Below are 52316 nucleotides of genomic sequence, written 5' to 3' on the forward strand. Positions count from 1 at the left end.
AACCCGGTCCACCGCGCCGCGCCAATGCTGAGCGAGCTGGTGGCGATTGAGTGGGATAAGGGCAACGAGTTCTTCCCGCCGACCAGCATGCAGATAGCAAACGTCAAGGCCGGTACCGGCAGCAATAACGTGATCCCGGGGGATTACGTCGTCCAGTTCAACTTCCGCTTCAGCACTGAGCTGACCGATGAGATGATCAAGGCGCGCGTTATCGCCCTGCTGGAAAAATATCAGCTGCGCTACACCGTGGAGTGGTGGCTTTCCGGCCAGCCGTTCCTGACGCAGCGTGGCAAACTGGTGGATGCGGTGGTGAACGCCATCGAGCACTATAATGAAATTAAGCCACAGCTGCTGACAACGGGTGGTACCTCAGACGGACGCTTTATCGCCCGTATGGGTGCTCAGGTTGTCGAACTGGGGCCAGTGAACGCAACCATTCATAAAATAAATGAGTGTGTCAATGCGGCAGATTTACAACTGCTGGCCCGTATGTATCAACGTATTATGGAGCAAATCGTCGCCTGACGAACGCTCTGAGAGGAATAGCGAATGGATTGGCTTTCAAAGTACTGGTGGGTTCTGGTGTTGGTTTTTCTGGTCGGCGTACTGCTTAACGTGATTAAAGACCTTAAGCGCGTGGACCATAAAAAATTTCTCGCCAACAAACCGGATCTTCCCCCGCACCGTGATTTCAACGACAAGTGGGACGATGACGACGACTGGCCGAAGAAGGATCAGAAGAAGTAACCGGTCTGTATCCCCTCTCCTGTGGAGAGGGGATAACCTCACATAAACTCAACAATATCATCGTTATCCGGCTTACCGCCGCTGAGCGCTTCATCAAAGTAGTGCTTCGGTACGGTATAGCGCAGATGGTCAAGCGCAAACTGCATGCTGCGGTCGTCAATGGCGTGGCCCAGATCGTCAACGATATCCAGCGTCACATCCCCACCCTCACGCATCAGCGCTTCCTGGGCAGCAACCGCATGCGAGAGCTCAATCACCCGGTCTTCACCGCCGTGGATTAAGTGGATCGTGGTCTGCGTGGTTGCGCTTGTCGGTAACGTCGCAAAACGGCCGTTAAAGGCGATCACCCGTGAAACCAGACCCGGCTGCGCCTTTACGCTTTCCAGCGACATGATTGACCCCTGCGAGAAGCCAATCAGCGCGGTCGCTTCGGCTCCTACGCCGCTCTGCTGCTGCCAGTAACGGATGACGTCGATAAAGGCCGGCATGACGGCGTCGATACGCGCCTGACGGTTCTCTTCCGTCACGCCCTGAACCGAGAACCACTGGCGCCCGTTCGGGCCGCATGGCTCTACGCCACCGATGCTGACAATCAGCGCTTCCGGGAAAACGGGCGCAAACCAGCTGCCAATCTGCCCCATATTGACGGCATTATCGCCAACCCCATGAAACAGAAGCAGTAACTGTTTAGCCGGTTTGTCAGGGCTTTGAACAACAAAATGGTCATGTTTCATGGTGGTCTCCTTAATAGATGACCTGGATTCTACGCCTCCCGGCGGGAATGACCATGCCACTTTACTGAAGAAGTCATTGAAAAAATTGCCATTGCAAAATGGCTTCCTTCAACTGCTGGCAGCGGGGATAATCAAGGCTTTCAAGCGCTTGCGCGGTTTCAGAGCGCAGCTTTGCCAGCAACGCTTTTCGCCCGAGCTCATCCGTTTTCCCTGCTAGTTTCCCCCGCAGGGCCGGAAGCGGCATATCAACATTGAGCAACAACCGCGTCAGCGCGGCAACCGAGGTTGAAAACGCGCGATGGGCAAAAGCAAACCCCGCCAGCTCCCGCCAGTCATCACTATTAAGGGTAGATTCCCAGCCGTCGTCCACCGGGATCTTTTCACCGTTCCAGGCCGACAGGACGCGCATATCCCGGCATAAACGGTGATGTTCCTGCGCGCACAGCCGACGCCCGGCCTCGCTCAGCGGCAGCAGCGCCATCGCCGTGTAGCAGCCGCTGCTGGCTTCCCGATGGCTCCCCATCCGCACCAGCACAAACCCGCACCGCTGCCAGAAACGCCACAGCTCGTCGGTATAACCAAAACTCACCGACAGATAATCTTCCCCGCTGGCGCTAAGGATAAGCCGTTGCCCGATGCCTTCCCGCTGGCGCAGGGGGTGAACCGCAATGCGGCTAACCCGTCGCCCTTTCAGCGTCGCCGCGAGCGGAGAGCCGCCGTGCGCCGCCAGCGACTGCGCCACGAGATTCCCGCGTGGACGCCGGTATCCCGCCCACACGGCGCGGCTAAGCTCCGGTGACAACCCGCCCTCTTCCACCAGCCAGAGCGCGCCTGCAATATCAGCCCCCGTCCCGGCAACAGCAAAGTGCTGGCCGGGCGCGTCCATCATCCGGCGTAAATCGAGCGGTGACGTGCGGTAGTGTGCAGCACACAGCAGTTCATACACGCTTGCCACGCGTGCCGGGTCGCTCTCCCACATCCGCGGCGCCAGGGGCGTTATACGCACGTCGCCTTCCGGTTTGCGGTCGATAAGCGCATCATCAAATAACAGAGCATTCGCCACGAACCGCTCAAGCGGACATCCGGCGGCCCAGCGAATGGGGGTCGATAAGGCATAATGCCGCAGTTCGCTGAAACGGGCGCAGAACTTCAGCAGGAACCCCCTGCCCGTCCCTTCATAGCCCTGCACCGTGGTGGTTAATAATACGCGCGAAAAGCGCGTCACCAGCTTCTCCAGCAGCGGACCCGGGATGGCAGCCGCTTCATCGACAATCAGCCAGTCGGCCTGCAGCGTGGAGGCCAGCAGCGCATCCGGGGCCATAAAGTGGAAATGCTCGCCCGCAAAGCGCGCAATGACATCCGTTGCCCCTTTAGCCGGTGCCGTGACCACCGCACTCCCCTGAATGCTATTGAGCAGCATCCCCGCCAGCGCTGACTTTCCGCGCCCGCGCGGTGCCGTTACGGCAGCGATGCCCGCAGGCATGGTCAGAAGCGCGTCGAGGATCTCCGCCTGCTCGCGCTGCGGTGCGCCGCTGGCAGGCTGCCAGTCGGGTAAATCCGGCGTAACGGGAACGGACAAAGGACGATGCTGCTGCCAGACAATCGCATCCGAATCGGCGGCAAGCGTCCGGCAGAAGTGGTACACAAAGTGTGGAGTGGCGATCGGCTCCGCGCTGTCGCTCCAGCGCAAAGAATCGCTGTCTGGCCTGTCGGCCCAGTCAGCAAGCGGAGGAACCAGCAGCACCAGGAGGCTTCCGGCGCGCAGCGTCCCGCTGAGCGCGGCGAAGGCTGAGACGTCAAACCCGGCGCGCGCATCAAAAACGGCGTGAAGGTATTCGCGTCCCAGCAGTCCGCTGAGGGTTTTAGAGGGATTGTCATCCAGCCACAGCCAGTCTCCCGGCAGGGTATTACGCAGGTCAGCCGCCTGACATAACGTCCACTGCGGCTCACCGCTGAGCACCACCAGCCGACGATGGCCGGTGCGCTTAAGCTCGCGTATCAGCTGCTCAAACGCCAGCATTACATCGCTTTGCCGAAGGTATTACACTGCGCCGGGTCGCCGCTGTCGAAACCGCGTTTAAACCAGCTGTAGCGCTGCTGCGAGGTACCGTGAGTGAAGCTGTCCGGCACGACGCGCCCCTGGCTCTGCTGCTGAAGACGGTCGTCACCGATCGCCTGAGCGGCATTCAGCGCCTCCTCAAGATCGCCGGATTCCAGTACGCCCTGCTGCTGCATGCTGTGGCCCCAGACGCCCGCGAAGCAGTCCGCCTGCAGCTCCATTTTAACGGACAGGCGATTCACGTCAGCCTGCGACGCATTTTGCTGGAGCTGGCGCACTTTTGGCTCAATTCCCAGCAGCTTTTGCACGTGATGGCCGACTTCATGCGCGATCACGTAGCCCTGGGCAAAATCGCCGTCAGCGCCAAGCTTGCGTTTCATGTCATCGTAAAAGGAGAGATCGATATAGACGGTGCCGTCCGCCGGGCAGTAGAACGGCCCCATCACGGACTGTCCGGTGCCGCATCCGGTGCGGGTTGCGCCCCGGTACATCACCAGCTTCGGCTGCTGGTAGGTACGCCCCATCTTCTCAAACAGCTGACCCCATGTGTCTTCCGTTGTGGCGAGGATCACGGAGGTAAATTTGGCCGCTTCATCTTCATTCGGGCTGATGGAGCGCTGAGAATGCTGCTGCTGTTGCAGCGGCTGACCGGTCATTAACCCGGTGAGATCGACGCCGTAATAGCCCGCGACCAGCACCACAATCAGCAGAATGATACCGCCCTTGCCGCTGGGTAAGCGGAAGCCGGGTCCACCCATGGAAGGACCGCCGCCGCCATCACTGCGTCTGTCTTCTACATTGTCACTTTCACGACGCCCTTGCCAGCGCATAACCACCTCGAACTATTCCATTTATAATAGCTATGATCGTAGGCGGTTAACGGCAAGATTACCATATGAAACAAAGGTAAGACGCCAAAGGATGCGAACATCCTTTGGCAAGTGAGGGAGTTAGTCGAGCTTAACGCCTAAACGGTGAGCAACCGCTTCATACGCTTCAATCAGACCACCCAGGCTCTGACGGAAACGGTCTTTGTCCATTTTATCCAGGGTTTCTTTGTCCCACAGGCGGCTACCGTCCGGTGAGAACTCATCGCCCAGCACCACTTCGCCTTTGAACAGACCAAACTCCAGCTTAAAGTCAACGAGGATCAGGCCCGCGTCATCAAACAATTTTTTCAGCACGTCGTTGGCTTTGTAGGTCAGCTCTTTCATGCGCGCCAGGTTCTCTTTGTTCACCCAGCCGAAGGTTTCGCAGTAGGAATCATTGACCATCGGGTCGTGCATGGCGTCGTTTTTCAGGAACAGATCGAACAGCGGTGGATTCAGTTCGATACCTTCTTCAATGCCCAGACGCTTCACCAGGGAGCCCGCCGCGCGGTTACGAATAACGCACTCAACCGGAACCATATCCAGTTTTTTCACCAGACATTCCGTATCGGACAGCAACGCTTCCATCTGAGTCGGGATACCCGCTTCGGCCAGTTTGGTCATAATGAAGTGGTTGAACTTGTTGTTCACCATGCCTTTACGATCGAACTGCTCAATGCGCGCGCCATCCCCTGCTGACGTATCATTGCGGAACTCGAGCACCAACAGATCCGGGTTTTCCGTGCTGTATACGGTCTTCGCTTTGCCACGATACAACTCAGCTTGCTTCTGCATCTTCATTACTCCTGGTGTGATGATTTGTGTTCAAAACTGGGGATATTATGCCACGCACACGTTTGCGTAGCACGAAAATAAAAAGGGCTGGATTCACCAGCCCTCGTATTTATTTGCTGAATGCTGCCTGGAAAACAGCGACCAGCGCATCGTTCTGCGACTGGGTCAGCGTGTGACCTTTTGGATCGATAAACTGCAGGCTACTGCGGTTATCAAGGTCACCGACCTGAATCTTGTAGTCACCGGAGGCAAGCTGAGGATCTTTCGCGCCCAGTTCCTGCCACGCGCTGTCGGAGAGCGGCTTATAGGTTGCCGTCATGCTGCCGGTTGAGCGGGTGCTGTCGGTCACTTTCATGCCCACTTTTTCCAGCGTCGCTGGCAGACGCTGCCAGGTCTGGTTAAACGGTGCACGCACCACCAGCATTGGCAGGCCGGTGTCATCCGCGCCGCTCTGGACATCGAAGGTCACACCGTTGCGGCTCTGCGCGGCGTTGGCAGCATCGGTCGCGTTTTTATCCAGGCCTGCGGCAATCACGTTCAGCATTTCGGTGCTGTAACGCTGCAGGGATGCGGCATCCGCAACCGGTTTACCCGCCTGCTCCAGGTTCAACAGCTTAACGTTAACCGCCTGCTGATAACCCTGTGGTTTAACGGAGACTTGATAACGACCGCGGTACTGCTGGTCTTCATCCAGACGGTTCCATTCGATCCAGTCGGTGGTTAACGTCTGGCTGGCATCATCGCGTTTATCGATGGTGTAGTTCTTCGCCTGAATGACGCTGACAACCTGCGGCCACAGGGTGCTACCGCGCGCGCTCTCAACCATCAGAGATGCCGTATCACCGGTGAACTGGGTACGCGCCCCGCTCACCAGCGCCAGAGGCTGTGCTGGTGGACGAATATCAAGCGCTTTACCGACCAGGCCGCTGCCGTTGGTCACGGGAATATTATAATCGCCGTTCTGAATCGGCAGGATCATACCAGCCGGTGCGTGAAGTTCAGCAAGCGGGGTCGCATCCAGATAGGATTCATCACCGCTCACCTGGCGCTTGTAGCGCGAGTCTGAACTACAGGCAGCGAGCAGCATAACAAGCGAAACACTCGCAACCTTCGCCAGGCGCGACTTCTGTACTGAATAAGCCATCAAATCTCCCTAAACTTTACAGCAAACCGGCATGTTTCAGCGCTGCCCTGACGATATCACGACCGTGGTCGGTAATCGGTGTCATTGGCAGACGCAGCGTGTCGGTTGCTACAAGCCCCAACTCCTTACATGCCCATTTCACTGGGATCGGATTGGGTTCGACAAATAATTTATTGTGCAGCGGCATCAGACGCTGATTTATGACACGCGCTTCATCAAAGTGACCGGCCGCGGCCAGTTTGCACATTTCAGCCATATCGCGCGCCGCAACGTTTGCCGTTACGGAGATCACGCCATGGCCACCGAGCTGCATAAAGTCCAGCGCGGTCGCATCATCACCGCTCAACAGGATAAAGTCGTCTGAAACCAGCTCTTTGATCTGATGAACGCGGCTTAAGTTCCCTGTCGCCTCTTTAATACCGATAATATTTTTGACTTCCGAGAGACGACCAACGGTTTCCGGCAGCATATCGCAACCGGTACGGGACGGCACATTATACAGAATTTGTGGCAAGTCAGTATGTTCAGCGATGGCTTTGAAGTGCTGGAACAAACCTTCCTGAGTAGGACGGTTGTAGTAAGGGGTCACCGTCAGACAGCCGACAATGCCGCTGTCGTTAAAACGTTTAGTCAGGCTGATCGCTTCTGCGGTGGCATTCGCGCCTGTGCCCGCGATGACCGGAATACGTCCGTCAGCCAGTTCCAGGGTCAGCATAACCACATCGCCGTGCTCGTCGTGGCTCAGCGTTGCAGATTCACCGGTAGTCCCTACCGAAACGATCGCCGAGGTTCCATTGGCGACATGGTAATCAATCAGCTTCTTCATGCTAGACCGGCAGACGTTACCTTTTTCATCCATCGGTGTTACAAGCGCGACAATACTTCCCGTGAACATGAGCCATCCTCTGTGCGAACAAGAGTCTCAATGGTACGTTTGGAACTGTAATAAAAGCAAGCGACCTGAGGCCCTCAGGCGGTTGTATGCATGTTTTTTTTATGCTTTCCTTAGGAAGACTTAACCATGCAAAGGAAGAACAGGTTTGACAACCTCATCACAACATTACCTGGTTATCACTGCGCTGGGTGCCGACAGGCCGGGTATCGTGAACACCATCACCCGCCACGTAAGCAGTTGCGGCTGTAATATTGAAGACAGCCGTTTGGCCATGCTCGGCGAAGAGTTCACATTCATTATGTTGCTTTCAGGGACATGGAACGCCATCACGTTGATTGAATCGACCCTGCCGCTGAAAGGTGCCGAGCTGGATTTGCTGATCGTCATGAAGCGCACCACCGCGAGACCGCGTCCGGCTATGCCTTCTACCGTCTGGGTGCAGGTTGAAGTGCCTGATTCTCCGCATCTGATTGAGCGCTTCACCGCGCTGTTTGACAGCCATCAGATGAACATCGCCGAGCTCGTTTCCCGCACACAGCCGGGCGACGCAAGCACGGTTCCCACGCTCTTTATTCAAATTACCGCGCACAGTCCTGCGTCACAGGATGCGTCAAATATCGAGCAAGCGTTCAAAGCCCTCTGTACAGAATTAAACGCGCAGGGCAGTATAAGCGTCGTCAATTATTCGCAGCACGAACAGGATGGAGTTGAGTAATGAATCCACTGAAAGCCGGTGACATCGCACCGAAATTTAGCTTACCGGATCAAGACGGCGAGCAAGTAAATTTGACCGACTTCCAGGGACAGCGTGTTCTGGTCTATTTCTACCCGAAAGCCATGACCCCCGGCTGCACCGTACAGGCCTGCGGCTTACGCGATAACATGGATGAGTTGAAAAAAGTCGGCGTGGAAGTGCTGGGTATCAGCACCGATAAACCAGAAAAGCTGTCACGATTTGCTGAAAAAGAGCTGCTGAACTTCACGCTGCTTTCTGACGAAGATCATCAGGTATGCGAGCAGTTCGGCGTCTGGGGCGAGAAGACGTTTATGGGTAAAACCTACGACGGCATTCACCGCATCAGCTTCCTGATTGACGCCGACGGTAAAGTTGAACACGTGTTTGACGACTTCAAAACCAGCAACCACCACGACGTGGTGTTGAACTGGCTGAAAGAAAGTGCCTGAAAGTGAGTGTCGGGTGGCGGCTTCGCCTTACCCGACCTACAAGGATAAATAGGCCGGGTAAGCGCAGCGCCACCCGGCAAAACTTACTGCTCTTCTACCGCCGGCACATCCGGCCACGCGTGGACGACCGCTTTAATCAGCGTTGCCAGCGGAATGGCGAAGAACACGCCCCAGAATCCCCACAGCCCGCCGAAAATCACCACCGATAAGATAATCACCAGCGGATGCAGGTTCACCGCTTCGGAGAACAGCACCGGTACAAGCAGGTTACCGTCCAGCCCCTGAATAATCAGATATACCGCGAAGCAGCTCCAGAACTCGGTACCCAGCCCAAACTGGAACAACGCCACGCCAACCACCGGAATGGTCACCACAAACGCGCCGATGTAGGGGATCAAAACCGAAAATCCGACCAGCACGGCCAGCAGCAGCGAGTAGTTCAGGCCGAAAATCAGGAAGCCAATCCAGGTGGCGACCCCCACCACAATCATCTCCAGCACCTTGCCGCGAATGTAGTTGGTGATCTGCTGGTTCATCTCTTCCCAGACCTGCCCCGCCAGCCCGCGGTTGCGCGGCAGAATACGGCGTACGGCGTTGAGCATCTGGTCTTTATCTTTCACCAGGAAGAAGACCATCAGCGGCACCAGCACGAGGTAGACCGCCAGCGTCAGCAGTCCGACCAGGGACGCCAGAGAGTACTTCACCACCGAATCGCCCATCGTCATGATGCGGGCGCGCATGTTTTCGGCCATCGCGTCGATAATCCCGGCATCCATCAGCGCAGGATAACGGCGCGGCAGCGTGGCGGCGAAATCAGAAAGCTTATTCAGCATGCCGGGCATATCGCGGATCAGGTTAATTCCCTGTTGCCAGGCAACCGGCATCACCACAAAGGCCATCAGCAGCAGGATGCCGACAAACAGCACCAGCACGATGCTGGTCGCCCAGCGGCGGGAACACCCAATATTCTCCAGGCGCGCCGTTGGCCACTCCAGCAGGTACGCCAGCACAATCGCTACCAGCAGAGGGGCGAGCAGGCCGCTGAAGAAGAACAGGATACCGAACCCGGCGACCAGAATAACCAACAAAGCAATGGCTTCCGGATCGCTGAACCGACGCCGGTACCACTGCATTAACATTTCGAGCATACAACCCTTCCCTGAATCGAATGGCGGGAGTGAGACGGTGAATTGTATCTAACTGTCACAAAAAAGACTTTCGCTTTTTGTATCCCGATCGCAATCCGCAAAAGCCTGATGAATGGGATTTTCTTCATGCTACAACACGGCTACACTCGCAGGGCAGCAGAGATGAACGATATGCCGGTTCATCGGTCAAACTAGCACATCTAACATACAGGACAGTGGTTATGTTCAGGCAGTTGAGAAAAACACTGGTTGCAACACTGATTGCCGCGTTGACGGTCGGTCAGGTGTTGCCCGCTTTTGCTGACTCGTCCGATACATTGCCGGACATGGGCACCACGGCAGGAAGCACGCTCTCTATTGGGCAAGAGATGCAAATGGGCGACTATTATGTTCGCCAGCTGCGCGGCAGCGCCCCGCTGATTAACGACCCTTTGCTGGTACAGTACATAAACGGGCTGGGCATGCGTCTGGTAGCGCACGCCGACTCGGTAAAAACCCCCTTCCATTTCTATTTAATCAATAATGACGAAATCAACGCCTTCGCCTTCTTTGGCGGTAACGTGGTGCTGCATTCGGCGTTATTCCGTTATTCGGACAACGAAAGCCAGCTGGCCTCGGTCATGGCGCACGAAATTTCGCACGTCACCCAGCGGCACCTGGCGCGTGCGATGGAAGACCAGAAACGTAACGCTCCCCTCACCTGGGTGGGCGCACTGGGTTCCATTCTGCTGGCGATGGCCAGCCCGCAGGCCGGGATGGCGGCGCTGACCGGTACGCTGGCCGGGACGCGCCAGGGGATGATCAGCTTTACCCAACAAAATGAGCAGGAAGCGGATCGCATCGGCATTCAGGTGTTACAGCGCTCAGGCTTTGACCCGCAGGCCATGCCGAGCTTCCTCGAAAAACTGCTCGATCAGGCGCGTTATTCTTCCCGCCCACCGGAAATTTTGCTCACGCACCCGCTGCCTGAAAGCCGTCTGTCGGACGCGCGTAACCGTGCCAACCAGATGCGCCCGGTCGTGGTCCAGTCTTCGCAGGATTTCTACATGGCGAAAGTGAGAACGCTGGGGATGTACAATTCCGGACGTAACCAGCTCACCAGCGACCTGCTGGATGCCCTGGCGAAAGGCAACGTGCGTGAGAAAAACGCCGCGCAGTATGGTCAGGCGCTCCAGGCGATGGAAGCCAGCAAATACGACGAGGCGCGTAAAGCGCTGCAACCGCTTCTGGCGGCCGACCCGAACAACCCGTGGTATCTCGATCTGTCGACGGATATCGATCTGGGGCAGAAGAAGCCTGCCGATGCGATTAACCGCCTGAAAGGGGCGAAAGACGTCCGCACCAACCCGGTGCTGCAGCTTAACCTGGCGAACGCTTACCTGCAGGGCGGCCAGCCGGGTGAAGCGGCGACCATCCTGAACCGTTACACCTTTAACAATAAAGACGATCAAAACGGCTGGGATCTGCTCGCTCAGGCGGAAGCCCAGCTTGGCAACCGCGACCAGGAGCTCGCGGCGCGTGCCGAAGGCTTTGCCCTGGTGGGCCGCCTCGATCAGGCCATTTCCGCGCTCAGCAGCGCCAGCTCGCAGGTCAAACTCGGCAGCCTCCAGCAGGCCCGATACGACGCGCGTATCGATCAGCTTCGCGGCCTGCAGCAGCGCTTCAAGCCGTACGAGAAGATGTAATCAAGGAGAATTCACGTCATGACAGACGCCGTAAAAATTTATCACAACCCGCGCTGCTCCAAGAGCCGCGATACCCTGAGCCTGTTGAAGTCTAACGGCGTGGAGCCGGAGGTGGTGCTGTACCTCGACACCCCACCGGACGCGCAAACCCTCCACCAGCTGCTGCATATGCTGGGCATGGGCAGTGCACGGGATCTGATGCGCAAGAAAGAAGATCTGTATACGTCGCTTAACCTGAATGACGACCGTCTCTCCGAGGATCGGCTGATACAGGCGATGGTTGAAAATCCAAAGCTGATTGAGCGCCCGATTGTGGTGGCGAACGGCCAGGCGCGCATTGGACGCCCGCCGGAAGACGTGCTCGAGATCCTCTGATGGTTTCGCCCGGTGGCGCTGCGCTTACCGGGCCTACGGGTGCCATATGTAGGCCGGATAAGGCGCAGCCGGCACCCGGCACAACTATAGCTTCAGAATATCTTTCACAAACGGAATGGTCAGCTTGCGCTGGGCGGTAATCGAGGCGCGATCGAGCTGATCCAACGTGTCGAACAGCGTGCGCATTTCGCGGTCCAGCCGCTTCAGCAGGAAACGGCCCACGTCTTCCGGCAGCTCAAACCCACGCTGCTTTGCACGCAGCTGTAGTGCCTGAAGCTTATCTTCATCCGACAGCGGCTGGAGCTTGTAGATTTGTCCCCAGTCCAGGCGAGACGCCAGATCCGGCAGGCCCAGATTCAGCTGTCGAGGTGGGCGATCGCCGGTGATCAGCAGCCGGGTTTTGCCCGATTCCAGAATGCGGTTGTAGAGGTTAAAGATCGCCATTTCCCACGGCTCATCCCCCGCCACGCATTCGATGTTATCGATGCAGACCAGGGAGAGATGTTCCATCCCCTCCAGCACGTCAGGGACAAACCAGGTTCGTTTATCCAGCGGCACGTAGCCTACCGCATCACCGCGCGCAGAAAGCTCCGCACAGGCGGCATGCAGCAGATGGCTGCGCCCCGCACCTTCGCGTGACCAGATATAGATGTATCCGCTGTGTTCCTGACGCAGCACGTTTTGCAGTGCAGCCAGTAAAGAGGGGTTATCACCCGGCCAGAAACTTGCAAACGTTTCGTCGTCAGGGAGATAGAGTGGCAGAGAGAGCTGTGCCGGTCCGTTCAGAAGTACCTCAACCAGATCTGACATAAAATCGGCATGGAGTTTAACACGGAACCTGCAAGGAGAGAACCGGGCGGATCGTCCGCCCGGTTAAAGGATCACTGTGACGCTTTTTCGCTTTCGTCAGCGTCCAGCACCACCTCTTCCGGGCGGATCACGGAGATCAGCTTGAAAATGAGGCTCAAGCCAACGCCGACGATGGTCGCCAGCGCCATGCCTTTCAGCTCGGCCGCCCCGATGTGCACCTTCGCGCCGCTCACGCCGATAATCAGGATCACCGACGTCAGGATCAGGTTCTGCGCTTTGCTGTAATCCACTTTAGATTCAATCAGCACGCGAATACCGGAGGCACCGATGACCCCGTACAGCAGCAGAGACACGCCGCCCATCACCGGCACCGGGATGATCTGAATCGCTGCCGCCAGCTTGCCGACGCAGGAGAGCAGAATGGCGATGATCGCCGCGCCGCCGATAACCCAGGTACTGTAGACGCGGGTAATCGCCATCACGCCGATATTTTCACCGTAGGTGGTGTTTGGCGTAGATCCAAAGAAACCGGAGATGATGGTGGAGAAACCGTTCGCAAACATGGAACGGTGCAGGCCCGGGTCGCGGATCAGGTCACGTTTGACAATGTTCGCCGTCACCACCAGGTGGCCGACGTGCTCCGCAATCACCACCAGCGCCGCAGGCAGAATGGTGAAAATCGCAAACCATTCGAAGCGCGGCGTATAGAAGGTTGGCAGCGCGAACCAGTGCGCCTGCGCGATCGGGGTGGTATCCACCACGCCCATCATAAAGGAGAGCGCATAGCCCGCCAGCACGCCGATCAGGATCGGGATAATCGCCATAAAGCCGCGGAACAGTACGGAACCAAAGACCGTTACGCCCAGGGTCACCAGCGAGATGATAATGGTTTTGGAATCCGGTGACTGGCCGTCCGCAGGCAGCAGGCCGGCCATATTCGCCGCCACGCCCGCCAGTTCGAGACCGATCACGGCCACGATGGCGCCCATCGCCGCAGGGGGGAACATCACGTCCAGCCAGCCGGTCCCGGCTTTCTTCACGATGAGGGAGACCAGGCAGAACAGCACGCCACACATGATAAAGCCGCCCAGCGCGACCTCATAACCCAGCGGCAGCAACAATAACACCGGAGAGATAAAGGCAAAGCTTGACCCGAGATACGCCGGGATTTTGCCTTTACAGATGAAGAGGTACAGCAGCGTACCGATGCCGTTGAACAGCAGCACGGTAGCCGGGTTAATGTGGAACAGGATTGGCACCAGCACGGTTGCGCCAAACATGGCGAACAGGTGCTGCAAACTAAGCGGGATAGTCTGTAAAAGCGGCGGTCTTTCACTCACCCCGATAGCACGGCGCGTCATAGTGTTTTCCTCTGAGTAGTATCGTTGTTGGTGTTTTATTCAAAAAAAAGCCGACTATCAAAGTCGGCTTATTTATCGTTATTCGATTATTTCGTACCAAAGATCTTATCGCCGGCATCGCCGAGCCCCGGGATGATGTACCCGTGCTCGTTCAGGCCCTGGTCGATAGAGGCGGTATACAGCTCAACGTCCGGGTGCGCTTTTTCCAGTGCCGCGATCCCTTCCGGTGCCGCAACCAGCACCAGCACTTTAATGCTGCTGCAGCCCGCTTTTTTCAGCAGGTCGATAGTGGCAATCATTGAACCGCCGGTTGCCAGCATCGGGTCAACCACCAGCGCCATACGCTCGTCGATGTTGGACACCAGCTTCTGGAAGTAAGGAACCGGCTCGAGGGTTTCTTCGTTACGGTAGATCCCCACCACGCTGATGCGCGCGCTTGGCACGTGCTCCAGCACGCCTTCCATCATGCCGAGACCGGCACGCAGGATAGGCACAACGGTAATTTTCTTACCTTTGATCTGCTCAACCTGCACCGGGCCGTTCCAGCCTTCGATGGTGACTTTTTCCGTTTCCAGATCGGAGGTCGCTTCGTAGGTCAGCAGGCTGCCGACTTCAGAGGCCAGTTCGCGAAAACGCTTCGTGCTGATGTCATGCTCACGCATCAGGCCCAACTTGTGTTTAACGAGTGGGTGTTTCACTTCCACAATCTTCATTCTCTTTCTCCTCTGAATGGCATCCGCAAAAAAATCGCGGGATTATACCGCTTTTTTCGGATTAGGCCATACCCATGTTGCTTGACAGGGATCAAGCAAAGACAAAAAACCGGAGACAGGTCTCCGGCTTAAGTGCGAGGTTCTGCCCGGTGGCGCTGCGCTTACGCGGGCCTACGTGTAGTGTAGGTCGGGTAAGCGTTAGCGCCACCCGACAGTTACAGCTTATCGCCGTTGCTCGCAATCACCTGCTTATACCAGTCGAACGATTTCTTCTTGCTGCGGTTCAGCGTGCCGTTGCCTTCATTGTCTTTATCGACAAAGATAAAGCCGTAGCGTTTTTTCATTTCACCGGTACCGGCAGATACGAGGTCAATACAGCCCCACGGGGTATAGCCCATCAGGTCTACACCATCTTCCACCACCGCTTTTTTCATCTCGCGGATGTGGGCGGCGAGGTAATCAATACGGTACTGGTCGTTCACGGTGCCGTCGCTCTCCTGCACGTCAATCGCGCCAAAGCCGTTTTCAACGATAAACAGCGGCAGCTGGTAGTGATCCCAGAACCAGTTGAGGGAGTAGCGCAGCCCCACCGGGTCAATCTGCCAGCCCCAGTCAGATTTCTGCACGTACGGGTTAGAGACCAGGCTCTTGCTCTCGTCATAGTCCAGCTGCGGGTTGTCCGCCGTCGCCTTGGTGGCGAAGGACATATAATAGCTAAACCCGATGTAATCCACGCAGCCCTGCGTCAGCCCGACTTTATCTTCTTCGGTGATATCCAGCGCGAAGCCGCGACGTTCAAAGTAGTTGAGCAGATGCTGCGGATACTTACCGCGCACGTGCACGTCGGTAAACCAGTAGCGGCGGTGCATGGCGTTCATCGCCATCATCATGTCGTCCGGCGCGCAGGTCAGCGGGTAGATGGGGCACATGGCAATCATGCAGCCGATCTGCAGGGACGGGTTAATCTCGCGCCCCGCCTTCACCGCCAGGGCGCTGGCCACCAGTTCATAGTGCGCGGCCTGGAACATCACCGGCTCACGATCTTCACCCGGCGCGTACTTCAGCCCGGAGTTGGTAAACGGCGCAAAATCTTCATGGAAGTTGGCCTGGTTGTTGATCTCGTTAAAGGTCATCCAGTACTTCACTTTATGCTGATAGCGCTGGAAAACCACTTTCGCAAAACGAACGAAGAAGTCGATCAGCTTACGGTTGCGCCAGCCGCCGTATTCCGTGACCAGGTGGAAAGGCATCTCGAAGTGGGAAAGCGTAATAACCGGTTCGATGCCGTACTTCAGGCACTCGTCGAACAGATCGTCATAGAATTTCAGACCGGCCTCGTTCGGCTCAAGCTCGTCACCTTTCGGGAAGATACGCGTCCAGGCGATGGAGGTACGGAAGCATTTGAACCCCATCTCGGCAAAGAGTTTGATGTCTTCTTTATAGCGGTGGTAGAAATCGATGGCGTCATGGTTAGGGTAATTTTTCCCCTCAAGCACGCCGTTGGTGATTTCGCGCGGTACGCCGTGCGCCCCCGCCGTCATCACATCGGCAACGCTAACGCCCTTGCCGCCCTCTTTCCAGCCGCCCTCAAGCTGATGCGCCGCAACGGCACCACCCCACAGAAAACCTGCTTTAAATCCTGACATTTGCTTTCCCTCATTCTGCGTTATTTTCTGCAAAAACAATTACAGAAACCGGTTTCAGTTCGATGATGTGCAAAGGGGATAGCCGTTGCAAGCAGAACGCCGAAACCGGTTTCATTTTCGTGAACAGAGTCAAGTTTGTCGCCCTGCATAAGCCAGAGAGAAAAAAAGATCCCCGCACCGAGAATAGGCTCGCAAACGTTTGCCTGGACTGTTAGAATTGCGCCGATTTTTCTTACTAGCTATGCAATCGCGTGGGGACTTGAGCCGTGACCAACAAAACTTCTCTCAGCTACAAAGATGCCGGTGTTGATATTGACGCAGGTAATGCGCTGGTTGACCGAATCAAAGGTGTGGTGAAAAAAACCCGCCGCCCGGAAGTGATGGGTGGTCTGGGTGGATTCGGCGCACTGTGCGCGCTGCCGCAAAAATATCGTGAACCTGTTCTGGTCTCGGGTACTGACGGTGTAGGCACCAAGCTGCGCCTGGCGATGGATTTAAAACGTCACGACACGATCGGTATCGATCTGGTCGCGATGTGTGTGAATGACCTGGTGGTTCAGGGCGCAGAGCCGCTGTTCTTCCTCGATTACTACGCGACCGGCAAACTGGACGTGGATACCGCGGCCAGCGTCATTAACGGTATCGCCGAAGGCTGTCTGCAGTCCGGCTGTGCGCTGGTCGGCGGCGAAACCGCTGAAATGCCGGGTATGTATCACGGCGAAGATTATGACGTCGCGGGCTTCTGCGTCGGCGTAGTAGAAAAATCAGAAATTATCGACGGCAGCAAAGTGGCGGATGGTGACGTGCTGATCGCGCTGGCTTCCAGCGGCCCACACTCCAACGGCTACTCTCTGGTGCGTAAAATTCTCGAAGTGAGCGGCTGCGACCCGCTGACCACCGAGCTTGACGGTAAACCGCTGGCAGACCACCTGCTGGCGCCAACCCGCATCTACGTGAAAAACGTGCTGGAACTGATTGAGAACGTTGACGTGCACGCTATCGCCCACCTGACCGGCGGCGGCTTCTGGGAGAACATCCCGCGCGTGCTGCCGGACAACACCCAGGCCGTAATCGACGAATCCTCATGGCAGTGGCCGGCCGTGTTTAACTGGCTGCAGACCGCAGGCAACGTGAGCTCTCACGAAATGTACCGCACCTTTAACTGCGGCGTGGGCATGGTTATCGCCCTGCCGGCAAGCGAAGCGGATAAAGCGGTTAAACTGCTGACCGAAAAAGGTGAAAACGCGTGGAAAATCGGTACGATTAAAGCCTCCGATTCCGAACAGCGTGTGGTCATTGAATGAAAAACATCGTGGTGCTCATTTCCGGCAACGGAAGCAATTTGCAGGCCATCATTGACGCCTGCAAACAGAAGAAAATCAACGGCACCATTCGGGCAGTATTCAGCAACAAGGCCGACGCGTTCGGCCTTGAGCGCGCGCGGGAAGCGAACATTCCCGCGCACGCGCTGGAAGCCAGCCAGTTCGCCGGGCGTGAAGCCTTTGACCGCGAGCTGGTTCAGGAGATTGATGCCTACGCACCGGACGTCGTGGTGCTGGCGGGCTATATGCGCATTCTGAGCCCGGCTTTTGTTGCGCACTACGCCGGACGTCTGCTGAATATTCACCCTTCTCTTCTGCCGAAATATCCCGGCCTGCACACCCATCGTCAGGTTCTGGAAAACGGCGATGAGGAGCACGGCACCTCCGTGCATTTCGTTACCGACGAGCTGGACGGCGGTCCGGTGATCCTGCAGGCCAAAGTCCCGGTCTTTGACGGCGACAGCGAAGAAGACGTGACCGAACGCGTGCAGACCCAGGAACACGCCATATACCCGCTGGTGGTAAGCTGGTTTGTCGACGGGCGCCTCGAAATGCGCGACGGCGCTGCCTGGCTGGATGGCGTGAAGTTACCCCCGCAGGGCCATGCGGCGGAAGAGTAGTTTGTTATGTCGGGTGGCGCCGCGCTTACCCGACATCTACCTTGCATTACCCGATATTCCCTTCTCCAACCTTCTAAATTCCCCAACAAAAAAAATAACTGTCATACTTTTCTGGCACTGTTGGACATATCGTGGAAATGCTCGCCATAATAAGGACGAGACGGATTTACCACGTCCTGTGATTGAACTGGAGTGTGAGCTGTAATGGGTCAGGAAAAGTTATATATCGAGAAAGAGCTAAGCTGGTTAGCATTTAACGAACGTGTACTCCAGGAAGCGGCTGACAAAAGTAACCCGCTGATCGAACGCATGCGTTTTTTGGGCATCTATTCCAACAACCTGGATGAGTTCTACAAGGTTCGCTTTGCCGAGCTGAAAAGACGGATCATCATCAGTGAAGAACAGGGCTTAAACTCTCACTCGCGGCATCTGCTGGGCAAAATCCAGTCCCGCGTGTTGAAAGCCGATCAGGAATTTGACGGCCTGTATAACGAACTGCTGCTGGAGATGGCGCGCAATCAAATCTTCCTGATTAACGAACGTCAGCTTTCCGTTAACCAACAAAACTGGCTGCGCCACTATTTTAAACAGTACCTGCGCCAGCACATTACCCCGATTCTCATCAACCGCGAAACCGATCTGGTGCAGTTCCTGAAAGATGACTACACCTATCTGGCCGTAGAAATTATTCGCGGTGAATCCATTCGCTACGCGCTGCTGGAGATCCCGTCCGACAAGGTCCCGCGCTTCGTGAACCTGCCGCCGGAAACCCCGCGCAGACGTAAGCCGATGATCCTGCTGGATAACATCCTGCGCTACTGTCTCGACGACATTTTCAAAGGCTTCTTCGATTACGATGCGTTAAACGCCTACTCGATGAAGATGACCCGTGACGCCGAATATGACCTGGTGCACGAGATGGAGGCCAGCCTGATGGAGCTGATGTCCTCCAGCCTGAAACAACGCCTGACGGCCGAGCCGGTGCGCTTTGTTTATCAGCGCGATATGCCGGACGCCATGGTAGAAATGCTGCGCGAGAAGCTGACCATTTCGCGCTATGACTCCATCGTGCCGGGCGGCCGTTACCACAACTTTAAAGACTTTATTGGCTTCCCGAACGTCGGCAAGGCCAATCTGGTGAACAAGCCGCTGCCGCGCCTGCGCCATCTGTGGTTTGATAAATTCCGCAACGGGTTCGACGCCATTCGCGAGCGCGATGTTCTGCTCTACTATCCGTATCACACGTTTGAACACGTGCTGGAGCTGCTGCGACAGGCCTCGTTCGACCCGAGCGTGCTGGCGATCAAAATCAACATCTACCGCGTGGCAAAAGATTCCCGCATCATCGATGCGATGATCCACGCCGCGCACAACGGCAAAAAAGTGACCGTGGTGGTTGAGCTGCAGGCCCGCTTCGACGAAGAGGCGAACATTCACTGGGCGCGCCGTCTGACGGAAGCGGGCGTGCACGTGATCTTCTCCGCGCCGGGTCTGAAAATTCACGCCAAGCTGTTCCTCATCTCGCGTAAAGAGGGCGACGACGTGGTGCGCTATGCCCACATCGGTACCGGGAACTTTAACGAGAAAACGGCGCGAATTTATACCGACTACTCGCTGCTGACCGCCGATGCGCGCATCACCAACGAGGTACGCCGGGTCTTTAACTTCATTGAGAACCCGTACCGCCCTGTCAGCTTCGACTATCTGCTGGTCTCGCCGCAGAACTCGCGCCGTCTGCTGTACGATATGATTGATAAAGAGATTGCCAATGCTCAGAAAGGGCTGTCGTCCGGCATCACCCTGAAGCTTAACAATCTGGTCGACAAAGGACTGGTGGACAGGCTGTACGCCGCGTCCAGCTCTGGCGTACCGGTTAACCTGCTGATCCGCGGCATGTGCTCGCTGATCCCGGAACTGGAAGGCATCAGCGATAATATTCGGGTGATCAGCATTGTTGACCGTTACCTGGAACACGATCGGGTCTATATTTTCGATAATGCAGGCGACAAACAGGTCTATCTCTCTTCGGCAGACTGGATGACGCGCAATATTGACTACCGAATTGAAGTCGCAACCCCGCTGCTGGATCCGCGTCTGAAACAGCGTATTCTCGACATTATCGAGATCCTGTTCAGCGATACGGTGAAGGCGCGCTATATCGACAAAGAACTCAGTAACCGCTATGTACCGCGCGGCAACCGCCGTAAAGTGCGGTCGCAACTGGCGATTTACGACTATATCAAATCACTCGAGCAACCCGATTAACCTATGCCGATAAATGATAAGACCCCACGCCCGCAGGAATTCGCCGCGGTCGATCTTGGCTCTAACAGTTTCCACATGGTCATCGCCCGTGAGGTGGATGGCGCGCTGCAGATCATCGGTCGTCTGAAGCAGCGCGTACACCTGGCGGATGGCCTTGATGAACGCAGCATGCTCAGCGAAGAGGCGATGGAGCGCGGGTTAAACTGCCTGTCGCTGTTTGCTGAACGCCTGCAGGGCTTCACGCCCTCCAGCGTATGCATCGTGGGCACCCACACCCTGCGCCAGGCGCTGAATGCGCCAGAGTTTCTCAAGCGGGCCGAAAAGGTGATCCCCTACCCGATTGAGATCATCTCCGGTAACGAGGAAGCGCGTCTGATCTTCATGGGCGTCGAGCACACCCAGCCGGAAAAAGGGCGCAAGCTGGTGATCGACATCGGCGGCGGTTCTACGGAGCTTGTGATCGGCGAAGACTTTGAGCCTCGCCTGGTGGAAAGCCGCCGTATGGGCTGCGTCAGCTTCGCGCAGATGTATTTCCCGGGCGGCACAATCACCCGCGAGAACTTCCAGCGTGCACGTATGGCGGCTGTCCAGAAGCTGGAAAACCTGGCCTGGCAGTACCGTATTCAGGGCTGGAACGTGGCGCTGGGCGCGTCGGGCACCATCAAGGCGGCGCATGAAGTGCTGCTGGCAATGGGTGAAAAAGATGGGTTCATCACGCCCGAACGCCTGACGCTGCTGACCGACGAAGTGCTGAAGCATAAAAGTTTTGACGCCTTAAGCCTGCCGGGGCTTTCCGACGAGCGTAAGGCGGTCTTCGTGCCGGGGCTGGCCATTCTCTGCGGCGTGTTTGATGCGCTGGCCATTAAAGAGCTGCGCCTGTCCGACGGCGCGCTGCGCGAAGGCGTGCTGTACGAAATGGAAGGCCGCTTCCGCCATCAGGATATTCGCAGCCGCACCGCGCAAAGCCTGGCCAACCAGTACAACATCGACCGCGAGCAGGCGAAGCGTGTGCTGGACACCACGGTGCAGATGTATGAACAGTGGGAAGAGCAGAATCCGAAGCTGGCGCACCCGCAGCTTGCCGCGCTGCTGAAATGGGCCGCGATGCTGCACGAGGTGGGTCTGAACATCAACCATAGCGGGATGCACCGCCATTCGGCCTATATTTTGCAAAACAGCGATCTGCCTGGCTTCAACCAGGAGCAGCAGACCATGATGGCGACCCTGGTGCGGTATCACCGCAAAGCCATCAAGCTCGACGACCTGCCGCGCTTCACGCTGTTTAAGAAAAAGCAGTTCCTGCCGCTGATTCAGCTCCTGCGTCTGGGCGTGCTGCTCAATAACCAGCGTCAGGCGACCACCACGCCGCCCACGCTGAAGCTGAAAACCGACGACCATCACTGGACGCTGAGCTTCCCGCACGACTGGTTCAGCCAGAACGCGCTGGTCCTGCTGGACCTGGAAAAGGAGCAGCAGTACTGGGAAGCGGTCACCGGCTGGCTGCTCAAAATCGAGGAAGAGAGCGCCGACGTCGCCGCGTAACGGTTCAGGCGTCCGCGCAGGACGCCTCTGTTTCCAGCAGTGACTCAAGCGGTGCCGGTCTGCCAATCAGATAGCCCTGCACATAATCGATACCTAGCGCGTGAACCGCGCTACGTATCTCTTCGGTCTCGACATATTCCGCCACCACCAGCATCTTCTTCATGCGCGCCAGATGGCAGATAGACGCCACAATCTGATAATCCAGGCTGTTGTTGACGATATTGCGGATGAAGTCGCCGTCGATTTTAAGAATATCTGCGTCCACGCTTTTTAGCCGCGCGTAGCTTGCATAGCCGGTACCAAAATCATCAATCGCAATGCGTACCCCCATTTTCTGCAGCTGACTGAGGACATGCAGCGCCTGCTCCGCGTTGCAGAAGTTGCTGCACTCCGTCACTTCAAAGATCAGCTGCCACGGCTCAATAGCGTATTTCGCCAGCACGCGGCTCACCTCAAGCGGGAACTGCACCCGGCACACTGTTGAAGGCGCCAGATTAATAGCAAAGCGCTGGCCGGGCAGTCTTTCCCGATGCGCGGCCAGGAAGCGCAGCGTATGCTCAAGCACCCACAGATCCACCCGGGAGGACAAACCAAACTCCTGCGCGACGGGCAGGAACTGATCGGGGGAGATCAGTATCCCATTGGTGTCCGGCATCCGCAGCAGGACTTCGTGATAGCAATCGCCACGCAGGCCACGAACGGGTTGAACCAGCAGGATGAATTCGTCGTTGTCGAGCGCCTTCTGCAGGCGGCTCATCATCGCGACTTTATCCTTCAGGCTGCGCTGCAAATGGACGGCACCGCGCTGCTGAAGATTTTCCGGGTGATTAGAGGAGAGTGACAGATCGGCCACCACCGCCAGCTCCCCCAGCACCAGATAAAGATGGTTAACAGGGGACCGGACATAGCAGTAGCTTACGCCAACCTGCGGCTGCAGCGGCATGCCGTCCCAGACAAAGCGGAACTGCTTGATATGCTCGTCCAGGGCGTCAATCCGCTGCTGGTGCGATTCCGCGTTGAGCCGCACCGCCATGTCATATCCGGTGAGGTGATACACCTGCTCATTGGGCTGGAGCGTAGCGTTAACCCACTGCGCCAGCTGCTGTTTGTACTGAATACGCAGCTGCACGCCGTAATTTCGGCCCAAAATTTCCAGCTCCGGAATGCGCAGCAGGCAGAACGCCGACCACGGATTCTTCGCCAGATCGCGCGACAGCGCCCGCAGGTTAGGCATATGGACAACCGGATCGAGCAGTGCCAGCCTGCGGGCGTGTTTGTTCACCGCGCGCTGCCGGGTCGCCAGCATCGACATATAAATCACCACAAACGAAAAGACCAGGTAACTGGAAGAGGTGATCGCCAGCTGAATATCGTACCCCGCGTTCACTGGGATATAGCGGTAAAAATAGTGAATGGACACCAGCAGTATCGGGGTCCAGATCAGCGAAATCAGCTTATAGCCAAAACGCATCGCGCCCCAGAGCATCACCGGCATCAGCAGCGACAGGGTATAGTTAGTGGTGAAGATGGAGCTGTTTTCATTTATCGGGAGCAGCAGCAGCGACAGCAGCCCGCCAAGCGCAATCGCCCACAGCAAAAACTCCGCGGCCGTCACCTTTTTATCTATCTGGAAACGGATCTGCGAGAGAAGACTTTTGATATAGCGCGGATGACGAATCAGGCGGATCAGCAGATAGCTCAACGGCACGCCCGTCAGCCCGCTGACCAGCAGCGCCTGGTAGTTAATGAGCGTACGAATGTTAAGAGGGTTCAACCCCGCGAGGCTCTGGCGACTCTCATACACGCCCAGATACACCGCAAACTGAAACAGCACCAGAAACAGCGTCGCGGGGCAGATAACCTGCCAGAAGATGCGCTGCGCCATCAGCCGGATGTCGCCGTACGCCGTCATATTGCGTCTGGGCGCAAACACCCGGTAGCCGCCCCAGCTGAGGACTAAAGGGACAATAAAATGGAGCACCCCGGCAACCGTTTCGAACATCCCGACCGACGGGTAATAGCGGATAAACAGCGACAACACGATCCCGGGAAGGGCTTCCAGGCCAAAGAACATCATCAGCGAGAGCAAAAAGGAGAGCGGTAAATAATAAAGCGCCGCGATACCGTCCCCCAGCTGCGTGAACGTATTTGCCACGCTCAGCACGGGAAGCAAAACCACCGGTAATAGTAGCGGCAATGCCCACCAACGGTATTTATTGTTTTTCAGAAAAGCGAAAATCTTCATAGATGCCCGGTTAAACCCCTTTTTCTCCAGAGGGAAAATAAAGACAGGCATCCAACCTGACCTGGCGCCACCCCGCGACGTGCAGAGTGAACAGTGTGGAGGAGGGATTTTAAATATCAGAGCCGGGAATCCGTTGACTTAAATCAAACTATTTCACGCAAATAAGCCTTGCAGAAGAATTTTGTGAAATAATTTTCTTCATATTATCAATATGGTAAATGCAATTATTAATTTCAATAACAATAGTTAATGCAAACGTTGACGGTTATTTACACATCACAGAATTGACCCCATCTTCCCGCTGTGCCTTAATATCCTTATCGCCCGGGAGGGCTTATCCAGGAAAAACAGAGTGAGTCAGGTCACGCGTATGCGCAAACGACATCGATTTAACACCCGAATGACCCGCATCATACTGCTTATCAGTTTCCTGTTTTTCTTTGGCCGCTTCGTTTACTCTTCGATTGGCGCCTGGTACCACCATCAGGACAAAACCCAGTCACAGCAATCCAGCCTGACCGTCGACACCGCTGACCGCTAACCCCCCAAAGGATGTTGTACGAGCCGAATAAGGGCCGCGATCCCTTTGCTGAGGATTTTATCCTGCCGCATCACCACCGCCAGCTGCCGCTGCAGCATGGGCGTCAGCGACATCACGCACAGCCCCTCGCGATCGGCATCCTGTTCTACCGCCATTCGCGGCACGATGCTGTAGCCCAGCCCCGCGCGAACCATGCGTTTGATCGCCTCGATGCTGCCAAGCTGCATCACCGGCGCCATCGCTACCCCATGGGCGGCAAACCAGCCATCGATCAGCGCCCGGGTCCCGCTGCCTGTCTCAAAGGCGATCAGCGGCTGGGCATGGAGCGCCTCCGGGGTTAACTCCCTGAAAGCGTCCTGCTGCTCCCTTGAGGCGATAAAGACAAACTCTTCGTCCATCACCGGCATGACGTCCAGCGCTCTGCCGCTCACCGGCAGCGTCACCAGCCCCATATCGAGACGGTTCTCTTCAATGGCCCTGACGATGTCGAGGGTGTTGCCCGTCGTGACTCCCACGCTCAGGAGCGGATAGTCGCGGCGTAGCTGCTCCAGCAGCGGCGGCAGAAGATGAATGCAGGCCGTCGCCCCCGTGCCAAGGGTAATGGTGCCGCTCACGTCGTGGCTAAACGCATTCACGGCCCGGATGGCGTCATCCACCACCTGCTGAATACGCTCCCCGTGCGCCAGCAAGGTTTCTCCGGCAGCCGTCGCCTTAATCCCTCGCCCGGTACGCTCCACCAGCCGCGTTTGCAGAAACTGCTCCAGCTGGCGTATTTGCAGGCTGACGGCGGGCTGGGAGAGGCCCAGAACGTCCGCTGCCGCTGAAAAGCTGCCGCGCTGGTGAACCAGGCGGAAGGTGGCGAGATAGCCCAGATTAAGCGTCGTCATTCAAAGTTTCTCTTATACCGTGCATAAGGTTGCAGCCCTGCCAGCACAATACCGCGCCCGTTATGCTCAGGACAACTGCATAACGGAATGAAAACTCATGGAAACTTCTGCCCTTCCTCGTCGCCTCGCCCTCACCGCCGGGTGTAATCAACTCATCAACTGGGGGATCTCGTTTTATATGCCCGGCACCTTTGCGCGGGCCATTTCAGCCGACCGGGGATGGTCGTCACCGCAGATTTACCTCGGCCTGACGCTGGCGATGCTGGTGATGGCGGCGGTATCTCCTTTTGTCGCCCGCCTGCTGGCACGCTTTGGCGGTCAAAAAGTGGTGATGGTTGGAACGCTGCTGATCGCCGCAAGCTGCGCAGAAATGGCGTATACCCGGACGCTTTATGGCTGGTACAGCGCCTGGATTGTCGCCGGCACTGGGATGCGCCTGTCGCTGTACGATGCGCTGTTCGCCGCGCTGGTCAACCTCTACGGGCAGCAGGCGCGAAGAACGATCTCACGCGTCACGCTGGCGGGCGGGCTGGCCTCCGCCGTCTTCTGGCCGCTGGGCGATGGCCTGCTTCACATCATGAGCTGGCAGGACGCGTTACGCATTTATGCCCTGCTTGGCCTGCTGAGCGCAGTGCTGATCCGCACGCTTCCCCGGCAGCGGCTGACGGAAAACACGAAGGCCATTGCGCCGCCCCTGCGCAACGAGCGACGTAACGCCTGGCTTTATGCGGCCTTCATCGCCCTTATCACCTTTGTCTCTAACGGCACCTCCACCCATCTGCCGGAGTTTATTGCCCACTTTGGCCTGCCGGTCGCCATTGGCATGCTGTGGGGGATCGGCCAGACGGGCGCGCGCTCGCTGGAGGTGCTGGCAGGTGGCCGCTTAACCCCCTTCAAACTTACGCTCTTTACCGCTCTTGCCATGCCGCTGTGTTTTCTTGTGGGAATAAGCAGCGTCCTGTTTGTCTGGTGCGCGGCCGGGTTTGTGCTGGGCTACGGCGCCATCAACGGGCTGGTCACCATAGTAAAAGCCACGCTGCCACTGGAGCTGTTTAGCGCGGAAAGCTATGCCCGCCGCACGGGCATGCTGCTTATCCCGGGCCAGCTGATGGCCGCAGCCGCACCGTTTGCCTATGCGTGGCTGAACAAAACGCTGGGGATCGCGGGTGCAATGGGAGTGTCGACGGGGTTAACGCTGGTGATTGCCGGGCTGGCGATAGCGATCGTGCGCCGTCCCGGGAGGCAAACTGTATCGCACTGTATCCCGCGCGACGCGCTGACAAACGGGTACAAAACGCCCCCTCCGGCAAATATCTCCGATACATAAAAATGGTTTTCTTTCCCTGTTGTCATTCAGAACCGATGAGGAGAGAACCATGATTCGTCGTTACGCAATTTTACCCCTGCTCGTCCTGGCATCTGTAACACATGCCCAGGCCACGCCGCTGGACAATCTGAGCGCCGCGGACGTTAACGGCCCCGCCGCCGTTGCCCCGCTGGCGCAGCCGCAACCGCCGGCAAAACTGATCGTCGATCCGCCGCTTGCCGGGCCGCTGAGTAAAGGCGCGGTGTTTATCCAGTACCGTGCCGAAAACCTGCGCATCGAGCCGGTATTCGGACCTGAAGCGCTCAAGGTCACCCCGCGCATCGGGCACATTCACGTGGTGGTGGATGACGCGCCGTGGCACTGGGCTGACGCCAGCGGAGAGCCGGTGATTCTGGTGGGACTCCCCGCCGGTAAACACAAGGTGACGATTATTCTGGCCGACCCGACGCACAAGCCGCTCGACCACAAAACCATCGAATTCACCGTACCGCCTCATGCGGCGGTCCACCATTTTTAAGGAGTCTGACGATGAAAGCACTGACTGTACTGACGGCAGGCCTGCTGGCGCTTTCCGCCAGTGCCTTTGCACAGAGCAAAACCAGCGTCGTGCTGGTGCACGGCGCGTTTGCCGACGGCAGCAGCTGGAATAAGGTGATTACCCTGTTGCAGAAACAGCACGCAGATGTCATTGCCGTCCAGCTGCCGCTCACGTCGCTTAACGATGACGTTGCCGCCACAAAGCGGGCCATCGCCCGCGCCCAGGGGGATGTCGTGCTGGTGGGTCACTCCTGGGGCGGCACCGTGATTAGCGAAGCGGGCAACGATGCGCGGGTGAAATCGCTGGTGTATGTGGCGGCGTTCGCGCCGGATGCCGGCCAGTCGACGGCGGACCTCGCGGGAAGCTACCCTCCGTCGCCGGGCAGCGCGGGCATCGCCAAAACGGCGGACGGCTATTTATATCTGCCAACGGACGCCGTCAGGAAGGATTTCGCGCCGGACGTGAAGCCCGAGGAACAAACTGCTATCGCGGCCACGCAGGGGCCAATTAAGGCCGATGCGTTTGATGAAAAGGTGACCCACGCGGCGTGGCATGTTAAGCCGAGCTGGTTTGTGGTCAGCAAAAATGACCGAATGATCAACCCCGATCTTGAACGGGCGATGGCGAAGACGATCCATGCGAAAACCACCGAGGTCTCCGCGAGCCACGTGTCGATGGTGAGCCAGCCGGAGGCTATCGCCCGGACGATTGAGCAGGCGATTGAAGCAAAATAGTATTTTGTAAATTGTAGGCCGGGTAAGCGCAGCGCCACCCGGCAAAAAAATAGCCTCAGTGCCCGCCATCCGCGGGATAATCGCGATTAATCCACGCGTGGTCCTCTTCCCACGTGAACATCCATTTGCGCACCGGCCCGGCCATCACGTTGAGATAATAGCTGTCATACCCGGCCATCGTCGCCACCGGGTGGTATCCCTTCGGCACCATGACCACGTCACGGTTGTAGACCGCCATACACTCATCCAGCGCTCTGTCGTCGGTGTAAACCCGCTGCATGCAGAACCCCTGTTCCGGGTTGAGGCGATGGTAGTAGGTCTCCTCCAGGTAAGTCTCCCGGGGCGGGTTATCCGTGTCGTGCTTGTGGCTCGGGTACGAGCTGGTACAGCCCTCGTTGGTCCAGACCTCCACCACCAGCAGGCTGTCGGCGGGCTTATCTTCCGGCAGAATGTTGTGCACGTAGCGCTGGTTGTGGCCCTTGCCGCGCGCCTCAGCGTCGATATCCTGCGGCGCAATCAGCCGCGTCGGATACGTGCCCTTGCCGGGGGCGGCGCAGACCGCCAGCTCGAGCCTCGTCAGCGCCTTCACCTGCACCGTCTCCTGCGGGGTAACGTACACCGCCCACGGCTTGATGCGCTCGAACGGGCTCATCCGCTCGCCGATGTCGTTAAACTGCGCGGAAGGCGTGCTGATGGAGGCGCGCCCGGCGACCAGCACCAGGCAACGCTCTTCGCTGACGGCGGGCAGCGTCAGCTGCTGCCCCTCCTGCAGCTCATACGCCTCAAAGCCGACGTATCCCCACCCTGCGCGTTCCGGCGTGACGGACTGGGTCCGCCCCTCCGCGTTCGGCTGTTGCCAGCGTGATAACAGACGTGACATGTCACCTCCTCAAATCAGTCCGGCGTCGCGCGCCAGGCGGCTCAGGTTGTTATACCCCAGACGGGCGTAGTTCAGCGGATGGGCAACCGCCGGGTCCTGCTCCGCCTCCACCACCAGCCAGCCGTGATAGTCCTGCGCCTTCAACAGCCGCATGATCGGCGGGTAATCGACGCAGCCGTCGCCCGGCACGGTAAACACGCCGCTCAGTACCGCATCAAGGAAGCTGGTTTTACGGTTTTTCACGTCCGCCAGCACGTCGGCACGCACGTCTTTGCAGTGAACGTGGTTGATACGTGACGCCCAGCGCTGCGCCACCGCCAGCGGATCGGCCCCGGCAAAAGTCAGGTGACCGGTGTCCAGCAGCAGTCCAACCTCTTCGCCGGTGTGGGTCATCAGGTTGTCCACGTCGTCAGCGGACTCAATCACCGTCCCCATATGGTGGTGATAGGCAATCTGCACCCCCTGCTGCTGGGTGTAGCGGGCAAATTCCGTGAGCTTCTCGCCATACTCCTTCCAGCGTGCCTGCGGGAAACGCGGGCGCAGATGCACCGGGGTCTGCTGCTCGCCGTGAATGCAGCCGCTCACTTCCGCAAACACCAGCACCTTCGCCCCCAGCTCGCGCAGCAGCGTCAGGTGGGACTGCACGGCGGCGATCTCCGCCTCCACGCTGCGCTCCAGCAGTCGGCCGGAGTACCAGCCGGAGACCAGCTGCAGGTCATGGCGCTGCAGGATGGGGCCAAGCAGCCGCGCTTCGCGCGGGAATTTATTGCCCAGTTCGAACCCTGCAAAACCGGCCTCTTTACCTTCGCTCAGGCAGGTCTCCAGCGACGTCTCCGCGCCGAGAGAAGGCAGATCGTCGTTTGTCCACGTCAGCGGGTTAATGCCCAGTTGTACACTCATTGTCGTCTCCATTATGCGTGTCCGCGCTCGCGCCACCAGGCGATAAGCTGCAGGTAGTTGTCCCGGATGCGCGCCACCAGTTGCGCATCGTCAATATCGTGCTTCAGCCACGCGCGGGAGGCATCGCCGAACAGCGTGCGCCCTACGGCGAAGCCTTTTACTACCGTCTGCCCCGCTGCGGCCCTGAAGTCGGCGCGCAGCTGTTCTGCAGGGGCATCCAGGCCGAGGATCACCACCCCGCGGCAGTGCGGGTCCCGGCGTTCGATAATCTCGCTCAGTGCCGTCCAGCCCTCGGCGGAAAGCGGCGGCAGCTTCCACCAGTCCGGGTAAATGCCGAGGTTGTAGAAGCGGGAGATGGCGCGCAGGTAGAGCTCGTCGCTGCGCGGCATGGTCGCAGGCAGGATCACCTCCAGCAGCAGCTCGTGCCCGGACTGACAGCAGGCGTGGTACACCTCAGCGATTTTCTGCTCCTGCTCCAGGCGCAGGCCGTGAGCATCTTCCGGGTGGAAAAAGACCAGGCACTTCACCACGTGCTCTTGCGGCCAGCTGATGAGCTGGGTGCCGATGTTGCCGTGCTCCATCTCCAGCGGACGCGAGCCAGGCAGCTCAATGGGGCGACCAATCCACCACCCCTCGCCGGTAATGGCGTTGAGCGCGTCCTGACCAAACGTACCGTCGCACAGCAGGCCCGCTTTGCCTGCCAGCCCGGCGCGGCTCGCCGCCTCGCGGCTGGCCTGCAGGATCAGCTGCTTGAGCGCCGGAATACGTTTGAGCGACGCCCCGCACTGCAGCGCCATATCCTCAAGCTGGCTGCGATGATCGAAGGCCATCACGCACAGCTCCGACCATTCGCGGCGACGGGTAGTGACCCGGTGCAGATGGTTCAGACGCGGGTCGAGATCCGGGCGCGGCACATCCGCAGCGCGAGAGAGATAGTCATCCAGCTCGATTTTGCTCGGCATCGCCGGGGCGCAGCCGTGGCGCGAGACCACCAGCGCGCCGCAGGCGTTGGCATAGCGACACGCCTGCTCCCAGCCCTCGTCGTTCAGGTAGCCGCGCAGCAGGCCGGACATAAACGCATCCCCCGCGCCGAGGACGTTCAGCACCTCCACGCGCACGCCGGTCACCGTCAGGCCGTCGTCCAGCCGGGGCGGAATGGCGTCGGTATAAACCGAGCAGCCGAGCGCACCGCGCTTGCAGACCAGCGTGGCCTGACTCACCGCACGCACCTGCCCCAGCGCCTGCAGGGTCTCCGTGCTGCCGCCCGCAATGTGAAACTCCTCCTCGGTGCCGACAATGACGTCGAAGAGGTGCAGCACCTCCTGCAGCTCGCGGGTGACCTTATCCGCGGCGATAAAACGCGTTTCACCGTCGCCTAAGGAGGTCAGCCCCCACAGCACCGGACGGTAGTCGATGTCCAGCACCGTGCGCACGCCGTGACGGCGGGCATAGCCCAGCGCCGTCAGCACCGCCTCGCGGGTCTGAGGATGAGAAAGGTGAGTCCCGGTGATGGCAAGACACCGTGCGGAGGCAATGTAGCTTTCGTCCACATCGCTGGCTGTAATGGCCATATCCGCGCAGTTATCGCGATAAAAAATCAGAGGAAAGGTGTCCCGGTCTTTAATGCCGAGTAGCACCAGCGCCGTGAGGCGGTCTTTATCGGTAATCAGATGGCTGGTATCGCAGCCCACCTGGCTGAGCTCTTCGCGCAGGAAGCGGCCCATATGCTCGTCGCCGACGCGCGCCAGCATCGACGAGCGCAGCCCCTGGCGCGCGGTGCCGTACGCCACGTTGCCGGACGAGCCGCCGAGGTATTTGGCGAAGCTCGACACATCCTCCAGACGGGCACCAATCTGCTGACTGTAGAGGTCTACCGCCACGCGGCCCATGCATATCACATCAAACTGCTTTTCCACGTTGATACCTCATCAGACAATGTCATTCACGTTCAGCCAGCGGCCTTCCCGGTGCGAGAGCGCGATCGCGTCCAGCACGCGCGACACCTTCCAGCCCTCTTCGAAGTCCGGCCACATCGGCGCGTCGGCGGCAATCCCGTCCACCAGGTCGCGCACCTCCACCGTTTTTTGATCGTTAAAGCCAATCCCATGGCCTGCGCCCATGCAGAACGCGGCGTAGTCCGGGTGTGCCGGGCCGACGAGCAGGGTGCGAAACCCCTGACGGTTTACCGGATCGTCATGCAGATAGAGCTTCAGCTCCGCCATGCGCTCCTGGGTAAAGCTGATGGCGCCTTTCGTCCCGGTGATGACGTACGACAGCCCCATCTTGCGGCCGCAGGCGACGCGGGAGGTTTCAATCACGCCCTGCGCCCCGCCCGCGAAGCGCACCATCGCGTGGGCCTGGTCCTCGTTTTCGACGGCAATCATGTCTGACGATCCGGCCTTTGCCGGACGTGCCGGGACCACAATCTTCAGGTCGCCGCAGACCTGCTCAATCTCCCCGACCAGGTACTGGGCCATGTTGACGATATGCGCCGCGAGGTCACCCAGCGCCCCCAGCCCGGCGGTCTCTTTGAAGCAGTGCCAGTGAATGGGCGAGAGCGGGTCGGCCATATAGTCTTCGTTGTGGGTGCCGTAGAAGTGGATCACTTCGCCAATCTCGCCGCGGGCAATAATCTCCTTCGCCAGCTGCGCCGTCGGGTTCTTCATGTAGTTGAACCCCACCAGCGTTTTCACCCCGGCCCGCTTCGCGGCGTCGACCATCTCGCGCGCGTCATGGGCGTTCAGCGCCAGCGGCTTCTCCGAGTAGACATGCTTGCCGTGGCGGATCGCCTCCAGCGCCATCTCTTTATGCAGGTGGTTGGGTGAGCAAATATCCACCACGTCAATCGCCGGGTCGGCCACCAGCGCCCGCCAGTCGCCCGTGGAGCGGTTGAAGCCAAACGCCTGCGCGCGCGCTGCCGCCAGCTCCGGCGTGACTTCCGCCACCATCTCGCGCACCAGCCTGCCCCGCAGGTTGAACACCGTCGGAGCCTGGGCATAGGCGATAGCGTGCGCCTTGCCGATATACCCGGTGCCAATCAATCCAATACGAACCTCTTTCATCGTGATCCTCACAGTGCGCCGCGACGGCTCTTGGCGTAGGTATCAAACGCCACCGCCAGAACGATAATTAACCCGGTGATAATCTGCTGGTAGTAGGCCGAGACGTTCATCAGCACCAGGCCGTTAATCAGAATCCCCATGATGATGGAGCCAATAATGGTTCCGCCGATGCGCCCGTAGCCGCCCATCAGCGAGGTGCCGCCAATCACCACCGAGGCGATGACGCGCAGCTCAAAGGAGATCCCGGCCACCGCCTCGGCGCTCCCCAGACGCGCGCTGAGAATAAAGCCCGCCAGCCCCGCCAGACAGCCAATCAGCACGTAGACGCTGACCAGCACGCGCTTGACGTTGACCCCCGCCAGGCGCGCCGCCTCCGGGTTACCGCCGATGGCGTAGACGAAGCGGCCCCAGCGGGTTTTGTGCAGTGCCAGATAGCCGCCGAGGGCGACGATGGCGAAGATCCAGATCGGAATGGAGATGCCGAGCAGCTCCCCGCGCCCCCACCAGCGGTAGCCCTGATCGAAACCGGCGATCGGCGCGCCGTCGTTGATCACCAGCGTCAGGCCGCGCCAGATGGTCATCCCGCCGAGGGTGACGATGAACGGCGGCAGGCGCAGGCGGGTCACGCCCAGACCGTGCAGGAAGCCAATCGCCGTGCCCATCGCCAGACAAATCCCCAGCCCAATCAGCCAGCTCATGCCGCCCCAGGCGTTCGGGTCGACGGTGGTGAAGTTGTCGCCCTTAATCACGTACGCCGCGGTCATGGCGCACACCGCCAGAATGGAGCCCACGGAGAGGTCAATCCCGGCGGTCAGGATGACGAAGGTCATCCCCACGGCCATGATCCCGTAGATGGAGACTTCGGTCAGGATGTTGAAAATATTGCGTTCAGAGAAAAAGTTGCTGTTCTGCGACTGGAAGAAGATCAGCAGCAGGATCATGAAAATCAGCACCCCGAAGCGCTCGAAGAAGGCGATGGGATCGATGCGTCCGGCGCGTTTGACCGGGGCCTGCGTTTTAGAAATCATCTGCGTCATGAGAAACTCCGTTATGCCGCGTTCAGGGCGTTGTGGTTGATGGCCATCATCGTCATGAGCCGTTCTTCGTTAGCGTCGTCACCGTGGATCTCGCCGGTCACTCGCCCTTCGCTCAGGGTGATGATCCGGTCTGACACCGCCATCACTTCAGGCAGATCGGAGGAGATCACGATCACCGCCACGCCCTTTTTTGCCATGTCAAACAGCACCTGGTGCACTTCCGATTTGGTCCCCACGTCGATGCCGCGCGTCGGCTCATCGACGATCAGCACCCGCGGGTTGAGCGCCATGCAGCGCGCGAGGATCACTTTTTGCTGGTTACCGCCGGAGAGCTTGCGCACCTCCTGCGCGCTGTTGACCATCTTGATCTGCAGCGCCTTGCGGTAGGACTCGATCAGGTCGTCCTCTTTGCGGGTATTCACGAACCAGCGCCACTGCAGCAGCGAGGAGAGGCAGGAGAGCGACAGGTTGTCGCGAATGGACAGCCCCAGCACCGCCCCCTCTTTTTTGCGGTCTTCCGGCACCAGCGCCACGCCCTGGTCAAGGGCATACAGCGGGTCGCGCGGCTGGTAGGGCACGCCGTCCAGCTCAAAGCTGCCCGAGGTAAACGCGTCTGCGCCAAAGAGGCAGCGGGCCACCTCGGTGCGCCCGGCGCCCACCAGTCCGGCAATGCCTAAGACCTCCCCGGCGTGGACGTGGAAGCTGATGTCGTGCAGGGCGATGCCGTGCGGATCCAGCGGCGGCTTTTCGCGGCTCAGCCCCTTCACCGCCAGGCGGACGGGTTTATCCTCATGGTGCGTTTCGCTGGCGGGACGGCGGTTAAAGGCCACGTCGCGCCCGACCATCAGGCGGATCAGCTGTTCAACGTTGGTCTCCGCCACCGCGCCGGTGCCGGTGAAACGGCCGTCCTGGAAAACGGTGAAGCGGTCGCAGAGCTGGAAAACCTCGTGCAGGCGGTGGGTGACATAGATAATGCTCACGCCACGGTTTTTAAGCTCGCGCACCACGCGGTGCAGGCTTTCCACCTCGCTGTCGCTCAGCGCGGCGGAGGGTTCGTCCATAATGATGAGCCGGGCGTTGAGGGTCAGCGCCCGGGCGATCTCCACCATCTGCTGCTGGGCAACGCTCAGGCGGGCGACCGGGGTGGTCGGCGCAACGTTCAGCTGCAGATAGTCGAGAATGACCTGCGCCTCCTGGTTTACCGCCTTTTCGTCGACGATCAGGTTACGTTTACGCGGTTCGCGCCCGAGAAACATGTTTTCCGCGACGGTCATGTTGGGCAGCAGGTTGAATTCCTGATAGATGGTGATAATGCCCTTGTTCTGCCGCTCCACCGGGGAGTCGTCCACCGGCAGCGTTTCGCCGTTGAACCAGATCTCCCCGCGGGTTTGCGGCTGCGCCCCCGCGAGCGCCTTCAGCAGCGTGGATTTACCCGCCCCGTTTTCCCCCAGCAGGGCGTGGATCTCGCCCGCGCCGACGGTCAGCTGGGCGCAGCTTAGCGCCCAGACGCCGGAAAAGCTTTTTGCCAGGTCGGTCACTTTCAGTAAGGGTTGCGACATCGGTCTGCTCCTCCTTTAGAGTGAGCCGCCGCGCCAGCGACGGCTGCGGATAAATCAGTTACCGGCCTCACCGATACGCTCAGCCTGCTGCAGGTTCTCTTTGGTGATCAGCGTCGGCGGGTAGTCGGCCCCGGTGATGGCCTTCTTCTCGCGCACGTTGGCCACCAGCTGGCTCATCGCCGTCTGCACCGCAAAGCCCGGACGCTGATCGGCGGTTACCGCCAGCCAGCCGTCGCGCACGCGGGCCAGCGCTTCCGGCACCGCATCAAAGCCGGTCACGAGGATTTCACCCGGCTTCACGCCCTGGCTCTGCAGGGCTTCAATCGCCCCCAGCGCCATGTCATCGTTGGCGGAGAGGATCACCTGAGGACGCTTCGGCAGCGAGGGCAGCACGCTTTCCACGATGCGCATCCCTTCAGAACGCATCCAGTTGCCGGTCTGATCGGCGACGATCTTGTACTTATCCCCGCCTGCCTTCAGGCTGTCGCGGATCCCTTTGGTGCGTTCGATGTTGGAGGAGGAGCCCGGCTGGCCGGTCAGCAGAATGATTTCCGCCCCGTCGGGGAATTTGGTTTTCACAAAATCGCCAATCGCCTGACCGCCCTTGTAGTTGTTGGCGCCAAAGTGCGGCACTTTTTTCTGGCTGTCGACGGAGCGGTCAAGGGTGACCACCGGCAGCTTCGCATCCTGAATTTCATCCACCGCGCTGGAGACCGCGTTCACGTCGTTCGGGGAGACGATAAAGCCCTGCGCCCCGCGGGTGATGGCGTTTTCCAGGTCAGCCACCTGCTTCGGTGAACTGCCCTGCCCGTCCAGTACCTGAAGCTTCACGCCCATCTCTTTTGCGGCTTTTACCGCCGTGCGCTGCATGTGAACTTCAAACGGCATGGCCAGGTTTGGCGTACTGAAAACAATTTGCTCGTTTTCGGCGAGGGCGGCCCCGGACGTCATGGCGATGAGGGCGGCTACGATCAGTTTTTTCATTATTATGTCTCTCTGTGTAGGGTTGTGGTGTTTAGAGGACGATCTCGCGCTGGCTGCGCAGTGACTCCAGCGCTTTATCCGCAAGGTACAGCGCACGTTCACCATCATCGCCGCTGCAGTCAGGCACCGCTTCGCCGCGCAGGACCGCGACAAAGTGTTCCCATTCCGCGGCGTAAGCGGATTTGTAGCGCTGCAGGAAGAAGTGTTCCGGCAGCGCGCTGGTGCAGCCCTGTTTGCCGTAGTGCTGCACCTGGTTTTCCAGAATGTTGCCCGCGCACAGCAGCCCTTCGGAGCCGTGCAGCTCCAGGCGTTGGTCGTAGCCGTAAGATGAACGGCGGCTGTTAACGATGGTCGCCATCGCGCCGGAGGCATATTTCAGAACGATAAACGCGGTATCGATGTCGCCTGCCTCGCCAATCGCCGGATCCACCAGATTGCTGCCCTGGGCATACACCGACACCGGCTCTTCGCCCATGATGAAGCGCGCCATGTCAAAGTCATGAATGGTCATATCGCGGAACATGCCGCCGGAGACGCGCACGTACTCCGCGGGCGGCGGAGACGGATCGCGGGAGATGATGAGCAGCGATTCCGGCTTGCCGATGCGCCCGGCCTGCACGTCGGTTTTCACGCGGCGGAACTGCGGGTCAAAGCGGCGGTTAAAGCCGATAAACAGCGGCACGTCGTACTCTTTGACCACCTTCAGGCAGTCGCGCACGCGGGCGAGGTCGAGGTGGACCGGCTTTTCGCAGAAGATGGCCTTGCCGTGGCGGGCGGCCATTTCAATCAGATCCGCGTGGGTATCGGTGGCAGAGGCGATCAGCACGGCGTGAACGTTAGGGTCGGTCATCGCTTCATCCAGGCTCTGCTGGCGGGCCTGATACTGCGTGGCGAGGCGGGTGGCAAATTCCTGATTCGGGTCAACCACGGACCAGAGCGTGGTCGCGCCGTGGCTGGCGATGTTAGCTGCATGTACCTGGCCAATTCGGCCAGCGCCCAGTAAAGCAATGTTAAACATAACGGCTCCCGGTGTTGGTGAATGCTGTGAACTAACGACTCTATAAATAAAACATTTATTTCATTTTTATAAATAGTGAAAATTATGTTTTTGAGTGCGGGTTAACACTTTTGAGATGAATGAGATAAATTTTGTTATCAATCTCACAACATAGGTGAACGTGCGGCAACTCCCCTCACCCCGGCCCTCTCCCTCAGGGAGAGGGAGTAAAAAACCACACCGAGCCGTCCCCTCTCCCTGAGGGAGAGGGTTAGGATGAGGGAAAACAAAAATGAAATGAAAATTTCGTTACTTCGGGAAAACTCAATACTGACGGGCTTTTTTCACCTGCGACTGCGTTTGCTCCGCGGCCTCACGCACGGCAGACGACTCTGCCACCTGCGCATCACCGGTTCGCCACCAGGAGGCGTAGTCGTGGGTCATGGTCTTCGGCAGCACCTTGATGTCCAGCAGCGTCGGGCCAGGATGGGCGCGGGCCGCCTCCAGCGCCGCCAGCAGGCTTTGCTCATCGTTTACCCGCCACGCGCGGCAGCCGTAGCTTTCCGCATTTTGCGCAAAATCGACCTTCACCAGCGGCCCGTCAAGCCGCCCGCTTTCCGGGTTGCGATGGCGGTTTTCCGTGCCAAAGCTGCCCATGCCGTGCCCCATCTGCAGGTTGTTAATGCAGCCGAAGCTGGCGTTATCAAACAGCAGAACGGTGACCTTAATGCCCTCCTGAACGGCGGTTTGCAGCTCGGAGTGCAGCATCATGTAGGAGCCATCCCCCACCATGGCGTAAACCGGCTGCTCGGGGCGGGCGAGCTTCGCGCCGATGGCCGCCGCAATCTCGTAGCCCATGCAGGAGTAGCCGTACTCCAGGTGATAGCTGTCCGGCGTTTTGACCTGCCAGAGGCGCTGTAAATCCCCCGGCAGCGAACCGGCCGCCCCCACCACGATGGCGTTATCTTCCACATGCTGGTTGATGAGCCCCAGCACCCGCGTCTGGGTCAGGCGGGTATTGAGCGCCTCGCCGTATTCCGCCAGCTGCGCGTCCAGGTGCCCCGCCACTTCGGGCGCGTCGTCAGGACGCCACTGGCGATCCCACAGGCGACGGCACTCGTCGCACCAGGCGGATTTCGCCTCAGCGATCGCCTCTCCCCAGCCGCTGCGGTAATCACCAAGCGCGTGGGTCAATGCCTCGAGCCCGGTTTGAGCGTCGGCAATCAGCGCCGTGGCGTCCAGCTTCAGGGCGTCAAACTCGGCCACGTTCAGCAGCAGAAATTCGACATCCGGATGGGAAAAGAGCGCCTTGGAGCCGGTGGTAAAGTCGGTCAGGCGCGTGCCGATGCCGATCACCAGGTCGGCCTGCGGGGCGAGCTGGTTGGCCGCCATCCCGCCCGTCACCCCTACGCCACCGAGGTTAAGTGGGTGGTCACTTACCAGCGCCCCCTTTCCGGCCTGGGTTTCGGCAAACGGCAGCTGCAGCGTCTCGACAAAGTCGCGAAACGCCTCATGCGCGCCGGAATAGCGTACGCCGCCGCCGCACACCACCAGCGGGCGATGCTTGCGGGCGATCAGCGCCCGCGCCTGCGCCAGACGCTGCGGATCGGGCGGACGACGCTCGATGTGGTGCACGCGACGCGCGAAGAAGCTCAGCGGGTAATCCCACGCTTCCCCCTGCACGTCCTGCGGGAGGCAAATCGTCACCGCACCGGTATCTGCCGGGTCAGTAAGCGTTCGCATCGCGCTGAGCATCGCGCTCATGAGTTGCTCCGGGCGGTTAATGCGGTCCCAGTAGCGGGAGACCGGACGGAAGCAGTCGTTGGTGCTAATGCTGAGATCGTGATACTGCTCGATCTGCTGCAGCACCGGGTCCGGCTGGCGGCTGGCGTAGATATCGCCCGGAAGCAGCAGCAGCGGGATGCGGTTCGCCGTAGCGGTTGCCGCGGCCGTGACCATATTGGCGGCGCCCGGCCCGACGGAGGAGGTGACGGCAAAGATGCGCTGACGGCGGTGCTGTTTGGCAAATCCCGTCGCCATATGGGCGATGCCCTGCTCGTTGCAGCCCTGCATCACCTGCAGATGGCCCGGATCTTGTTCCAGCGCCTGGCCGATACCCAGCACGTTGCCGTGCCCAAAGATGGTGGCGACGCCCTCCACGAAGGGGGTTTCGTAGCCATCCACGCTGACGTACTGTTGATTCAGGAACCGGACCAGCGCCTGGGCCATGGTCATACGTTCGGTTTGCATAAAATCTCCTGTCAGCCCAGCGTCGGCATGGAGAACGCAGCGCCTGTCTCCTGCTGCATTTCCGGCCAGCGCGCGGTGATGGTTTTCATTCGGGTGTAGAAGCGCACGCCGTCGTTGCCGTGGACGTTGAGCGCGCCGAAGATGGAACGCTTCCAGCCGCCGAAGCTGTGGAACGCCATCGGCACCGGGATCGGCACGTTGACCCCCACCATGCCCGCCTGCACCTCTTCGCAGAAGCGACGCGCGCAGCCGCCGTCACGGGTGAAGATCGCCGAGCCATTACCATATTCATGGCGGTTAATCAGGTCCACCGCGCTGGCGTAATCTGCTACGCGCACCACAGAAAGCACCGGACCAAAAATCTCTTCTTTATAGATGGTCATCTCCGGGGTGACGTTATCGAACAGCGTCGGCCCGACGAAGTAGCCCTGCTCGTGGCCCTTCACGCTGAAGCCGCGACCGTCCACGCGAAGCGTCGCCCCCTGTGCTTCTCCGCTGTCGATGTAGCCCAGCACCTTGCTGCGGTGCGCGGAGGAGATGAGCGGCCCCATTTCGTTTTCCGGCGTCTGGTCCAGCCCCGGCCCGACGCGCAGCGCGGCAATCTGTTTTTCCAGCCGGGCGCAGAGGTCATCGGCGGTGTTATCGCCCACCGCCAGTACCACCGAGAGCGCCATGCAGCGTTCCCCCGCCGCGCCGTAGGCCGCGCCCATGATGGCGTTGGTCGCCATCTCCATGTCGGCATCCGGCATTAAAATGCAGTGGTTTTTCGCGCCGCCCAGCGCCTGACAGCGTTTCCCGTGGGCGGAGGCGGTCTGGTAAATGTATTCGGCAATCGGCGTGGAGCCGACAAAGCTCACCGCCTGCACGCGCGGGTCGGTCAGGAGCACGTCAACGGACTCTTTATCGCCCTGCACCACGTTGAAGACGCCGTCCGGCAGGCCGGCCTCTTTCAGCAGCTGCGCCAGCGCGAGCGCCAGCGAAGGGTCTTTTTCCGACGGCTTCAGCACGAAGGTATTCCCGGTCGCCAGCGCAATCGGGAACATCCACATCGGCACCATCGCCGGGAAGTTAAACGGCGTGATCCCGGCGCAGACGCCGAGCGGCTGCATCAGCGAGTGGCTGTCGACGCCGGTCCCGACGTTCGCCGAGTGTTCGCCCTTTTGCAGATGCGGGATGCCGCAGGCAAACTCCACCACTTCCAGGCCGCGGGTCAGTTCGCCCACCGCGTCGGAGAAGACCTTGCCGTGCTCTTCGCTGATGAGTCGGGCCAGGCGATCCATGTTCTCTTCCAGTAGCGCCTTGAAGCGGAACATCACGCGCGCGCGCTTAAGCGGAGCATGACGCGCCCACGCCGGAAACGCATGCTGCGCGGCGGCAATCGCCTGCTCCGTTTCCTGTGCCGTACTCATCACCACCTGGCGGATCTGCTCGCCGGTGGCCGGGTTGAAGATCGCCTGAACGCGCTGGCCTGAACCGGTGACACATTCGCCGTGAATAAAATTCGCTACCGTCTCCATCCTTAACCTCTCGCTGTTGATACGTGACTGTGACCTGAACACTGTGTACTGACCACTATATATGAAACAAATATTCCATTTTAAGTTGAAATAAAATAAATGATGATTATTGTGATCAAGGATGGATTTTTATGTTAACAGCCAGCACCACTGACGCCGCGTGCGCTATTAAGGGATTTCGGGCGAGGAAATGACTGAAGCTTCTGTTTCATTTTTGCTGCCAGATGGATGGCCGACATTTAAAAGACGCGGTTTTGCGTTTAGAATCATATGACTGTATTTGGGGGAAAAGATGACGACAGCAACCAGCCTGAACGAACTGCAGCAGCAAATCCGCGATCGCTACGATAGCCTGAGCAAGAGGCTGCAGCAGGTCTCCCGCTACGTGCTGGACAATACCAACAGCGTGGCGTTTGATACGGTTGCCGTTATTGCCGAGCGCGCCGACGTGCCGCCCTCGACGCTGATCCGCTTTGCCAACGCCTTTGACTTCACCGGCTTCAACGAAATGAAACAGCTGTTTCGCATGAACCTGGTGGAGGAGACCGCCAGCTACAGCGACCGCGCCCGGCTGTTCCGCGAGATGGAGAGCGAGGCCGTGCCGGAAACGCCGCTCGATATCCTGCAGGAGTTTGCCCGCTCGAACGCGCAGGCGCTGCAGCAGCTGGCCGCCCGCGCCGAGCCGGAGATGCTGGAGCGCGCGGTACAGCTGCTGGCCGACGCTGACACCATCTACATCGCCGGACTGCGCCGATCCTTTAGCGTCGCCGCGTACCTCACCTATGCTCTGAGCCATCTGGAGTGCCGTCCTATCCTGCTCGACGGCATGGGCGGGATGCTGCGCGAGCAAATCAGCCGCATTAAGGCGCGCGACATCGTGGTGTCGATAAGCTTTTCCCCGTACGCGGAAGAGACGGTGATGGTCAGCGAAACCGCCGCCAGCGTCGGCGCGCGGCAGATTGTGATTACGGACAGCCAGATCAGCCCGCTGGCGACGTTCAGCGATCTCTGCTTTGTGGTGAAAGAGGCGCAGGTGGATGCGTTTCGGTCTCAGTCGGCGACGCTGTGCCTGGTGCAGTCGCTGGTGGTGGCGCTGGCGTATCGGTTGGGAGAAGGGAAATAAGGAATCGGTCTTAATGCTTTCCTTAATCATAAACGGTTGGATCTATCAGGGATAAAATGTGAAAAAAATTTTATGGGTGAAATTCGGCTGGTCAGAATATTATCGGGGTGGACCGGTTAATGGTAATTTTGGTTGGCTAAATGAAAATAAAAAAGACGAGCGACGGGGTCACGAGGCGTTCAACTTTGAACCTGCACCTGATGGCACTTATTATTGTTATGTTCCGCCACAAGCAAAACATTATGCCCCTTTAAACGAAGACCCGCACGGATGGACAGTTATTTGTCTTGCGAAAAATCCTCGACGCGCCGGGATCCACATTGTTGGATGGTATGAAGATGCAACGTTGCACGGAAAATGGCTTGTTCCGCCTGACAATGAGATAAAAAAAGCGGGGGATATTAACGTATCTTATAGTGACAGGTCATACTGTATTTCAGCCCAGAAAGCCTATTTTATTCCTCCCGACAAACGAAACGCTCCGTTCTCCGATCCCTCCATAAAACAAGGGAAATATTCCTTTCTCGAAGGACCTGGGGTGGAAATCAACGACAATAAGATACGCGTACTTAACTTGCTGAATCAACGGATGGAAAAAATCTCTCCCTTTGCCATCCTTAATCCAAACGATATTAACTCTCCCGACCCTGAACTTAATACAATCGATCCCTTAACGGGATTCGGTACTCCAGAACATAGGAAACGTGTCGAAAAGCGCGCCGAAGATATCGTCATTACACATTACGAGAAAAAAGGTTTTACCTGCAAACGTATGACGCATCTGCCCTGCGGCTATGATTTCTCATTCACGAAAGGTGAAGAGGAGAGACATATTGAAGTTAAAGGCACATCAAGCTCAACCCCGCAATTTTTCCTTACACGGAAGGAACATTTGAAGGGAATGCAATCTAATTCAAAATGGCGTCTGGCAATGGTGACTTCTGCCCTTTCTGAATCGCCGAACTTAATTGAATATACTGCCCGCGACCTGAAACGCGTATTTGAGCTTGAACCTTATGTTTATATTGGAAGATTTCTTCCCACAGTAAAGGAATAATGAAACTATTCTTTAGACACAAAAAACCCTCTAAGAAACAGAGGGTTTTTTAGAACGTTAAAAAATTTTAACCGCGTTTATTCCCCACTCAATTATTTACGACACACATAGCCAATTGACTGGTAACAACTTTCTTAAGCCTGATTTTACCCGTACCGTTTTATATACCGTCACCGGAAATCAGTACCATGGAAAATGCCATGTCATCGGGTCAGTGAATCGTACTGCTTCTCACAGACTCGTCCGGCTTCGGCGGCCCGGTCAGCGTACTCTGCCAGCTGTCGGTTTCGCTCGAGAGATTTGCTGAGCACGTCGGCAAGCAAAACTCCGGTGTCTGCGGCTGACGCCCCAGCGCCGACAGTGGCGTTATACTGCCTGAGCTGCTCACGGATGGCAACGAGCTGTTGCTGCAACCGGCCAGCGCGAGCGGCAGCATCAAGAGCATCATTGCGCGCCTGGTCGATCCTCTGCTGCGCTTCACGTTCATTGGTCGCTTTCTCCTGTTCTTTCAGCGAACGCAATTTTGCGTCGGCCTGTTTCTGGTCTGCCTGCGCCTGCGCATACCCGGCATCGTACTGGCGGCTACCGTGTACATTCCAGGCAACCACTCCGCCGATGGCCAAAGCAGCAAGCATCAATACGATAAGCAACTGTTTCCAGTACGCTTTGAAGAGTGCCAAGATCATAGACTTGCCTTTGGCTTAAAACGACGAACGTTAATAGGTTCTCCATAAGGCCATGACCAATTCAACCAGGTGAAAGTTTTCAGTTCACACATTCCATCAAACCACTCGCCAGGTTCTATGTCTGAATAACTGCAAACGATCTCCATTCCTCGTTCAGTCTCCTGCAGGGCAACAGTATCTGTCTCCCACCTTGTGATAACTAGAGAAAGAAGTCTTTTCATGAGAGCACCTTGCTGGCGGTGATGTATCGAGCGCGACGGTCGTCGATGCCGTTCTGCCCGCCATTGATGATCTGCGTGACGCGCACCAGGTCGCCGGTGTACTTCATGCAGCCTTTTGTTGCGAAGAACCACGCCGCGCTGCGGGCCGCATACTCATCCTGTGCCAGCAGCTCTGGCTTCTGCACCAGATCAACCTTCAGGCCGTTTCCGCAATCGCGGTAGTTTGTCAGCCCAGTTATCTGGATAAGCCCGCGCCCGCGGTAAAACCATCCGTCGGTCGGCCCGTTGTTTCCCATGCGTTTGCTGTACACCAGGTTGGCGATCGCGCGCTGGCGCTCCAGCGGCAACGATGGCTCACCAGCACGGCGGCCAAGCGCATTGGCCTGGCCCTGAGTGAGTCGTCCGGTGCGGACGAATCCTGCCAGCCCGGTAACGCTGTAGTTGAAGTTCTCCTGCAGCCGGGTGAAGCCGCCGGACTCATGGCCCACCTGCGCGATAAACATCGCCTGGTGCAGAGGTTGCTCAATGCCAAACTCTTTCATGGCTGCGGTGATATGCAGGTACCAGCGCGCGGCCAGCACCTCACTGATGCCAGCTGCACGCTGGAACTGATTAATGTCCATGCTGGGACCTCGTTATTTTGAAGATTTGCACAACGTTCCCTTTTGTCTTGATGAGCGCAGCCAGGAACACGGCTTTGATGATTATTTCTGACCAGTCGGCGCTGACGTAGTACCCGTAGAATGTCCGGATAGGTACGCTGGCGGCGACGACGATCAGCAGATAGGCGAGCCAACCTCCCCACCTGCGATGGCGTGACCCGTCACGGCGGAACAGCAGGACTCGGATTGCAATGCCGCCGCAGATAGCGGCGTTAAGCATGAGAAGCAGCTCAGGACTGGTCATCGTCTTTTCTCCCCGGGATCAGGTCGCGCGGATTTTCAGAACGGTGATACAGCCAGATGCCAATGCGAACAGCGACGATTGCCGACACGAATGCCCCGGCGGAATACACAATGCCTTTCTCGAAAGAGTCCTGCGTAATCGTCGGTATCAGGCTGGCAAAGCCTATCAGAATGGAAGCTGTCGCTTTGTAGAAGAGAAGGCCGCAGAAGAAGCTGAGGAACGCCAGAAGTAACCGCCGCTTTATGGGATATTCCACCGCTGAGGTAACAAAAATTACCGCACCAGCAAGCGCCCCTAAAGCCACCTCAGGCGGCACACCCGCGACCACAGACATAAGCGCGCTCAGGCTAAGCCCCTGATTCAGCGTTTCCGTGGTTAACGTGTGTGACATAGTGACCACCGTTTAATGTGCATAAAGAACCCCCTTAGTAGGTGAGTTCATCATACACAACAAACCATATGTGGATTAAATTTAATCGGATTGCTCTTAGCAAAATTACCCTATGGGTGATATATTGATCCCCATGTAAAATGGACACCAACGCTAACCAAACAAGCGTGTGTAGCAGTTATCACAGAACTAATTAAAGGTAATATAAAATTATGACATCGATTTTAAATAATCTTGTAAGATTTGTAGCCTTACTGAGCGCCATAGGATTAATAAAAGGGCATAGTAAAGACAATAACCTTATGATTTTAATAGAGATTGTCATGATAGCTATGTGGCTACAAATGGATTACAAAAAAAATAATATCTTTAATTAAAAAATAGAACTTATATTATGAATAATATTAAAAATGAAAAGCTTTACGGAATTGAGGCGCTTAGAGGTATTGCAGCCCTTGTTGTTGCCATTGGTCATAATCGTGGTATGTTTGGTCAAGTAGAACTTGGATCAATCATGGACAGACTGACAGCAAATGCAATATTCGGGGTTGAAATATTCTTCATAATAAGCGGGTTTATTATTTCATACTCCACAAGAAACATAAACTCACCATCAATTCGTAATACAGCGTCATTTCTTGTCAAAAGAATATTCAGAATATATCCGGTATACTTTGTAATACTTGCTATCTATGTAGCTCTGTTTTACAGAAACATTTACACTGGCGTCGCCGAGGGTGGTTCCTTATCAACAGTAAATATTACTAAGTCTTTCTTCCTTATACCGCTAGACTGGAATTCCTTACCTCCATACTATGGCTGGGGAACCATAATTGTTTCATGGTCTTTAGCTTATGAAATGTATTTTTATATTGTATTTGCACTTTCAATGTCAATTAGCATCAAATATAGGGCTTTGATTGCATCTATTGTACTGGTGAGCGTAAGTGTTTTATTGCCTGTCATATTCAATGGTAACATTACCATCGACGCACAAAGATACTATTTCAATGGTGGTTATTTATTATCTCACTTTGGGTTCATAGGAAACCCAATTGTTTTTGATTTCATTCTTGGAATGATAATTGCACAAGCACTCCCATACATTAATAAAGTTAAAATAAACAATGGTATAGTTAATAGCATTGCCATAGCTTTGCTAGGATTTTCTTTTGTATTTTGGCTGAATGGAATTTCAGAAGGACATGGATTAACCAAATCTGCATATATCGCCTTTACGATAGTATCTTGCGTTATAATTCTTGAAAGAAATTCAGTTTTTGTTTTTAACAAAGTACTAATATCATTGGGGACAATATCTTACTCACTTTATTTGATTCACGTTCCAGTAATAAAATACATAGAGCTTTATGGTCAGACAATAGGTTTAAACACTAATATTAGATCATTACCTCTATACATATCATCTTTAATAATATCTGTTTGCTTGTCTTATGTTATATTCAACGCAATAGAAAAACCTTTCATCAATGCTGGGGCAAGGATTGCCAAAAAGATTTCTGGATAAATGTGAGGCGTCTTTCGACGCCTTTTTTTATGTATTTGTTCCGTCAGCCCTCTTCCATGTTCCTGTGGTGGCGTTCCACCATATTGGCAGGCCTAAGTTAGTATCGTAATATTGCTGACCCGCCTTAGGCGATGCTGGTCTTTGTGAGGTTGCTCCCTGACTAACAATTACTGTATCAGGAACCCCTTGACATGCCAGCGCTCTATACTTACTTTGGTCTCCACCAATATTAACTTCGCTGTTTCCATCGAATACAGAAGACAACACCGTCACGCCTCCACTCGTATCCTCAATATTAATTCCGCGTTTTTGAGTTGGCCCATCATTCGCAACCCCCCCCTCACCAAACAGGCAGCCAGCAAATGCAACATATTGTGTATCGCCACCTATCCTAATTCCACCTTCGCCATTATTAGTGAATCTAGTATTAGTGAATGATGATTTTTTACACGCATTCATGTATACGCCGAAGTCTTTGCTGTAATGAAACTCGGTGTTTACACAGTTTACAGAAAAACAATCTCTAAGTGTTAATCCATGACCTTGAAAAGCACCCATATGGCCATTTACAATAAAAACAAAAAGGTTACAATTGTTGAGTTCTGTAACGCCTTCAATTGTTACGTCAGTCAGTTCGCATGTACCATGGCTCGGTTTTGCCCAATCGTCATATCCCAGTAGCAGGCATGGAGTAGATGTCGGATTTGCGCAATAGGTATTTCGCATTTGAAATCCCACTGAGTTGCGGACCTCGATACGGGAAGTATAGGCGATAAAACTGTCTGAGATAACTAATGAATCTGCCCAGTCAACACCATTTGGTTGCGTCCTGTTTGAATAAAACATTGAACCTATTCCACGAATTTTCCTAAAGGTGACATATCTGTAGTCTATAAGCTCAAATGTTAATCTGTAGAATGTACATCCGAACACCTCCATTTGCTGCTGTTGATGGCAGCGTATGGCTATAGGGTAATCTCCATCTAAAGCTGATGGGCATGAAAAGGTGAGGTTTTCTATTCTCGCACCATTAATGATGTAAGTAGATGGCTGGTCAGGATCGCCAAAATAGAACATTTCATCTCCGGCAGAAACAGGCTGTATTTCTACACCGATATTTTCTCCAAAGAGCAATGGCTTTTTGATATATACATTTTTTACTTTGTAAACACAGCCAGAACCATTACCTGACACATCAGGGATAAACACTTTCTTACCGGTAGCTGAGGCTTTTTTAAAGGCTAATGAATCATCTGAGACGCCATCACCCTTAGCACCAAAATCAAGTACGTTTACGAAATCATCAAGCTTATCTTGCACAGTTCTTGAAACGCTTCCTGTTGCAGGAAATTTGTAACCAATTAACGTACTGCCTGTTGGCTTCGCCAACTCTATCATCACGTCAGAGGCAGAACCTGACGGAGGAATCACAACGATGGGATTACCTGCGCTGTCGAATGCGGGCATTTTATTTGCTCGCGTTGTGGCGTCTGGCAACTGAGGTATCGATTCAGGAACGCGCAGTGTTTTGTTAAGGTTACTGTCAACATAGTTTTTAGTGGCCGCATCCTGCGGGTCACGTGGATCATGCAGGTTGCGAATGTAATTTCCCAGCGCGTCGTACCAGTTAGCGATGGTGGATGGCTTGCGAAGCGCGAGGCTAAACATAGTGCCAACCTGCTGGATCAGCATCGTCAACTTATCAAAGGCGTCCTCATGCACTTCTGCAAAGAATTTACCCTGATTACGTAAATCAGTCTCCTGGGTAGGCTCCAGCTCTCGCGCAACGGAGATCTTCCATCCGGTAGCCAGCGGCGCGGTAAGCACAACATTACCACCGCTATAACCACCAGCGTTAGTCACCGTGTAGTCTGTATCAAGTATAAGCGTACTGATGTTTTCACTCAGGTCTATAACCGACACTGTCAGATCTGTTTTCTTGAATATGCGGAAGGTGTACGGGAAGGATGTCGTAACGCCGTTCCCGGTGTAATCGTTATGGTCAACTACGGTTGATACCGTCATGGCCTGTCTCCAGTAAAGCAGCGCCCGGCGCGCATGCATCATCTGGACAGTTTATTACCTGTCAAACCTTATATGAATTGAATGAATAACAATCAGGAAAGTTATTACCTTTTGGGTAAATAGCAATTCGTGCTGGATAGTATTTCGAACTTTTGCTACTGTACATATATACAGTGAATGCATGGAGATTATCAGATGCAACGTCAGTATCATCACCCGCTGGAAAAAGGATTTGCAGAACGCATACACACGCCGGGAGGCGTTCGCTCCCTTGTTGAAGAATCACACCTGATGACGTTGCTGAGACAACTGAATGAGGACGGCTTTAATGTTGATGGCCCGATGGCAGAACTGACCGCCCTGGTGAATTACGTCACCAGCTCGCAGATGTCCATGAAGGATCTGCAGATGCATCTCGATTACTGCGTGGAAAAACTGAAGCAGGAAACGACATAAAGAAAAGGCCGCAAAAGCGGCCTAGTATACTAGATGTAGCGGACCTGAATTCCCCATCCATCTGACTGAGTTAGTTTTGGTTCAGCTTTCGCTGCTAAATACCCCATCCATCCCTTTCTCGGATCGCCTAACGTTTTTGCCATTTCGTCCGAATACTGTGATGGAACCCAGATAACAAGGTCTCCTTTTTCTAAGGCGCCTGAATCTGCTTGTGCTGCCATAAAAATAGCCGGAACGATAAACCCACCGTCATCGGATGAAACCTTCACTGCATATATGGCGTTACCATCACCATCTGGTTCCTGATCCGTAATAACAAGTGCCAGAAGCCCTTGTCTTTCTGCAATATCAGTTGTGCAATACTTACACGCGTATTCAAATGCTGATTCGTTATCTTTGAAGCAAAGGTCTTTAATATTGTTATTCACGTTCTGATCCTCAAGAATGGGCCGACTGCTCGGCCCTTCCGTTGCTAAAAATCATTCACCTGCTTAAGAATATACTGCGCGTTGGTAGTAATGTCGCTTATGCAGCGCCTTACCCCGGCCACATAGCAGAAAATCGTCGTCAACTCTGCCGCCGCACCGGAGACATCATGCCCATCATCTTCCATTTGGCGAAGCAGATTCATCAGCAGGGAATGCTCCGTCAGGCCAAGGACACCTTCAGGTGAATGGATATGCTCGCGGTAGCCAGGCTTCAAAGAAGCCTCGTATCGCTTCGTATTGTTTTTTACGACTCCACGGATCGCTGCCACTACCTCAGCGCTCAATTTTTCTTCAGCCAGAAGTACATCTCTTGCGGATATCAACTCTCCTTCAAGAGGAATTCTTGCAACCAGAGAAACCGCTTCGTTGAACTGCCCAGCTTCGATATCTTTATAGGAAACACCAAAGTGAGATTTTAACGCAGACCACATTGTGATAATGGCCTTAGCCTGCTTGTCCTTAGGGAGGGCCTGGCCGCGAGACATAACCATTTCTTTAATGGCATACTGCTGATCAGCGGTGATTTTACCCAGTTGAGTCTTCACAGATTTGCGCGGGTTAACCACTTGGCCTTTCGTCCAGTATTCGTAGAGCACATCGTCACACTCTTCCTGATACTGGATCACGCGGTCACGGATTTCTGGGCGAACTTTATTTGGGCTGATGGTATGGAGCCAGCCGGCGAGTTTACGTAATGCCATGCAAACCACGCTACGACGCTGAGTATCACCAGGAAGCTGCATCACCATTTCGGTGATGCAGGTTTTGAATCGCTCAGTCAGCTTTCTGTGCTGTGTTTGCCAAGCCAATCCCATACCTTCAACAATAGGTCTCATTGGGGTGTATGGCTCTCCGTTGTGGTTGACCACAAACAGATCAGTGCCGTGGAATGGTACGCTGATGGTGCAATGATTTTGCTTCAGTGCTAAACTATTCATGTCGGTTTACCTGTAAGTTGCTGACAAATTAGAAGCCTGACGGTCTGGCCACCGTTGGGCTTCACTATTTTTACTGCACATTTATCCTTTCCTCTCTCACCCCCTTAGCTAGCAATCTCACAATCGCAGAGTTTATTGAAATGCAGTCCATTTCAGCCATGCGACGTATTTCTTGGTCCAGCCTCTCTGGAAGTCTTAGGTTTAATTTGATGCTCTTACGTTCGGTACAAAGTGATTTTTGCATTTCAGCCTCCTTGGGGCCAACTTGACACCTGGTATTAATTTAACACCATTGCGTGATATGTCAACTTGGCCCCATAATAATTTTGAATAATTTTTCCAGGTGACTTATGAGCAAATACCCAAGCCAGATGCAGGATAAGTTCAACCTCAGATTCCCTGATGGAATGCGTGATGCTGTTGCTGAACGCGCCAAAAGCAACGGCCGCTCCATGAATTCTGAGATCGTGCAAATGATTGAGGATGCGCTTTCTGGAGCCCCGGCCGTAGCCATTGGCAGTCATAAAGAACTGGTTGAGCGTTACCGGGCGTTAGCGAAATCACTCCCTGAAGATGGCAAGAGTGAAGAGTGGCAAAAAGAATTTGATAAACTTACTATCGCGATCGTGGATGCAATGACACCTCTTGTGCTTTTAAGATCTGAGTTGGTGAAATTGCATGAGAAGGTTGACAAAACTAATTAAGCAGTAAGGATAATCCATGCCAGTTTTCTCAACACCAGATGAATACAGCAACGGTTATGTACCTTCCGGTAATGCGTTACCAAAACCAGAGGGGTTTGATGTCCCACCCCCAAAAGGCACAAACCCACCACCACAAACGGTAGTCAGTAATACTTCACATTTGGATATGCTGCTTTCGCCATCAGGTGCATATGGCATACCACTTCTAATATTTACTTTAATTGTGATTTTCATTCTCCTCAAAATACGGAAGTGAGAAGCACATAACGTTCTGTGTCGACATCCGCACCCACGCGCAGTACATCACCAAAAACGCAGCCGGGTTCTGGGTAATGGTGCCAACTTACTGATTTAGTGTATGATGGTGTTTTTGAGGTGCGCCAGTGGCTTCTGTTTCTATCAGCTGTCCCTCCTGTTCAG

Annotated in this window: 51 protein-coding genes (1 of these 51 only partly in view); 19 read left to right on the top strand and 32 right to left on the bottom strand. The window is 56.4% G+C overall.

From position 1 onward, the window contains the following. Positions 1-525, top strand: partial view of a succinyl-diaminopimelate desuccinylase gene (gene dapE / locus ACOTXF_RS12565; RefSeq protein ID WP_008501626.1) — the final stretch only. The gene continues 603 nt to the left of window position 1, outside the view; 525 of the gene's 1128 nt are visible here — the last part of the coding sequence; its start codon lies off the left edge, out of view; it ends in the stop codon at positions 523-525. 24 nt (positions 526-549) lie between these two features. Beyond that, positions 550-747, top strand: a complete 198-nt coding sequence (locus tag ACOTXF_RS12570; RefSeq protein ID WP_008501627.1) for a YpfN family protein — start codon at positions 550-552, stop codon at positions 745-747. Between the two features lie 38 nt (positions 748-785). On the opposite strand, the gene ypfH is transcribed toward ACOTXF_RS12570, so the two are convergent. From ypfH to dapA, 6 genes are all read right to left on the bottom strand, one after another. After that, on the bottom strand, positions 786-1481 hold the full coding sequence (gene ypfH / locus ACOTXF_RS12575; RefSeq protein WP_045417825.1) for an esterase: 696 nt from the start codon (positions 1479-1481) through the stop codon (positions 786-788). Between the two features lie 73 nt (positions 1482-1554). Continuing rightward, positions 1555-3501, bottom strand: coding sequence for a tRNA(Met) cytidine acetyltransferase TmcA (locus tag ACOTXF_RS12580; protein ID WP_045417828.1), 1947 nt, complete (start codon positions 3499-3501; stop codon positions 1555-1557). After that, positions 3501-4370 carry a neutral zinc metallopeptidase gene (locus ACOTXF_RS12585; RefSeq protein ID WP_008501630.1) on the bottom strand — a complete coding sequence of 290 codons (870 nt, stop codon included), beginning with the start codon at positions 4368-4370 and terminating at the stop codon, positions 3501-3503. The genes ACOTXF_RS12580 and ACOTXF_RS12585 overlap by 1 nt, the downstream gene beginning before the upstream one ends. Positions 4371-4490: 120 nt before the next feature. After that, positions 4491-5204: a phosphoribosylaminoimidazolesuccinocarboxamide synthase gene (gene purC, locus ACOTXF_RS12590; RefSeq protein ID WP_008501631.1), complete on the bottom strand. Its 714-nt coding sequence runs from the start codon at positions 5202-5204 to the stop codon at positions 4491-4493. 109 nt (positions 5205-5313) lie between these two features. Continuing rightward, complete coding sequence (gene bamC / locus ACOTXF_RS12595) at positions 5314-6348, bottom strand: outer membrane protein assembly factor BamC (protein ID WP_008501632.1); 1035 nt, start codon at positions 6346-6348, stop codon at positions 5314-5316. A gap of 16 nt (positions 6349-6364) precedes the next feature. Continuing rightward, positions 6365-7243, bottom strand: a complete 879-nt coding sequence (gene dapA, locus ACOTXF_RS12600) for a 4-hydroxy-tetrahydrodipicolinate synthase (protein WP_008501633.1) — start codon at positions 7241-7243, stop codon at positions 6365-6367. 145 nt (positions 7244-7388) lie between these two features. Here dapA and ACOTXF_RS12605 point away from each other — a divergent pair, with 145 nt between their 5' ends. Next, on the top strand, positions 7389-7958 hold the full coding sequence (locus tag ACOTXF_RS12605; protein ID WP_023325845.1) for a glycine cleavage system transcriptional repressor: 570 nt from the start codon (positions 7389-7391) through the stop codon (positions 7956-7958). Then, complete coding sequence (gene bcp, locus ACOTXF_RS12610; protein ID WP_008501635.1) at positions 7958-8428, top strand: thioredoxin-dependent thiol peroxidase; 471 nt, start codon at positions 7958-7960, stop codon at positions 8426-8428. Before ACOTXF_RS12605 ends, bcp begins: the two co-directional genes overlap by 1 nt. An 83-nt stretch (positions 8429-8511) precedes the next feature. Here the strand turns inward: bcp and ACOTXF_RS12615 are convergent, their stop codons facing one another. Beyond that, positions 8512-9576 carry an AI-2E family transporter gene (locus ACOTXF_RS12615; protein ID WP_008501636.1) on the bottom strand — a complete coding sequence of 355 codons (1065 nt, stop codon included), beginning with the start codon at positions 9574-9576 and terminating at the stop codon, positions 8512-8514. A 221-nt stretch (positions 9577-9797) separates the two neighbouring features. On the opposite strand from ACOTXF_RS12615, the gene bepA reads away from it, so the two are divergent. Together bepA and arsC are read left to right on the top strand one after the other, a co-directional pair. Next, the gene (gene bepA, locus ACOTXF_RS12620) at positions 9798-11261 is read left to right on the top strand and encodes a beta-barrel assembly-enhancing protease (RefSeq protein ID WP_008501637.1); all 1464 of its coding nucleotides are present in this window, start codon (positions 9798-9800) and stop codon (positions 11259-11261) included. Positions 11262-11279: 18 nt separating this feature from the next. Beyond that, a complete protein-coding gene (gene arsC, locus ACOTXF_RS12625; RefSeq protein ID WP_047745153.1) occupies positions 11280-11636 on the top strand; it encodes an arsenate reductase (glutaredoxin) in 357 nt (118 codons plus the stop codon). Between the two features lie 84 nt (positions 11637-11720). On the opposite strand, the gene ACOTXF_RS12630 is transcribed toward arsC, so the two are convergent. From ACOTXF_RS12630 to ACOTXF_RS12645, 4 genes are all read right to left on the bottom strand, one after another. Then, on the bottom strand, positions 11721-12422 hold the full coding sequence (locus ACOTXF_RS12630; protein ID WP_213014348.1) for a DnaA inactivator Hda: 702 nt from the start codon (positions 12420-12422) through the stop codon (positions 11721-11723). A 95-nt stretch (positions 12423-12517) separates the two neighbouring features. Beyond that, entirely contained in the window at positions 12518-13807 is a 1290-nt protein-coding gene (gene uraA, locus ACOTXF_RS12635) for a uracil permease (protein ID WP_047745154.1), read from the bottom strand. Between the two features lie 86 nt (positions 13808-13893). Then, positions 13894-14520, bottom strand: a complete 627-nt coding sequence (upp, locus tag ACOTXF_RS12640) for a uracil phosphoribosyltransferase (RefSeq protein WP_008501641.1) — start codon at positions 14518-14520, stop codon at positions 13894-13896. Between the two features lie 215 nt (positions 14521-14735). Next, positions 14736-16166, bottom strand: coding sequence for a 6-phospho-beta-glucosidase (locus ACOTXF_RS12645; protein ID WP_045417834.1), 1431 nt, complete (start codon positions 16164-16166; stop codon positions 14736-14738). Positions 16167-16432: 266 nt separating this feature from the next. Between ACOTXF_RS12645 and purM the strand changes: the two genes are divergently transcribed. The 4 genes from purM to ppx all read left to right on the top strand — a co-directional run bounded on the left by purM (position 16433) and on the right by ppx (position 21915). Beyond that, positions 16433-17470, top strand: a complete 1038-nt coding sequence (gene purM, locus ACOTXF_RS12650) for a phosphoribosylformylglycinamidine cyclo-ligase (RefSeq protein WP_008501643.1) — start codon at positions 16433-16435, stop codon at positions 17468-17470. Beyond that, positions 17467-18108, top strand: a complete 642-nt coding sequence (gene purN, locus ACOTXF_RS12655; protein WP_021241814.1) for a phosphoribosylglycinamide formyltransferase — start codon at positions 17467-17469, stop codon at positions 18106-18108. Before purM ends, purN begins: the two co-directional genes overlap by 4 nt. 204 nt (positions 18109-18312) lie before the next feature. After that, positions 18313-20373: a polyphosphate kinase 1 gene (ppk1, locus tag ACOTXF_RS12660; protein ID WP_008501645.1), complete on the top strand. Its 2061-nt coding sequence runs from the start codon at positions 18313-18315 to the stop codon at positions 20371-20373. Positions 20374-20376: 3 nt separating this feature from the next. Then, positions 20377-21915 carry an exopolyphosphatase gene (ppx, locus tag ACOTXF_RS12665; protein ID WP_232926717.1) on the top strand — a complete coding sequence of 513 codons (1539 nt, stop codon included), beginning with the start codon at positions 20377-20379 and terminating at the stop codon, positions 21913-21915. Between the two features lie 4 nt (positions 21916-21919). Here the strand turns inward: ppx and ACOTXF_RS12670 are convergent, their stop codons facing one another. Beyond that, the gene (locus tag ACOTXF_RS12670) at positions 21920-24160 is read right to left on the bottom strand and encodes an EAL domain-containing protein (protein WP_232926719.1); all 2241 of its coding nucleotides are present in this window, start codon (positions 24158-24160) and stop codon (positions 21920-21922) included. A gap of 352 nt (positions 24161-24512) precedes the next feature. Here ACOTXF_RS12670 and ACOTXF_RS12675 point away from each other — a divergent pair, with 352 nt between their 5' ends. Continuing rightward, positions 24513-24701: a YfgG family protein gene (locus ACOTXF_RS12675; protein ID WP_021241815.1), complete on the top strand. Its 189-nt coding sequence runs from the start codon at positions 24513-24515 to the stop codon at positions 24699-24701. Here the strand turns inward: ACOTXF_RS12675 and ACOTXF_RS12680 are convergent. Further along, positions 24698-25588, bottom strand: a complete 891-nt coding sequence (locus ACOTXF_RS12680) for a LysR family transcriptional regulator (RefSeq protein ID WP_023344657.1) — start codon at positions 25586-25588, stop codon at positions 24698-24700. The two genes, ACOTXF_RS12675 and ACOTXF_RS12680, sit on opposite strands and share 4 nt — an antisense overlap. Before the next feature lie 97 nt (positions 25589-25685). Here ACOTXF_RS12680 and ACOTXF_RS12685 point away from each other — a divergent pair, with 97 nt between their 5' ends. From ACOTXF_RS12685 to ACOTXF_RS12695, 3 genes are read left to right on the top strand one after another with little or no spacing between them, the layout of a single operon-like run. Then, a complete protein-coding gene (locus ACOTXF_RS12685; RefSeq protein WP_045406083.1) occupies positions 25686-26915 on the top strand; it encodes an MFS transporter in 1230 nt (409 codons plus the stop codon). 49 nt (positions 26916-26964) lie between these two features. Beyond that, positions 26965-27432, top strand: coding sequence for a DUF6130 family protein (locus ACOTXF_RS12690; protein WP_063616409.1), 468 nt, complete (start codon positions 26965-26967; stop codon positions 27430-27432). 11 nt (positions 27433-27443) lie between these two features. Then, on the top strand, positions 27444-28187 hold the full coding sequence (locus ACOTXF_RS12695; protein WP_232926720.1) for an alpha/beta fold hydrolase: 744 nt from the start codon (positions 27444-27446) through the stop codon (positions 28185-28187). Positions 28188-28242: 55 nt separating this feature from the next. On the opposite strand, the gene iolB is transcribed toward ACOTXF_RS12695, so the two are convergent. The 10 genes from iolB to ACOTXF_RS12745 all read right to left on the bottom strand — a co-directional run bounded on the left by iolB (position 28243) and on the right by ACOTXF_RS12745 (position 41373). Next, positions 28243-29067, bottom strand: coding sequence for a 5-deoxy-glucuronate isomerase (gene iolB / locus ACOTXF_RS12700; protein ID WP_044597829.1), 825 nt, complete (start codon positions 29065-29067; stop codon positions 28243-28245). A gap of 9 nt (positions 29068-29076) precedes the next feature. Continuing rightward, complete coding sequence (iolE, locus tag ACOTXF_RS12705) at positions 29077-29967, bottom strand: myo-inosose-2 dehydratase (protein WP_048962896.1); 891 nt, start codon at positions 29965-29967, stop codon at positions 29077-29079. Between the two features lie 11 nt (positions 29968-29978). Further along, entirely contained in the window at positions 29979-31883 is a 1905-nt protein-coding gene (locus ACOTXF_RS12710; RefSeq protein WP_159125719.1) for a bifunctional 5-dehydro-2-deoxygluconokinase/5-dehydro-2-deoxyphosphogluconate aldolase, read from the bottom strand. A 12-nt stretch (positions 31884-31895) separates the two neighbouring features. Continuing rightward, complete coding sequence (locus tag ACOTXF_RS12715; protein ID WP_025912799.1) at positions 31896-33029, bottom strand: Gfo/Idh/MocA family protein; 1134 nt, start codon at positions 33027-33029, stop codon at positions 31896-31898. A gap of 8 nt (positions 33030-33037) precedes the next feature. Beyond that, positions 33038-34066: an ABC transporter permease gene (locus ACOTXF_RS12720; RefSeq protein ID WP_008502116.1), complete on the bottom strand. Its 1029-nt coding sequence runs from the start codon at positions 34064-34066 to the stop codon at positions 33038-33040. Between the two features lie 11 nt (positions 34067-34077). Beyond that, on the bottom strand, positions 34078-35625 hold the full coding sequence (locus ACOTXF_RS12725; RefSeq protein WP_039266841.1) for a sugar ABC transporter ATP-binding protein: 1548 nt from the start codon (positions 35623-35625) through the stop codon (positions 34078-34080). Positions 35626-35679: 54 nt separating this feature from the next. Continuing rightward, entirely contained in the window at positions 35680-36609 is a 930-nt protein-coding gene (locus ACOTXF_RS12730; protein ID WP_008502118.1) for a sugar ABC transporter substrate-binding protein, read from the bottom strand. A 31-nt stretch (positions 36610-36640) separates the two neighbouring features. Beyond that, positions 36641-37627, bottom strand: a complete 987-nt coding sequence (iolG, locus tag ACOTXF_RS12735; RefSeq protein ID WP_047745161.1) for an inositol 2-dehydrogenase — start codon at positions 37625-37627, stop codon at positions 36641-36643. A gap of 303 nt (positions 37628-37930) precedes the next feature. Further along, a complete protein-coding gene (iolD, locus tag ACOTXF_RS12740) occupies positions 37931-39856 on the bottom strand; it encodes a 3D-(3,5/4)-trihydroxycyclohexane-1,2-dione acylhydrolase (decyclizing) (RefSeq protein WP_047745162.1) in 1926 nt (641 codons plus the stop codon). An 11-nt stretch (positions 39857-39867) separates the two neighbouring features. Then, a complete protein-coding gene (locus tag ACOTXF_RS12745; protein ID WP_047745163.1) occupies positions 39868-41373 on the bottom strand; it encodes a CoA-acylating methylmalonate-semialdehyde dehydrogenase in 1506 nt (501 codons plus the stop codon). 292 nt (positions 41374-41665) lie between these two features. Between ACOTXF_RS12745 and ACOTXF_RS12750 the strand changes: the two genes are divergently transcribed. Together ACOTXF_RS12750 and ACOTXF_RS12755 are read left to right on the top strand one after the other, a co-directional pair. Then, positions 41666-42496 (top strand): MurR/RpiR family transcriptional regulator, encoded by an 831-nt coding sequence (locus ACOTXF_RS12750; RefSeq protein ID WP_008502123.1) that lies wholly within the window; start codon positions 41666-41668, stop codon positions 42494-42496. Between the two features lie 58 nt (positions 42497-42554). Then, entirely contained in the window at positions 42555-43553 is a 999-nt protein-coding gene (locus ACOTXF_RS12755) for a DUF3883 domain-containing protein (RefSeq protein WP_047745164.1), read from the top strand. Between the two features lie 203 nt (positions 43554-43756). Here the strand turns inward: ACOTXF_RS12755 and ACOTXF_RS12760 are convergent, their stop codons facing one another. From ACOTXF_RS12760 to ACOTXF_RS12775, 4 genes are all read right to left on the bottom strand, one after another. Further along, complete coding sequence (locus ACOTXF_RS12760) at positions 43757-44239, bottom strand: DUF2514 domain-containing protein (protein WP_270588685.1); 483 nt, start codon at positions 44237-44239, stop codon at positions 43757-43759. A 217-nt stretch (positions 44240-44456) separates the two neighbouring features. Continuing rightward, on the bottom strand, positions 44457-45083 hold the full coding sequence (locus tag ACOTXF_RS12765) for a glycoside hydrolase family 19 protein (protein WP_270588686.1): 627 nt from the start codon (positions 45081-45083) through the stop codon (positions 44457-44459). Next, positions 45073-45366 carry a phage holin family protein gene (locus ACOTXF_RS12770; RefSeq protein WP_270588687.1) on the bottom strand — a complete coding sequence of 98 codons (294 nt, stop codon included), beginning with the start codon at positions 45364-45366 and terminating at the stop codon, positions 45073-45075. Before ACOTXF_RS12770 ends, ACOTXF_RS12765 begins: the two co-directional genes overlap by 11 nt. Further along, entirely contained in the window at positions 45353-45757 is a 405-nt protein-coding gene (locus ACOTXF_RS12775; RefSeq protein ID WP_270588688.1) for a putative holin, read from the bottom strand. The genes ACOTXF_RS12770 and ACOTXF_RS12775 overlap by 14 nt, the downstream gene beginning before the upstream one ends. Positions 45758-46151: 394 nt before the next feature. Between ACOTXF_RS12775 and ACOTXF_RS12780 the strand changes: the two genes are divergently transcribed. After that, the gene (locus tag ACOTXF_RS12780; RefSeq protein WP_248261252.1) at positions 46152-47285 is read left to right on the top strand and encodes an acyltransferase family protein; all 1134 of its coding nucleotides are present in this window, start codon (positions 46152-46154) and stop codon (positions 47283-47285) included. 27 nt (positions 47286-47312) lie between these two features. Here the strand turns inward: ACOTXF_RS12780 and ACOTXF_RS12785 are convergent, their stop codons facing one another. Further along, on the bottom strand, positions 47313-49310 hold the full coding sequence (locus ACOTXF_RS12785) for a right-handed parallel beta-helix repeat-containing protein (protein ID WP_421635266.1): 1998 nt from the start codon (positions 49308-49310) through the stop codon (positions 47313-47315). Between the two features lie 195 nt (positions 49311-49505). Between ACOTXF_RS12785 and ACOTXF_RS12790 the strand changes: the two genes are divergently transcribed. Further along, on the top strand, positions 49506-49766 hold the full coding sequence (locus ACOTXF_RS12790) for a hypothetical protein (RefSeq protein WP_066019107.1): 261 nt from the start codon (positions 49506-49508) through the stop codon (positions 49764-49766). A 29-nt stretch (positions 49767-49795) separates the two neighbouring features. On the opposite strand, the gene ACOTXF_RS12795 is transcribed toward ACOTXF_RS12790, so the two are convergent. The 3 genes from ACOTXF_RS12795 to ACOTXF_RS12805 all read right to left on the bottom strand — a co-directional run bounded on the left by ACOTXF_RS12795 (position 49796) and on the right by ACOTXF_RS12805 (position 51436). Next, on the bottom strand, positions 49796-50194 hold the full coding sequence (locus ACOTXF_RS12795) for a hypothetical protein (RefSeq protein WP_247169831.1): 399 nt from the start codon (positions 50192-50194) through the stop codon (positions 49796-49798). A 44-nt stretch (positions 50195-50238) separates the two neighbouring features. Continuing rightward, on the bottom strand, positions 50239-51192 hold the full coding sequence (locus ACOTXF_RS12800; RefSeq protein ID WP_247169832.1) for a phage antirepressor N-terminal domain-containing protein: 954 nt from the start codon (positions 51190-51192) through the stop codon (positions 50239-50241). 70 nt (positions 51193-51262) lie between these two features. Further along, positions 51263-51436: a toxin-antitoxin system HicB family antitoxin gene (locus ACOTXF_RS12805; protein ID WP_063255860.1), complete on the bottom strand. Its 174-nt coding sequence runs from the start codon at positions 51434-51436 to the stop codon at positions 51263-51265. A 106-nt stretch (positions 51437-51542) separates the two neighbouring features. Between ACOTXF_RS12805 and ACOTXF_RS12810 the strand changes: the two genes are divergently transcribed. Beyond that, positions 51543-51896 carry an Arc family DNA-binding protein gene (locus tag ACOTXF_RS12810; RefSeq protein WP_247169833.1) on the top strand — a complete coding sequence of 118 codons (354 nt, stop codon included), beginning with the start codon at positions 51543-51545 and terminating at the stop codon, positions 51894-51896. A 54-nt stretch (positions 51897-51950) separates the two neighbouring features. Here ACOTXF_RS12810 and ACOTXF_RS12815 read toward each other — a convergent pair whose 3' ends face one another. After that, on the bottom strand, positions 51951-52130 hold the full coding sequence (locus ACOTXF_RS12815; RefSeq protein ID WP_139153386.1) for a hypothetical protein: 180 nt from the start codon (positions 52128-52130) through the stop codon (positions 51951-51953). Positions 52131-52316: the final 186 nt, after the last annotated feature.

The sequence above is a fragment of the Enterobacter cloacae complex sp. IR53041 genome (genome assembly GCF_049238285.1).
Taxonomy (GTDB): domain Bacteria; phylum Pseudomonadota; class Gammaproteobacteria; order Enterobacterales; family Enterobacteriaceae; genus Enterobacter; species Enterobacter roggenkampii.

What these genes read in the sequence shown, in the direction of transcription:
- ACOTXF_RS12570 (WP_008501627.1), top strand. Translation starts at nt 550, where the DNA reads ATGGATTGGCTTTCAAAGTACTGGTGGGTTCTGGTGTTGGTTTTTCTG.
- ppx (WP_232926717.1), top strand. Translation starts at nt 20,377, where the DNA reads ATGCCGATAAATGATAAGACCCCACGCCCGCAGGAATTCGCCGCGGTC.
- ACOTXF_RS12585 (WP_008501630.1), bottom strand. Translation starts at nt 4,370, where the DNA reads ATGCGCTGGCAAGGGCGTCGTGAAAGTGACAATGTAGAAGACAGACGC.
- ACOTXF_RS12580 (WP_045417828.1), bottom strand. Translation starts at nt 3,501, where the DNA reads ATGCTGGCGTTTGAGCAGCTGATACGCGAGCTTAAGCGCACCGGCCAT.
- upp (WP_008501641.1), bottom strand. Translation starts at nt 14,520, where the DNA reads ATGAAGATTGTGGAAGTGAAACACCCACTCGTTAAACACAAGTTGGGC.
- ACOTXF_RS12715 (WP_025912799.1), bottom strand. Translation starts at nt 33,029, where the DNA reads ATGAAAGAGGTTCGTATTGGATTGATTGGCACCGGGTATATCGGCAAG.
- bepA (WP_008501637.1), top strand. Translation starts at nt 9,798, where the DNA reads ATGTTCAGGCAGTTGAGAAAAACACTGGTTGCAACACTGATTGCCGCG.
- bcp (WP_008501635.1), top strand. Translation starts at nt 7,958, where the DNA reads ATGAATCCACTGAAAGCCGGTGACATCGCACCGAAATTTAGCTTACCG.
- ACOTXF_RS12790 (WP_066019107.1), top strand. Translation starts at nt 49,506, where the DNA reads ATGCAACGTCAGTATCATCACCCGCTGGAAAAAGGATTTGCAGAACGC.
- iolE (WP_048962896.1), bottom strand. Translation starts at nt 29,967, where the DNA reads ATGAGTGTACAACTGGGCATTAACCCGCTGACGTGGACAAACGACGAT.
- ypfH (WP_045417825.1), bottom strand. Translation starts at nt 1,481, where the DNA reads ATGAAACATGACCATTTTGTTGTTCAAAGCCCTGACAAACCGGCTAAA.
- ACOTXF_RS12745 (WP_047745163.1), bottom strand. Translation starts at nt 41,373, where the DNA reads ATGGAGACGGTAGCGAATTTTATTCACGGCGAATGTGTCACCGGTTCA.
- iolG (WP_047745161.1), bottom strand. Translation starts at nt 37,627, where the DNA reads ATGTTTAACATTGCTTTACTGGGCGCTGGCCGAATTGGCCAGGTACAT.
- ACOTXF_RS12680 (WP_023344657.1), bottom strand. Translation starts at nt 25,588, where the DNA reads ATGACGACGCTTAATCTGGGCTATCTCGCCACCTTCCGCCTGGTTCAC.
- ACOTXF_RS12810 (WP_247169833.1), top strand. Translation starts at nt 51,543, where the DNA reads ATGAGCAAATACCCAAGCCAGATGCAGGATAAGTTCAACCTCAGATTC.
- iolB (WP_044597829.1), bottom strand. Translation starts at nt 29,067, where the DNA reads ATGTCACGTCTGTTATCACGCTGGCAACAGCCGAACGCGGAGGGGCGG.
- ACOTXF_RS12645 (WP_045417834.1), bottom strand. Translation starts at nt 16,166, where the DNA reads ATGTCAGGATTTAAAGCAGGTTTTCTGTGGGGTGGTGCCGTTGCGGCG.
- ACOTXF_RS12785 (WP_421635266.1), bottom strand. Translation starts at nt 49,310, where the DNA reads ATGACGGTATCAACCGTAGTTGACCATAACGATTACACCGGGAACGGC.
- ACOTXF_RS12720 (WP_008502116.1), bottom strand. Translation starts at nt 34,066, where the DNA reads ATGACGCAGATGATTTCTAAAACGCAGGCCCCGGTCAAACGCGCCGGA.
- purC (WP_008501631.1), bottom strand. Translation starts at nt 5,204, where the DNA reads ATGCAGAAGCAAGCTGAGTTGTATCGTGGCAAAGCGAAGACCGTATAC.
- ACOTXF_RS12685 (WP_045406083.1), top strand. Translation starts at nt 25,686, where the DNA reads ATGGAAACTTCTGCCCTTCCTCGTCGCCTCGCCCTCACCGCCGGGTGT.
- ACOTXF_RS12760 (WP_270588685.1), bottom strand. Translation starts at nt 44,239, where the DNA reads ATGATCTTGGCACTCTTCAAAGCGTACTGGAAACAGTTGCTTATCGTA.
- ACOTXF_RS12725 (WP_039266841.1), bottom strand. Translation starts at nt 35,625, where the DNA reads ATGTCGCAACCCTTACTGAAAGTGACCGACCTGGCAAAAAGCTTTTCC.
- arsC (WP_047745153.1), top strand. Translation starts at nt 11,280, where the DNA reads ATGACAGACGCCGTAAAAATTTATCACAACCCGCGCTGCTCCAAGAGC.
- ACOTXF_RS12770 (WP_270588687.1), bottom strand. Translation starts at nt 45,366, where the DNA reads ATGACCAGTCCTGAGCTGCTTCTCATGCTTAACGCCGCTATCTGCGGC.
- ACOTXF_RS12775 (WP_270588688.1), bottom strand. Translation starts at nt 45,757, where the DNA reads ATGTCACACACGTTAACCACGGAAACGCTGAATCAGGGGCTTAGCCTG.
- ppk1 (WP_008501645.1), top strand. Translation starts at nt 18,313, where the DNA reads ATGGGTCAGGAAAAGTTATATATCGAGAAAGAGCTAAGCTGGTTAGCA.
- ACOTXF_RS12695 (WP_232926720.1), top strand. Translation starts at nt 27,444, where the DNA reads ATGAAAGCACTGACTGTACTGACGGCAGGCCTGCTGGCGCTTTCCGCC.
- ACOTXF_RS12780 (WP_248261252.1), top strand. Translation starts at nt 46,152, where the DNA reads ATGAATAATATTAAAAATGAAAAGCTTTACGGAATTGAGGCGCTTAGA.
- ACOTXF_RS12690 (WP_063616409.1), top strand. Translation starts at nt 26,965, where the DNA reads ATGATTCGTCGTTACGCAATTTTACCCCTGCTCGTCCTGGCATCTGTA.
- uraA (WP_047745154.1), bottom strand. Translation starts at nt 13,807, where the DNA reads ATGACGCGCCGTGCTATCGGGGTGAGTGAAAGACCGCCGCTTTTACAG.
- ACOTXF_RS12765 (WP_270588686.1), bottom strand. Translation starts at nt 45,083, where the DNA reads ATGGACATTAATCAGTTCCAGCGTGCAGCTGGCATCAGTGAGGTGCTG.
- ACOTXF_RS12815 (WP_139153386.1), bottom strand. Translation starts at nt 52,130, where the DNA reads ATGAAAATCACAATTAAAGTAAATATTAGAAGTGGTATGCCATATGCA.
- iolD (WP_047745162.1), bottom strand. Translation starts at nt 39,856, where the DNA reads ATGCAAACCGAACGTATGACCATGGCCCAGGCGCTGGTCCGGTTCCTG.
- purN (WP_021241814.1), top strand. Translation starts at nt 17,467, where the DNA reads ATGAAAAACATCGTGGTGCTCATTTCCGGCAACGGAAGCAATTTGCAG.
- ACOTXF_RS12670 (WP_232926719.1), bottom strand. Translation starts at nt 24,160, where the DNA reads ATGAAGATTTTCGCTTTTCTGAAAAACAATAAATACCGTTGGTGGGCA.
- ACOTXF_RS12615 (WP_008501636.1), bottom strand. Translation starts at nt 9,576, where the DNA reads ATGCTCGAAATGTTAATGCAGTGGTACCGGCGTCGGTTCAGCGATCCG.
- bamC (WP_008501632.1), bottom strand. Translation starts at nt 6,348, where the DNA reads ATGGCTTATTCAGTACAGAAGTCGCGCCTGGCGAAGGTTGCGAGTGTT.
- ACOTXF_RS12800 (WP_247169832.1), bottom strand. Translation starts at nt 51,192, where the DNA reads ATGAATAGTTTAGCACTGAAGCAAAATCATTGCACCATCAGCGTACCA.
- dapA (WP_008501633.1), bottom strand. Translation starts at nt 7,243, where the DNA reads ATGTTCACGGGAAGTATTGTCGCGCTTGTAACACCGATGGATGAAAAA.
- ACOTXF_RS12805 (WP_063255860.1), bottom strand. Translation starts at nt 51,436, where the DNA reads ATGCAAAAATCACTTTGTACCGAACGTAAGAGCATCAAATTAAACCTA.
- ACOTXF_RS12730 (WP_008502118.1), bottom strand. Translation starts at nt 36,609, where the DNA reads ATGAAAAAACTGATCGTAGCCGCCCTCATCGCCATGACGTCCGGGGCC.
- ACOTXF_RS12750 (WP_008502123.1), top strand. Translation starts at nt 41,666, where the DNA reads ATGACGACAGCAACCAGCCTGAACGAACTGCAGCAGCAAATCCGCGAT.